40 protein-coding genes and 2 pseudogenes (2 of these 42 cut by a window edge) are annotated in these 57671 nt (G+C 48.0%); 37 read left to right on the top strand and 5 right to left on the bottom strand.

All coding sequences use genetic code 11. The features are described 5' to 3' along the window. From DWW91_RS09580 to DWW91_RS09550, 7 genes are all read left to right on the top strand, one after another. Positions 1-204: the 3' portion of a DUF4248 domain-containing protein gene (locus DWW91_RS09580; protein WP_046146697.1), read on the top strand. 24 nt of this gene lie to the left of the window's left edge; 204 of the gene's 228 nt are visible here — the last part of the coding sequence; its start codon lies off the left edge, out of view; it ends in the stop codon at positions 202-204. 162 nt (positions 205-366) lie between these two features. Next, positions 367-621 carry a prevent-host-death protein gene (locus tag DWW91_RS09575; protein WP_048315279.1) on the top strand — a complete coding sequence of 85 codons (255 nt, stop codon included), beginning with the start codon at positions 367-369 and terminating at the stop codon, positions 619-621. Further along, positions 618-893: a Txe/YoeB family addiction module toxin gene (locus tag DWW91_RS09570; RefSeq protein WP_122327563.1), complete on the top strand. Its 276-nt coding sequence runs from the start codon at positions 618-620 to the stop codon at positions 891-893. Before DWW91_RS09575 ends, DWW91_RS09570 begins: the two co-directional genes overlap by 4 nt. Before the next feature lie 137 nt (positions 894-1030). Further along, positions 1031-1480, top strand: a complete 450-nt coding sequence (locus tag DWW91_RS09565) for an N-acetylmuramoyl-L-alanine amidase (RefSeq protein WP_122327562.1) — start codon at positions 1031-1033, stop codon at positions 1478-1480. Next, positions 1467-1700 carry a hypothetical protein gene (locus DWW91_RS09560; RefSeq protein WP_122327561.1) on the top strand — a complete coding sequence of 78 codons (234 nt, stop codon included), beginning with the start codon at positions 1467-1469 and terminating at the stop codon, positions 1698-1700. The genes DWW91_RS09565 and DWW91_RS09560 overlap by 14 nt, the downstream gene beginning before the upstream one ends. Continuing rightward, on the top strand, positions 1684-2142 hold the full coding sequence (locus DWW91_RS09555) for a hypothetical protein (protein WP_048315274.1): 459 nt from the start codon (positions 1684-1686) through the stop codon (positions 2140-2142). Before DWW91_RS09560 ends, DWW91_RS09555 begins: the two co-directional genes overlap by 17 nt. 55 nt (positions 2143-2197) lie before the next feature. Next, positions 2198-2452 carry a DUF6364 family protein gene (locus DWW91_RS09550; protein ID WP_122327560.1) on the top strand — a complete coding sequence of 85 codons (255 nt, stop codon included), beginning with the start codon at positions 2198-2200 and terminating at the stop codon, positions 2450-2452. Between the two features lie 100 nt (positions 2453-2552). Here the strand turns inward: DWW91_RS09550 and fabD are convergent, their stop codons facing one another. Next, positions 2553-3434: an ACP S-malonyltransferase gene (gene fabD / locus DWW91_RS09545; RefSeq protein ID WP_007652765.1), complete on the bottom strand. Its 882-nt coding sequence runs from the start codon at positions 3432-3434 to the stop codon at positions 2553-2555. A gap of 140 nt (positions 3435-3574) precedes the next feature. Between fabD and DWW91_RS09540 the strand changes: the two genes are divergently transcribed. The 3 genes from DWW91_RS09540 to DWW91_RS09530 all read left to right on the top strand — a co-directional run bounded on the left by DWW91_RS09540 (position 3575) and on the right by DWW91_RS09530 (position 6952). Continuing rightward, positions 3575-3769, top strand: a complete 195-nt coding sequence (locus DWW91_RS09540) for a twin-arginine translocase TatA/TatE family subunit (RefSeq protein ID WP_007652767.1) — start codon at positions 3575-3577, stop codon at positions 3767-3769. 5 nt (positions 3770-3774) lie between these two features. After that, positions 3775-4632: a twin-arginine translocase subunit TatC gene (gene tatC, locus DWW91_RS09535; protein WP_046146701.1), complete on the top strand. Its 858-nt coding sequence runs from the start codon at positions 3775-3777 to the stop codon at positions 4630-4632. 103 nt (positions 4633-4735) lie between these two features. Beyond that, the gene (locus tag DWW91_RS09530; RefSeq protein ID WP_122327559.1) at positions 4736-6952 is read left to right on the top strand and encodes a GH92 family glycosyl hydrolase; all 2217 of its coding nucleotides are present in this window, start codon (positions 4736-4738) and stop codon (positions 6950-6952) included. A 104-nt stretch (positions 6953-7056) separates the two neighbouring features. Here DWW91_RS09530 and DWW91_RS09525 read toward each other — a convergent pair whose 3' ends face one another. Next, complete coding sequence (locus tag DWW91_RS09525; RefSeq protein ID WP_122327558.1) at positions 7057-7920, bottom strand: esterase family protein; 864 nt, start codon at positions 7918-7920, stop codon at positions 7057-7059. A gap of 137 nt (positions 7921-8057) precedes the next feature. Here DWW91_RS09525 and DWW91_RS09520 point away from each other — a divergent pair, with 137 nt between their 5' ends. The 10 genes from DWW91_RS09520 (at position 8058) to DWW91_RS09475 (ending at position 31091) form a co-directional block, all read left to right on the top strand. Next, positions 8058-10319, top strand: coding sequence for a cation:proton antiporter (locus tag DWW91_RS09520; protein WP_122327557.1), 2262 nt, complete (start codon positions 8058-8060; stop codon positions 10317-10319). 103 nt (positions 10320-10422) lie between these two features. Further along, on the top strand, positions 10423-11262 hold the full coding sequence (locus DWW91_RS09515; RefSeq protein WP_122327556.1) for a DUF5032 domain-containing protein: 840 nt from the start codon (positions 10423-10425) through the stop codon (positions 11260-11262). 149 nt (positions 11263-11411) lie between these two features. Continuing rightward, the gene (locus DWW91_RS09510; RefSeq protein WP_010799933.1) at positions 11412-12578 is read left to right on the top strand and encodes an alginate lyase family protein; all 1167 of its coding nucleotides are present in this window, start codon (positions 11412-11414) and stop codon (positions 12576-12578) included. 48 nt (positions 12579-12626) lie between these two features. Next, on the top strand, positions 12627-13871 hold the full coding sequence (locus DWW91_RS09505; RefSeq protein ID WP_122327555.1) for a glycoside hydrolase family 88 protein: 1245 nt from the start codon (positions 12627-12629) through the stop codon (positions 13869-13871). Positions 13872-13897: 26 nt separating this feature from the next. Then, the gene (locus DWW91_RS09500) at positions 13898-16366 is read left to right on the top strand and encodes a glycoside hydrolase family 2 TIM barrel-domain containing protein (RefSeq protein WP_122327554.1); all 2469 of its coding nucleotides are present in this window, start codon (positions 13898-13900) and stop codon (positions 16364-16366) included. Positions 16367-16449: 83 nt separating this feature from the next. Continuing rightward, on the top strand, positions 16450-20565 hold the full coding sequence (locus DWW91_RS09495) for a hybrid sensor histidine kinase/response regulator transcription factor (RefSeq protein ID WP_122327553.1): 4116 nt from the start codon (positions 16450-16452) through the stop codon (positions 20563-20565). Positions 20566-20724: 159 nt separating this feature from the next. Then, positions 20725-23862, top strand: a complete 3138-nt coding sequence (locus DWW91_RS09490; protein WP_122327552.1) for a TonB-dependent receptor — start codon at positions 20725-20727, stop codon at positions 23860-23862. A 24-nt stretch (positions 23863-23886) separates the two neighbouring features. Further along, entirely contained in the window at positions 23887-25362 is a 1476-nt protein-coding gene (locus DWW91_RS09485) for a RagB/SusD family nutrient uptake outer membrane protein (RefSeq protein ID WP_007652790.1), read from the top strand. Between the two features lie 175 nt (positions 25363-25537). Next, positions 25538-29527 carry an SUMF1/EgtB/PvdO family nonheme iron enzyme gene (locus DWW91_RS09480; RefSeq protein WP_122327551.1) on the top strand — a complete coding sequence of 1330 codons (3990 nt, stop codon included), beginning with the start codon at positions 25538-25540 and terminating at the stop codon, positions 29525-29527. Positions 29528-29534: 7 nt separating this feature from the next. Next, positions 29535-31091 (top strand): hypothetical protein, encoded by a 1557-nt coding sequence (locus DWW91_RS09475; protein WP_122327550.1) that lies wholly within the window; start codon positions 29535-29537, stop codon positions 31089-31091. 150 nt (positions 31092-31241) lie between these two features. Here DWW91_RS09475 and trmD read toward each other — a convergent pair whose 3' ends face one another. After that, complete coding sequence (gene trmD, locus DWW91_RS09470) at positions 31242-31922, bottom strand: tRNA (guanosine(37)-N1)-methyltransferase TrmD (protein ID WP_122327549.1); 681 nt, start codon at positions 31920-31922, stop codon at positions 31242-31244. A gap of 350 nt (positions 31923-32272) precedes the next feature. Between trmD and DWW91_RS09460 the strand changes: the two genes are divergently transcribed. Continuing rightward, complete coding sequence (locus DWW91_RS09460) at positions 32273-33508, top strand: site-specific integrase (protein ID WP_004291422.1); 1236 nt, start codon at positions 32273-32275, stop codon at positions 33506-33508. Positions 33509-33519: 11 nt separating this feature from the next. Continuing rightward, positions 33520-33882, top strand: a complete 363-nt coding sequence (locus tag DWW91_RS09455; protein ID WP_004291423.1) for a hypothetical protein — start codon at positions 33520-33522, stop codon at positions 33880-33882. Positions 33883-33959: 77 nt separating this feature from the next. Here DWW91_RS09455 and DWW91_RS09450 read toward each other — a convergent pair whose 3' ends face one another. Both DWW91_RS09450 and DWW91_RS09445 read right to left on the bottom strand, forming a co-directional pair. Next, positions 33960-34265, bottom strand: coding sequence for a helix-turn-helix domain-containing protein (locus tag DWW91_RS09450; RefSeq protein ID WP_004291424.1), 306 nt, complete (start codon positions 34263-34265; stop codon positions 33960-33962). A gap of 31 nt (positions 34266-34296) precedes the next feature. Beyond that, complete coding sequence (locus tag DWW91_RS09445) at positions 34297-34596, bottom strand: helix-turn-helix domain-containing protein (RefSeq protein ID WP_004291426.1); 300 nt, start codon at positions 34594-34596, stop codon at positions 34297-34299. A gap of 201 nt (positions 34597-34797) precedes the next feature. Here DWW91_RS09445 and DWW91_RS09435 point away from each other — a divergent pair, with 201 nt between their 5' ends. From DWW91_RS09435 to DWW91_RS09365, 15 genes and pseudogenes are all read left to right on the top strand, one after another. Beyond that, positions 34798-35160: a helix-turn-helix domain-containing protein gene (locus DWW91_RS09435; RefSeq protein ID WP_004304264.1), complete on the top strand. Its 363-nt coding sequence runs from the start codon at positions 34798-34800 to the stop codon at positions 35158-35160. A 3-nt stretch (positions 35161-35163) separates the two neighbouring features. Continuing rightward, complete coding sequence (locus DWW91_RS09430) at positions 35164-35514, top strand: helix-turn-helix domain-containing protein (RefSeq protein ID WP_004291454.1); 351 nt, start codon at positions 35164-35166, stop codon at positions 35512-35514. Positions 35515-35534: 20 nt separating this feature from the next. Next, entirely contained in the window at positions 35535-37106 is a 1572-nt protein-coding gene (locus DWW91_RS09425; RefSeq protein ID WP_004291455.1) for a DUF3945 domain-containing protein, read from the top strand. A gap of 60 nt (positions 37107-37166) precedes the next feature. Continuing rightward, on the top strand, positions 37167-39254 hold the full coding sequence (gene topB, locus DWW91_RS09420) for a type IA DNA topoisomerase (protein WP_004291456.1): 2088 nt from the start codon (positions 37167-37169) through the stop codon (positions 39252-39254). 27 nt (positions 39255-39281) lie between these two features. Further along, positions 39282-39869, top strand: a complete 588-nt coding sequence (locus tag DWW91_RS09415) for a DUF1896 domain-containing protein (RefSeq protein ID WP_004291461.1) — start codon at positions 39282-39284, stop codon at positions 39867-39869. Continuing rightward, positions 39859-45675: an N-6 DNA methylase gene (locus tag DWW91_RS09410; protein WP_004291462.1), complete on the top strand. Its 5817-nt coding sequence runs from the start codon at positions 39859-39861 to the stop codon at positions 45673-45675. The genes DWW91_RS09415 and DWW91_RS09410 overlap by 11 nt, the downstream gene beginning before the upstream one ends. Before the next feature lie 657 nt (positions 45676-46332). Continuing rightward, a pseudogene (locus DWW91_RS09405) lies at positions 46333-46653 on the top strand (GTP-binding protein); the annotation flags it as partial. Further along, positions 46643-46891 (top strand): annotated as a pseudogene (locus DWW91_RS09400) (GNAT family N-acetyltransferase); the annotation flags it as partial. The pseudogenes DWW91_RS09405 and DWW91_RS09400, both read left to right, overlap by 11 nt. Next, a complete protein-coding gene (locus tag DWW91_RS09395; RefSeq protein WP_032536655.1) occupies positions 46888-48012 on the top strand; it encodes an efflux RND transporter periplasmic adaptor subunit in 1125 nt (374 codons plus the stop codon). The pseudogene DWW91_RS09400 and the gene DWW91_RS09395, both read left to right, overlap by 4 nt. Beyond that, on the top strand, positions 48009-51122 hold the full coding sequence (locus tag DWW91_RS09390; RefSeq protein WP_118122380.1) for an efflux RND transporter permease subunit: 3114 nt from the start codon (positions 48009-48011) through the stop codon (positions 51120-51122). Before DWW91_RS09395 ends, DWW91_RS09390 begins: the two co-directional genes overlap by 4 nt. Continuing rightward, the gene (locus DWW91_RS09385) at positions 51123-52481 is read left to right on the top strand and encodes an efflux transporter outer membrane subunit (protein ID WP_032536653.1); all 1359 of its coding nucleotides are present in this window, start codon (positions 51123-51125) and stop codon (positions 52479-52481) included. 144 nt (positions 52482-52625) lie between these two features. Continuing rightward, a complete protein-coding gene (locus DWW91_RS09380) occupies positions 52626-54941 on the top strand; it encodes an ATP-binding protein (protein ID WP_122134050.1) in 2316 nt (771 codons plus the stop codon). Continuing rightward, complete coding sequence (locus DWW91_RS09375) at positions 54934-56256, top strand: sigma-54 dependent transcriptional regulator (RefSeq protein ID WP_004291471.1); 1323 nt, start codon at positions 54934-54936, stop codon at positions 56254-56256. The genes DWW91_RS09380 and DWW91_RS09375 overlap by 8 nt, the downstream gene beginning before the upstream one ends. 279 nt (positions 56257-56535) lie before the next feature. Then, entirely contained in the window at positions 56536-56958 is a 423-nt protein-coding gene (locus DWW91_RS09370) for a dihydrofolate reductase family protein (RefSeq protein WP_004291474.1), read from the top strand. Positions 56959-57196: 238 nt separating this feature from the next. Beyond that, positions 57197-57671, top strand: the 5' portion of a protein-coding gene (locus tag DWW91_RS09365; RefSeq protein WP_004304269.1) for an RteC domain-containing protein. The gene runs 131 nt beyond the window's last position; 475 of the gene's 606 nt are visible here — the first part of the coding sequence; the start codon lies at positions 57197-57199; its stop codon lies off the right edge, out of view.

Here is a 57671-nt window from a genome sequence, read left to right as displayed (position 1 = left end):
CATACGGAACTGGCCCGGTTGTATTTCCCGGGTATTTTACTGAAATCGGCTTCTGCACAGTTGTCGTTGTGGATCAGACGGGATGAAGAGTTGCTGGAGGATCTGAAGAAAGCAGGTTACCGCAAGGGGCAGCGTATGTTTACGCCGCGCCAGGTGGAGATCCTGGTGGATCATCTGGGCGATCCTGAGACCTGGAATATTTGATAATAAATAAACGAAGCGGGACGGTGAACGTGTTCGGGTTCAATCCTTGTCTCTTTGCCTGAATACTCCGGTTCCCGGTAAAATATTTTATTATAACGTGTACCAAATTTGTACGCAATAATAATTATCACTATCTTTGCTTCAAATAAAACCTATACAGCCATGTTAGTAGTAAGCAGTAGAGAATTCAGAGACAACCAGAAGAAGTATTTCGATTCGGTTGATAATGGAGAACAGGTAATTGTTCAAAGAGGAAAGGACCGTTCTTACAAGCTCGTTCCTGTGACGAGTAGCGATGTTTGTATGACAGAGGAAGAGTTCTACGAAAAGATAGACCGTTCCATCCAACAGGCTAAAGAAGGCAAGGTGCTGAGAGTATCATCTAACGAGGATCTTAAAAACTTGCTAGGTTTATGATTGAATATGAATTGGTGTTTACTCAAGAAGCACTAGATGATATTCAGAAGCATAAGAAGAGTGGTAATAAGCCATTATTAAAGAAGCTTGAGAAGCTCCTTGTGGAATTGAGACAACATCCTTCTACCGGTACCGGGCAGGTTGAAATATTGAAACATTACAAAGAAGAAACTTGGTCGCGAAGAATAAACGATGAGCACCGGCTTGTTTATCGTATTAAAGACGATATGGTAGTGGTGCTTATATTATCTGCATATGGACATTATAAATAGCGAACATTAAGGTAGCCCAATAAGCTGCCTTTTTCCGTTTATTCCCTCTTATTCCTTGCTATTCCCATTTAAACCGATTCCGTCCTTTTACCTTCCTGTACATTTGCCTTCATATTAACAATAAATGGAATTGGATCATGAGAAAAATTAATCTGATTGTTTTGCATTGTTCGGCTACCCGTGAGACGATGGAGTATACGCCGGAGCAGCTGGAACGTGACCACAAGGCGCGTGGTTTCTTTTCGGCCGGTTATAATTATTATATCCGCCGTTCGGGTGAGGTCGTACCGATGCGTCCGCCGGAGCAGATTCCGGCACATGCGAAAGGGTATAATGCGTTCAGCCTGGGGATTTGTTACGAAGGTGGGCTGGATGCCGACGGGCATCCGAAAGATACGCGTACGGAGAGGCAAAAATTGTCTATCAGGGGATTGTTGTTGCTACTGCTAGTGCAGTATCCGGGATGCCGGATCTGCGGGCACCGTGATTTGTCGCCCGACCGGAATGGCGATGGGAAGATCACGCGGGATGAATGGTTGAAAGAGTGTCCTTGTTTTGATGCGGAGGAGGAGTATGGGATATTGTAAAAGAAGGGGTTGGTCGCTTGGTTGCCAGTTATGGGTGGCGGTTTTGTTGTCGCTGGCAGGTGTCGTATTGTTGTTTATGGGGTTTTGGTGCAGTCCGGCAGGGGAGATACATAACTCGGTGTTGGTGGGATTCGGTGAGGTGTCGACGTTTTCAGGGGCGTTGTTCGGGGTGGATTATAGTTATAAATATAAGATCAGAAGGGATGAGAAAGAGGGATAAGGGGATGATGTTGTGTTTATGCATTATGTTGGCAGGCAGTGGCTGTAGGACGGGGAGGCGGGTGGCTGTCGACCGGACGTTCGGGGAAAAGGATTCGTTGGTTGCAGAGCGATATGATCGTTTGCGGGCGGAGCATTTATGGAAGTCTGATATGCAAACGACGCTCCGGTGGGAGGAGGTGTCGCTTTCTGCACCCGACAGCAATGGCAGGCAGTATGTAGGGCAAATAAGGCGTGCTGTAGCGGACTGCCGGCAGGTATCTGTCAGTCAGGATACCCTGCTCTCATTTTCGCGGCAGGAAAGCCGCCGGCTGCGGGAAACAGTGGCTACGGAGCAGAAAGAAAGTAGCTGGTCGCTGGGGAGTTTGCCGGTTTGGTGGGTGCTGGGTGGGGGAGGGGTATTGTTATTGGGAGTTTGGTGGTGTAATAGAAGAAAAAGATAGCATTTGAATAGATAGGAAACAGAATAATGATTATCTTTGACAAAAAAGATGATGTATGGAAACAACACAGATAAAATTAAATAAAAATGTTGTTGATAAAGCTGTAGCTTATGCACGGCAAAGAGGATTGGATTTGTCTTCTATCATAGAAAATTATTTGGATCGTCTTGTGCAGCAACCAAAAGCTAACGAAGAACCTATACCTGATATTGTATTGAGTTTATTAGGGGCTGGAAAGATTGATGACGATGATGATTTAAATGGCAGAAAAGCTTATCATAAATATTTGGAGGAAAAATATCAGTTTTAACTCCAGGTGAATATTTATCTCAGTTATAATTGGCATGTTTGTAAATAAAAAAGGAGGTAAACTATTACTGTTTACCTCCTTTTTTATAATATATTGCTCATTATTGCATACCTTCCGTAGTCATTTCTTTATTGATTTTCTTGACTAATCCTTGCAGTACGGCACCCGGGCCTAATTCGATGAAATGGTCGGCACCGTCGGCGATCATGTTCTGAACGCTCTGAGTCCAACGAACCGGAGCTGTCAGCTGGGCGATCAGGTTGGCCTTGATTGTTTCAGGGTCGGTTTCGCCTTTTGTGCTTACGTTCTGGTAAACAGGGCAAGAAGGTTTGTGGATCGGAGTTGCTTCGATAGCGGCAGCCAGTTCGGCACGGGCCGGCTCCATCAGCGGAGAGTGGAATGCACCGCCCACCTTCAACTTCAATGCACGTTTTGCACCGGCAGCCAGCATCTTTTCGCAGGCAGCGTCGATACCGGGGATTGAACCGGAGATAACCAGCTGACCCGGACAGTTGTAGTTTGCACAAACAACGACTTCGTCTGTAATACTTGCGCAGATTTCTTCAACTGTTGCATCCGGCAAAGCCAGTACGGCAGCCATCGTGGAAGGAGTGGCTTCGCAAGCTTTCTGCATAGCCATGGCACGTTTGGAAACCAATACCAGACCATCTTCAAAAGACAGTGCTCCGGCTGCAACAAGTGCAGAGAACTCACCCAGGGAGTGGCCGGCTGTCATATCCGGTTGGAACTGGTCGCCTAAAGTTTTAGCGAGGATAACCGAGTGTAAGAATATGGCAGGCTGTGTAACCTTGGTTTGTCTCAGATCTTCGTCTGTTCCTGCGAACATCAGATCTGTAATGCGGAAACCGAGAATTTCGTTTGCTTTCTCAAACATCTCTTTTGCAAGGGGATTGTTATCGTAAAGGTCTTTTCCCATTCCGACAAACTGTGCACCCTGACCGGGAAATACATAAGCTTTCATCTTTCTAATCTTTTTCTAATTTCAGTTTTTTAAGACGGTGCAAAGGTAATAAATTTAGAATAATGGAGTGACTATTCGTTACAAATAGTATCTTTGCCCCTATTAAAAGGAGAATATTAACGACTAATATTTATAATATCATGAACGAATTACTATTTTTAGGAAATTTAGGTACAGGCGAAATCGTTATCATCGCCATTGTTGTGTTGTTACTTTTCGGTGGAAAGAAAATCCCTGAACTGATGAAAGGTATCGGTAAAGGTGTGAAGAACTTTAAAGACGGTGTAAAAGGATTAGAAGACGACATTAAGCTGGACGACAACGATAAGAAGTAGACGAAATGGAAGAATTGGAACAAGATGAAATGTCCTTCTGGGACCACCTGGAAGAACTTCGTTGGACTTTATTCCGTTCTATTCTGGCGCTCTTTGTTTTTGCTATCGGTAGTTTTGCTTTTATGCGTGATCTTTTCGATCACGTTATTATGGCTCCCTGTTATGCTGATTTTATTCTTTATCGTTGGTTGTGTGAACTGAACAAGTGGCTTATTGATATTAGTCCGTGGTTTGATGTTTTACCTGATTTCTGCAATGATACTTTTCATGTGGATATAGTAAATATTAAGCTGGCATCTCAGTTCTTTACTCATATGACTACCTCATTCTGGCTGGCCCTTGTATTGACTTTCCCTTATTTAATGTATGAGTTATGGAGGTTCATCAGTCCGGCTTTGTATGAGAACGAAAAGAAAAATATCAGATGGGTATTCTTTTTTGGAACAATAATGTTTTTCCTGGGATGTGCCGTAGGTTATTTTATGGTATTCCCGATGACACTCCGTTTCCTGGCAACGTATCAGTTGAGTGCTAATATTACCGAACAGGTCTCTTTAGATTCGTATATGGATAACTTCCTGATGCTGATCTTTGTGATGGGGATTGTTTTCGAAATGCCGTTGGTATCGTGGTTGTTGTCGAAGCTGGGATTGCTGCACAGAGGATTTTTCCATAAGTACAGGCGCCATGCCATTGTGGGATTGCTTGTTGCCGCAGCATTTATAACACCAAGTAGCGATCCGTTTACACTGAGTGTCGTGTTCTTCCCGCTTTACGGTTTGTACGAATTAAGTGCATTCTTTGTAAGAAAACCGCCGGTAGAAGAACCGGATGAAGAGGACGAAGAAGAAAATGAAGGTTAATAAACCATAGACATTGGAATTTAGTTATAGAAAGAGACGTACATTGTTTAAATGTTACGTCTCTTTTTGTATATTTGTCAAGACTTAAACAATTTATAAACAAATGAGGCACATCACTTTATTGGCGGTCTCCTTGCTGGCTTTGATGGCCTGCACGCCGGAGAAACAACAGGAGGCGGATTATGCGCAGTATGTTAATCCTATGATCGGTACTGATTTTACCGGGAATACTTACCCGGGAGCACAGGCTCCTTTCGGTATGGTGCAGTTAAGTCCTGATAACGGGTTGCCCGGATGGGACCGTATCTCAGGTTATTTTTATCCGGATACGACGATTGCTGGTTTCAGCCATACGCATCTTTCCGGTACCGGGGCAGGGGATTTATATGATATCTCCTTTATGCCGGTGACCCGCCCGTATAAAGAGGCTGAAGCACCGCTGGGTATTTATTCCACTTTTTCACATAATGACGAGGCTGCTTCGGCCGGTTATTACCGGGTGTTGCTGAAAGACTATAATATTAATGTCGAGTTGACGGCTACCGAACGTTGCGGTATCCAGCGTTATACGTTCCCGAAGGCAGAAGCTTCCGTTTTCCTGAATCTGAAGAAGGCGATGAACTGGGATTTTACGCTTGATTCTTATATCGAGGTGGTCGATTCCGTTACTATCCGCGGTTACCGTTTTTCACAGGGATGGTCGCCCGACCAACATGTCTATTTCCAGACCCGTTTCTCCAAACCGTTTGTAGCTTACCATATGGATACGACAGCAATTGTGACGAAGGATAAAGGCCGTATCGGTACTGCCTATGTAGCTCGTTTCGATTTCAATACGGAAAAGGACGAAGAGATTCTGGTGAATACGGCTATTTCGGGTGTGAGCATGGAAGGTGCGGCAAAGAACCTTCAGGCAGAAGTGCCGGTCAACGATTTCGACCGTTATCATACGGAGGCTGTCGCCCGCTGGAACAAAGAATTGTCGAAGATTGAAGTGAACGGCAATAATACGGATGACCTGGTTAAGTTCTATACCGCCATGTATCATACGATGATCGCTCCGACTATTTTCAGTGACGTGGACGGCTCGTACTATGGTCCGGACAATCAGATACATAAGGCTGACGGTTGGAATAATTATTCGACCTTCTCTTTGTGGGATACTTACCGGGCAGCCCATCCGTTGTATACGTATACGGACCCGAAACGTGTGAACGATATGATTCAGGGGTTCCTGAAATTCTACGAACAGAATGGCGCCCTTCCTTTGTGGAATCTGTATGGGCATGAAACGAATATGATGATCGGTTATCACGCTGTTCCTGTGATTGTGGATGCTTACCTGAAAGGAATCAGTACTTTTAATCCGGAACTGGCTTTACAGGCATGTGTTGCTACGGCGAATCGGGATGATTACCGGGGTATCGGGGAGTATAAGAAGTTGGGATATGTACCGGCTAACAGTGATCCGGAAAAATGGGAGAACTGGTCGTTATCCAAAACAATGGAATATGCCTACGATGACTATTGCATTGCCCGTATGGCGGAAAAGATGGGAAAGAAAGCGATTGCGGATGAATTCTATAAACGTTCACAGAACTATCGCAATGTCTATAATCCTGAAACGACCTTTATGCAGCCGCGTGATGAAAAGGGGAATTTCGTAACTCCGTTCAATGCGAAAGATTATACGGAAGATATCTGCGAAAGTAATGCATGGCAGTATTTCTGGTATGTTCCGCAGGATCTGGACGGCCTGATCGGTTTGCTGGGCAGCAAGGAGCGTTTCACGGAAAAGCTGGATAGCATGTTTACGTATGCTCCGGATGCGAAAGAAGACCTGCCAATTTTCAGTACAGGTATGATCGGACAATATGCGCATGGCAACGAACCGAGCCATCATGTTATTTATCTGTATAATAAGGTGGGACAACCCTGGAAGACGCAGAAGTATGTGGCTCAGGTTTTGCATGATTTGTATCTGAATGCTCCGGATGGTATCTGTGGCAATGAGGATTGCGGACAGATGTCGGCCTGGTTCGTTTTCAGTGCGATGGGATTTTATCCTGTCGATCCGGTAGGCGGACAGTATGAGATAGGAACTCCTTTGTTCCCGGAAGTAAAAATGCATTTGGCGGATGGTAAAGTATTCAAGATTTTAGCTCCGGGAGTAAATGCGGAGAATATCTATATCCAGTCAGTCAAACTGAATGGCCAGCCTTACGACAAGAGCTATATCACCCACGACCAGATCATGAGCGGCGCAACGCTTGAGTTTGAAATGGGAAATCAGCCAGGGCAGGTTTGGTATAAGGATTAATGAGTTGACAGTTGACAAGTGACACTTGTCAACTGTTCAAATGGTGTAATTGTTGTGCATAGTGGGGCGCACCGGTATGTTTCGGAGGATCTTGGTACTGATTACTATTGATTTCTCCGGAATGCTCCGCTGACAAATTCCAGGACGTTGGGCAATGCCGTGCGCCAGTATAACCAGGTATGTCCGCCGCCTCTGACACGAAATTCATGTTTCATCCCTTTCTCCCGCATGATCTTATGGGCCTGGAAATTACCATCCAGCAGACCGTCCTGGTCTCCGCAGTCAATGTAATAACGGATGCGGGGCAGATTCTCTTTATCCAGTTCGGAAAGCATTTTTAAGACGCTGTTTTTGTGCCAGTAATCCAGTCCGGGACCGAACAGGCGGCCGAAGAGGTCTTTGTGTGATTCAGCCTGGCGACGTTCCATCACGCTGTCGTCGAAAATAGCGGCACTAAGCGGGGCACAGGCGGAAAACATATCCGGATGATGCAGGGTGTAAAGGAACGAACCGTAACCTCCCATCGACAGTCCGGCGATGGCACGGAACTCTTTGTTACTGCGGGCGCGGTAGGTCTTTTCGATATGGGGGATCAACTCTTCAAAAAACATGTCTTCGTAGGGTACCTTTCCGTCGTATTGGTTGATATACCAGGTATCCCAGGCATCCGGCATGACAACGATCATAGGCACGGCCTGGTCGCTACAGATGGTACGGTCGGTAATTTCCTGCATCTGCCCGGTTTGTATCCACATGGTTTCATTATCGGTATAACCGTGCAGCAGGTAAAGCACCGGATAATAACGTTCGGAGCTGTTGTATCCGTCCGGGAGATAGATCGAGTAGGAGACTTCTTTTCCTAACTTTTTACTTTGGAACTTGACCGATTCATGAACGGTACTTTGTGCGAATCCTGCTAAATTAAAACAGAAACACAGAACAAGAATGAGAATAATCTTGTTTTTCATATACTAACAGATTTAAGTAAATAGATAGATGTTTTTATTTATTTCTAGCAAAGTTATAAAAAAGCATCGGCTGTACTTGATAAAATACGGAAAAATGTTATTTTTGTTAGCTAACAGATTAATCAATAATATATTGTATGTCGCATTTACCAGATTTGATTTCCGATCTTGCATTGATTCTTATATCCGCAGGGATAATAACTTTATTATTTAAATGGCTGAAACAACCCCTGGTACTGGGGTATATCGTCGCCGGTTTACTGGCCGGGCCTTATGTACAGATTTTTCCTACGGTAGTAGACGTTGAAAATATTAATTTGTGGGCGGAAATGGGAGTCGTCTTCCTGCTGTTTGCCCTGGGACTTGAGTTTAGTTTCAAAAAGTTGATGAATGTCGGCTCTACCGCTTTTATTACGGCGATGACCGAGGTGATAACGATGCTGATCGTCGGTTATCTGGTCGGGCATCTGCTGGGATGGTCTACGATGAATTCCATATTTCTGGGCGGGATGCTGTCGATGTCGTCGACAACGATCATTATAAAGGCTTTTGATGATCTGGGGTTGCGGAGCCAGCGGTTTACGGGGATTGTGTTCGGAACGTTGGTCGTCGAGGACCTGGTTGCCATTATTATGATGGTCTTGCTTTCAACGATGGCGGTGAGCCAGGAGTTTGCCGGGGAGGAAATGATCGGCAGTATCCTGAAGGTCGCCTTTTTTCTGATTCTCTGGTTTCTGGTAGGTATATTTATTATTCCGGCTTTCCTGAAAAAGGTGAAGAAGCTGATGAATGATGAAACGTTGCTGGTTATTGCACTGGGCTTGTGTCTGGGAATGGTGGTGGTAGCGACGAAAACGGGTTTCTCGGCTGCTTTGGGGGCCTTTATCATGGGGTCTATCCTCGCCGAAACGATAGAGGCAGAGCGCATCGAACATATTATCAAGCCTGTCAAGGATTTGTTTGGCGCCATCTTTTTTGTGTCGGTAGGTATGCTGGTCGATCCGGCTGTCCTGGTGCAATATGCATGGCCTGTCATTCTGATCACTTTGGTGACGATCGTGGGGAAGGCTTTCTTTTCGTCTTTCGGAGTACTTCTGTCCGGACAACCGCTGAAAACATCTATTCAGTCGGGTTTCAGTCTGGCTCAGATCGGTGAATTTGCCTTTATCATTGCGGCTTTAGGGGTGTCGTTGAAGGTGCTCGACGAGTATGTTTATCCGATTATCGTTGCCGTGTCGGTGATAACGACTTTTACGACTCCTTATTTTATCCGTTTGTCGGGACCGTTTGCGGAGTGGCTGTACAAGGTGTTGCCGGATAAGACGCGCGATTTTCTGGACCGCTATTCTTCGGGTACAAAAACGATTAACCATGAAAGCGACTGGCGTAAGCTATTAAAGATTTATGTAGGAAAAGTATTGATTCATTCGGTGTTACTGACGGCTATTCTGTTGCTGTCTACCCAGGTTATTCATCCGTTGCTGGTAGAAAAGTTTCCGGCGATGGATATGTGGGGAAATATTATTATGAGTGTACTGACGCTTCTTCTGATGGTACCGTTTCTGGCCGGATTGGTGGCGAACAAGAATAATTCGCCGGAGTTGTTTATGAGCCTGTGGAAGGATAATAAATATAATCATGGGAAACTGGTGGCGTTAGTGTTGTTCAGGGTGTTTGTCGCCATTTTGTTTGTTTCGATCGTACTGATTAAATATTATCATGTGCAATATGGCGTGGGGGCGATTATAGCAGTAGGAGTCTTGATCCTTATCATTCTGTTCCGCCGTGACCTGAACCAGTATTCCAGGCTGGAAGCCCATTTTCTTACTAACCTGAACCGTAGGGAAGAGGTCGACCGGAAACGTAATCCGTTGAAGACCAGTTTTAATAATCAGTTAAGTGATAAAGATATACACCTGGCCGTAGTACCGGTTTCCCCTTGTTCTCCTTATGCAGGGAAAGCGCTGTCGGACATACCGCTCAGAAAAGATTTTGGAGTAAGTATCGTAGAGATCATCCGTGGCGATCATAAAATCTATATCCCCGGTGGTTCCGATCATATTTATCCGCAGGATAAGGTGGTCGTAGTAGGGACCGACGAACAGTTGAAAGCCTTCCAGACTAAGCTGGAAGATCAGGAGAACGGTTCCGATTGTTCGGCCGGTCAGCCGAAAGAGATTACGGTCAATTCGTTTGTAGTCGATGACAGTTTCCCGTTCCTCGGACAGAGTATTATGCAGTCGAACGTAGGACGGCGGTACAATTGCCTGATTGTTGCGATCGAACGTAACGGGGATTCGCTGATGACACCGGATAACGATACGGTGTTCGAACCGGATGATCTGGTTTGGGTAGTGGGCGATAAAAATAAGATACAGCTGCTGATAAAAGGGGAGTGAATCCATGTTATTAAAATGTAGAGATTACTTAAAATTGGTTACTTCCGCCTTTATTTTGCCAAATGTTTTACTTTTGTGATGTTGAATTATAAAAGTAGAACTTATGAAAAAGTGTGTATGCTTGATGTTGATTTTAGTGATTGGTTTGATCTCTTGCGGAGGTGATGATAAACCTTCTCTTCCGAAGTTGAATAAGTTAACAAAGATTACCTGTAAAAAGAATGGGGCCGATTTCCCTGAATATTCTTTGGATATAATTTACAATCAGGATGGTAATGTTAGTAAGATAACGACTTCCAAAGGTACTTTTAACTTGATTTATACTGGAAATAAGATCTCTGTGATCGATGCTTCAAATGTGCATACGGAAGATTTTCAGATGAGTGGAAATGTGGTCGTAAATAAGCAGGAATGGGCTATCAATGAATATGTCCCGAATGCGGAATATGTGAAGAATGAATATCGATATAAATATGATCGTAGCAATCTGACTGAAGCTGATTGGATTTTTCAACGTCCGTTGGAAGAAGGAGGATATAAGAAAAATGATCCGGTATCTTTAGATAAATATACGTGGACTAACGGGAATGTAACCGTTTATCAGTATCTTCCGCGTGATGAGGTGAGTTATACCTATGGTAGCCAGTTGTGCCCAGCCAATTTCCCGTTCCGTGTGCTAAATACATTGAGACCGATAACACCGGATTTAGTAAATCCTTTGAATTCGTTATACGGGACCTCTAACCGCAATTTACCGGAATCGGCCAGCCGTTATTCGTTGGGCGAGAGTAAAAATGGTGCTGAATATACTTTTCGTTATCAGACAGTCGGTGACTATATCACTGGCATGGTTATTACAGAAGATATAAAATCAGTAGAAGGTCTGGATGCCGGACAGAATACGTATGAATATTCTTTTGTTTATAATTATGAAACAAACTAAATAAGATCGGATAGTATTATCTGTCGGTATTGTATAATTATCTCATCAAATGTCATTTTTGTAACAAATCTGCAAGCTTTTGCGATAATATTAAAAACCGGAAAGAGATGCTTGGCGTAATTTTGGACAGAAAATAATCTGTCTATGCCATGAATCTAAAATTGTTATTATTAATTTCTGCAACAATACTTGTATGCTGTCGTTGTTCTGACGGAACGCGATTGCAAAAGCGGGTATCAGATTTGTTGCATACGGAAATTATAACCCGGGGAGACCTGGCTTTAACGCAAGAACCTGTCACCATTACTTCTTTTGTCGCTGAAAGAAGCGCCGGAGGGGTACACGATTTTTATTCGGAAGGTGATTACTGGTGGCCTGATCCGGTTAATCCTGACAGTGCCTATATCCGGCGTGACGGGGAAACGAATCCGGATAATTTTGTTGCTCATCGCCATGCAATGATCCGTTTCAGTTCGATTGTAGGAGACTTGACTTCTGCCTGGATCGTGACGAAAGATGAGAAATATATTGTACAGGCATTAAAACATATCCGTGCCTGGTTCATTGATCCGGAGACACGGATGAATCCCGATCTTCAATACGCCCAGGCAATAAAAGGAATTGTTACGGGCCGTGGAATAGGAATAATCGATACTATTCATCTGTTGGAAGTCGTGCAGTCACTGATCGTAATGGAACAGGCCGGTTTGCTTTCCTGTGAAGATGCCGTTGCTACCAAAGACTGGTTTTCCAACTATTTATACTGGCTGACGAACCATCCTTACGGAAAGGATGAGATGAATGCCAAAAACAACCATGGTACCTGCTGGGTGATGCAGGCGGCCCAGTTTGCAAAGTATACCGGGAATAGAGAGGTGCTGGACTTCTGCCGCGAACGTTATCAAACAGTTCTGTTACCGGGACAGATGGATACGGATGGCAGTTTTCCGTTGGAATTGGCGAGAACCAAACCGTACGGATATTCTCTCTTCAATCTGGATGCTATGGCAACAGTGTGCCATATCCTTTCCGATGATACAAATAATCTCTGGCAATATACAACGAAAGACGGACGGAATATGCAGAAAGGGGTGGCCTGGCTGTGCCCCTATATAAAGGATAAGTCTGCGTGGCCGTTTGAAAAAGATGTGATGTATTGGGATGAATGGCCGGTGGCGCATACCGCTTTGCTGTTCAGCGTCTGCGATACGCCTGATGAAGATTATTTCTCCCTTTGGTCGGAGCTGGAACATTTTCCGGAGAATGATGAGGTGATACGGAATTTTCCCCTTCGCCATCCGCTGTTGTGGTTGTGATTATTCTGTTTTAGTTATTATTGATTTATCTTATTTAGTTGAAGAAATATGAAATTCAAAACTCCTATTTTTCTGTTACTGGCTGCTATGGCTTCCTGTGGAATCGAGAAACCCGATCTGGTTCAGGAGAACTTTGCTTTTGCCGGAACACAATTCAAGCAGGCTTTTGTCGAGATGGATGCTGCCCGTTGTGCGGAACCGAGACAAAAGCAGGAATTACGTGATAAACAAAACCTGGGCCCGTTGGCCAGTCCGCGTAATGTCGAACCGGACGGTACGTTGCATATGGTTATTTCCCGCGATTGGACGAGTGGATTTTTCCCAGGTGAACTTTGGTACATGTATGAATATACCAGGGATGATTTCTGGAAAGAAAAGGCGCAGCAGCAAACTGCCTTGATCGAACGTGAGAAGATGAACGGCGGAACGCACGATATGGGCTTTAAGGTCTATTGCAGTTTCGGAAACGGTTACCGGCTGACGGGTGATGCGGCTTATAAGGATGTTCTGTTGCAGGCTGCTTATACCTTGACTACCCGTTATAAAGAGGGTGCAGGGATAATCCGCTCATGGGACCATAGCCGGGATAAATGGGATTGTCCGGTTATTATCGATAATATGATGAACCTGGAACTTCTTTTCTGGGCGTTCAGGACAAGCGGTGATTCTCTGTTTTATAATGTAGCCGTAAATCATGCCCGTACGACAATGAAGAATCATTTCCGCGATGATTACAGTTCTTACCATGTGGTTGACTATGATACGATTACCGGAGCAGTGCTGCATAAACATACGCATCAGGGATATGCGCATGAATCAGCCTGGTCGCGCGGACAGGCCTGGGGACTTTACGGATATACCGTGTGTTACCGTGAAACGGGTTTGCCTGAGTTTCTGGAACAGGCGAAGCATATAGAAAATTATATCTTTTCCAGTCCGACATTGCCCGAAGACCTTGTTCCTTATTGGGATTTCAATGCTCCGGGAATACCCAATGAGCCTCGCGATGCTTCTGCTGCAACTGTTACAGCTTCTGCTTTATATGAATTAAGCATGTATGATCCGGCTAAACGTCAGGATTATATAACAAAAGCAAATACAATCTTAGAGAACCTGTCAGCAAATTACCGTGCGGCAGCCGGCAAAGACAGAGGCTTCCTGCTGTTGCATAGCACAGGTTCTAAAATGCACAATGTGGAGGTGGATGTCCCGATTGTATATGCTGATTATTATTATCTGGAAGCCCTCCTCCGGAAACAGAAACTGGAAAAAGAAGGAACGGCAATATTGTAAATTAACTAATATAAAACGAATAAATAATGAGAAACATTCTTTTTTCCTGTCTTTTCCTGTTTTGTTGCTTTTCGATGGCAGGGAAAGTACCATCTAAACAAAAAATACGATTAACGGATAACTGGGAATACCTGAAAGGTGATCTGGGCGGAATCTGGGAAGTTGTGCGTCCTGCTTCACCGGGAAGTCCGGAGACAGTTCCTATCTGGCAAAAGGTCACTCTTCCCCACTGTTTTAATGCCGAAGATGCCGTAGATCCCGATGTGAATTATTATCAGGGACCGGGTTGGTATAAAACACTGCTGACAATTGATAATCCGTATGCGGATGGCCGTGTCGTATTGGATTTTGAAGGAGCCGGACAGAAGACAAAAGTATATGTTTACACCACATTAGTCGGAGAACATACAGGTGGTTACGACGGTTGGAGTGTCGATATTACGGAAGCCGTGAAGTCATTTATGGCGGATGATAAGCTGGTGAAGCGTTTCAAAGGAAAAATACCTCTGTCTATCCGTTGCGATAACTCGCGCGATCTGGAAATGATCCCGTCCGATTTGTCTGATTTTAATCTCTACGGAGGTCTGTATCGTTACCTGAACCTGGTTTATCTACCGAAAGCCTCTTTTGAACAGATTCGCCTGGAACCGGAACTTTCGGCAAACCGGAAAGAAGGTTCTGTAAAAGTCAAAGCCTTTTTCTATAATCCGATGGATATACGGAAGGCGGATGTGACTGTCTCTGTATATGATGCAAATCGCAAACAGATATTTACTCAAACGATAGAAAATGTTCTGCCTCTTGGCAATCAATTCCTGACGGAAGTAAAAGTGAAGAACCCCGTCTTGTGGGACGTGGATTCTCCCAACCTTTATACTTGCGAATTGACTATAAATGCTGACGGACAGACATTGACAGCGGAAGAAAGCTTCGGTTTCCGCCAATTCGAATTTCAGGAAAAAGGCCCGTTCTTCCTGAATGGCCGGCGTATTTTGCTTCAGGGAACGCACCGCCATGAAGATCATGCCGGAGTAGCTCAGGCAATGACTGAAGATATGATGCGTACGGAAATGCAGCTGATGAAGGATATGGGTGTGAACTTTATCCGTCTCGGACATTACCAGCAATCGGATATAATCCTCCAACTTTGTGATTCTCTGGGTATCCTTGTCTGGGAAGAAATCCCCTGGTGCCGCGGAGGCCTGGGAGGTCCGGTATATAAGGAACAGGCCCGCCGTATGCTGACTAATATGATCGATCAGCATCATAATCACCCGGCCGTTATTATCTGGGGACTGGGCAACGAAAACGATTGGCCCAACGATTTCAGTGAGTTCGATAAAGGGGCTATCCGTACTTTTATGAAGGAATTGCATGACTTGGCTCATAGTTTGGATGATACACGCATGACGGCTATCCGTCGTTGTGAGTTTTGTTGTGATATAGTGGATGTTTATTCTCCTTCTATCTGGGCCGGATGGTATCGTGGGGTATTTACCGATTATAAATCCGTTTCGGAACAGGAGATGCAGAAGGTAAAACGTTTCCTGCATGTGGAGTGGGGAGGAGACAGCCATGCCCGCCGTCATTCAGAGAATGTATTTGCCAATCTGAAAGGTATTGAGTCTGGTAATGGTGCCGACGAACGTGCCGGGGATGCTTCTTTATACGGTGGTGCCGCCCGTGCATCGAAGGATGGCGACTGGTCGGAAAGTTATATTGTCCGCCTGATCGACTGGCATCTGAAAGAGCAGGAAACAATGCCGTGGCTGACTGGGGCTGCTTACTGGCCGTTCAAGGATTTCTCAACTCCTGTACGTCCCGAAAATCCGGTCCCGTATGTGAATCAGAAAGGGGTAATAGAGCGTGATTTCACTCCGAAAGAAAGTTATTATGTCTTTCAGTCATACTGGACGACTGAGCCTATGGTACATATTTACGGGCATAGCTGGCCGGTGCGCTGGGGTAACCAGGGAGACCGCAAAGAAATATTGGTCTATTCAAACTGCGACGAGGTGGAGTTGTTCATGAACGGTGTCAGCCAGGGTGTGAAGAAACGCAACAGTCAGGATTATCCCGCGGCCGGACTGCGTTGGAATTGTGTATATGAAGAAGGAAAGAACGAGATCCGTGCTGTGGCCGTAAAAGGAAAGACAAAGATTACGGATGAGATCAGCCAGGAATATCAGACGGCAAAATGGGGAGAAGAAGCCTCTGTTACAGTACATATCGTATCACGTGAAGGCGATATGGCGTTGTTGGAAGCTCAGCTTTACGATAAGGAAGGCGTTCGCTGCCTCGATTCAAAAAAGTATATTGAATTTGAACTGGTAGGTGATGGAACATTGATTCAGAATCAGGGAACATCTACCGGCAGCCGTAAGGTTCAGGCCTATAACGGCAGGGCCCGCATCAAAGTAAATCTGAATAAAGGAAAGAGCATAGTAGCCGTTAAGTCAGAGGGGATACCGACTGTATTTATGGAAATACAGTAAATCTGATTTGAATGTTACTTTTCTCTTGATCATTAACCAAAACTTTTACTATTTTTGTTCTACATAAATCAGATACAACAAGTATGATCAGGAAATCTTTATCTATACTATTTCTAATCCTTTCCGTACTAACACTGTATGCAGAAAAGACAAACTATCTGTATTCTTTTAATTCAGATCTGAATGAAGGGATTTCCCAACTCTCTGTGATGACTATTTATCAGGATTCGAGAGGATATTTGTGGTTTGCCACCAAGAACGGACTGAACCGTTTTAATGGAAAAGAATATAAAATCTATCATCGGGAAGACGGAAATGAGCAGAGCCTGTCGAATAACTCCGTCACCTCCATTACCGAAGATCAGGAAGGTTTTCTCTGGGTGGGAACCAGCAATGGACTGAACCGGATAGATCTGAACACAAATGAGATTAAACGCTATAACCTGGAGACTAACGGATTGGTTGCCAATAGTATTTCTACGGTATACACCGACCGTTCGGGTTGTCTGTGGGTTGGAACCTGGGAGGGGTTGAATCGCTATAACAGGGAGGGAGACCATTTTGAATATATCCCTATAGAAGATGATACTGAAAGAGCAATGATAGTGACTTTGCTGGAAGATAGCTCAGGCAGATTTTGGATCGGTACAAGAAACAAAGGATTGCTCCTATGTGACCATCAGATGAATCTGATCAGTCAGTTTACGAGTGAATCTAAAAATATGCCATTGAATAACAATAATATTACTTCCATTTATGAAGATGATAAGAAGCAGATATGGGTTGGTTGTAAGAATAGCGGATTGAATAAAATCAATCTGCGTGATAACGAGGTGACCTCATATACTAATTTAAACAGCGGATTGAGCAATAACTCGGTGCGTTGTATAATCGAATGGCAGGGGAAGTTGCTGATCGGTACGTTTGATGGCATTTTTGATTTGGATAAAGCGACCGAACGGATTGTAAAGGTGGCCGGTTACGATGATATAAACAAGTCGTTGAGCCATTATTCGGTTTATTGTTTTTGTGTAGACCGGGATAAAACGCTGTGGGTCGGGACATTTGCCGGAGGGGTTAATTATCTGAATAAATTCACAAACCGCTTTGTCCTTCATAAACCGCAGGAAGAATTGAATATCAGGACTGGTATTTACGGAGCGATTACGTATGAATCTCCTGAAGATTTATGGATAGCAACGGAAGGGTATGGATTATTGAATTATAATAAGCGGACGAATGAGTCACATTATTACCTGATCGATCCTTCCGTCCGGTTCGCATTTAATACGAATATCATTAAATCCGTTTTTTACGAAGACGGCTATGTCTGGTGCGGAACGACTAAAGGGGAAATCTACAAGTTTAATATCAAAACCAAAAAGTTTTCCTTGTATCATCAGTATCCGATTGAATATTCCATCTATTCTATCATTCGCGATCATAATGGTGTTTTGTGGGTGGGTGGCGCATCGACCGAATTTGGACTGACCTGTTTTGTGAATGATTCCCTGGTTACTACCTTTTATAATAATGTAGATGAACCGATCTATTTTTCAAATGTACGTTGTATTCTGGAAGAAGAAGACGGTGTCTTTTTGCTGGGAAGTACGGCCGAAGGATTGCTCCGCTTCGATACGCATAAAAAACAGCTGACAAAATATTCCAATGAGGCTTCTGTTGAGAAATACAGGATTCCCAATAACTATATATCGGCGATTGTCCGGACTCAATCCGGTGAGATATGGGGATCAACCTACGGAGGTGGTATTTTTCAACTGGATGAATCGAAAGCGATCCGGCGGATAATGACTGTCAGGGAAGGTTTGCTGGACAATAATATCTGTACGTTGGTGGAAAGTAGCGATCAGCGGTTATGGATGAGTACGGTAAACGGCCTGATCATGTTTGATCCGGCGAAAGATGAAGTCAGGAATTATCATCGTCATAACGGAATAGATATTCGTGAATTTACATTGCATAGTGGCATCGCCTTGCCGGATGGAAGTCTTTGTTTTGCCGGAAGCAACGGTTTTGTGACATTCCATGTGGAGGCGATGGATAAAAATAATAATATTCCGCCTGTGGTGCTGGAGCAATTATCTGTTAACAACCATCCGGTGAAAGTCGGCGATGAATCTGCTATCCTGGATAAGGTATTGGACGGCATGGAAACGATCCGCCTGGCTTATAATGAAAATAACTTTTCAATCACTTACCAGGCCTTGAATTATATTTATGCGACGCAAAATCAGTATGCTTATAAACTGGAAGGATATGATACGGATTGGAACTATGTAGGAGAACGTAATTCCGCATTTTATACCAACCTAAGTCCCGGCAAATATGTTTTTCGCGTAAAAGCCTCTAATAATGATGGCATCTGGAATGAGGAAGGACGTTCATTGGCTATTGTTGTGCAGCCGCCTCTGTGGAGGACCTGGTATGCTTATCTGTTTTATGTTATTGCTTTAGCGGCTATTATTTACGGGATTCTTTATTATGTAAATATCAAACGTAACCTGGAAGCCGGGTTGAAGATGAAACAACTGGAGAAACAAAAACAGGAAGAATTTCATCAGGCAAAGATACGCCTGTTCACAAACTTCTCTCATGAGTTGCGTACCCCCTTAATGCTGATTATCACTCCGTTTGAAGAACTGGTCAAACGGGTGGATATTCCGGCAGAGTTGCATGACAAGCTATCCATTATTTATAAGAACGCTCAAAAACTTTTGCTTCTTGTCAATCAGCTGATGGACCTGCATAAGAACCAGGCGGGTAGCATGGACCTGAAGGTAAGTGAAGGAGATATCTGCGAATATATCAAAGAAATCTATTATGCGTTCAATCAGATTGCTTTGACCAATGAAGTCAAATTCACCCTGAATTGTACTCCTAAAACGATCAATGGCTGGTTTGATAAATCCCTCTTGGAAAAAGTTGTCTTTAACCTCTTGTCGAATGCCTTCAAATATACGGCTTCCGGTGAATCTGTTCTTATGGAGGTATCGGAAGTAACCCTGAAAGAACTGGACCCGAAACGGACTGACGGATTGTATAAAGATGAAAACATTCATTACGTAATCCTGAAAGTCAAAGATTCCGGTAAAGGGATTGAAGAAGGAGAGGCGGATAAGATATTCACTCCTTTCTATCAGATTCCTGAAACGTCCGGTATAAATTTGTCGGGAACAGGTATCGGCCTGAGTCTTGTTTATACGATTGTACAACTCCATCGTGGGGTAATTTATGTGGATCATACGGAAACAAAAGGTGCTTGCTTTGTCGTTATCCTTCCGGTATCCCGTTCGGCATTCTCCGAAGAACAGATAGAGAGCAGGGAAATAGATAAAATTGCGGAAATAACGAATACGGAGGATATATCGGTCTCGTTGCCGGTGACGGAGAATAAAGATCAACCTAAATATAAGATTTTGTTGGTCGAGGATGATAAGGATGTGCGTGATTATCTGAAGAAAAGCCTGGAAGCCGAATATATTGTTATTGAGGCAGCCGATGGGGTGAGGGCTTACGAAAAAGTAGTGCAGGATTTCCCAGACCTGGTACTTAGCGATATCATGATGCCGAAGCGCGACGGACTGGAACTGTGTACGATGATCAAGAATGACATCCGCATCGGACATATCCCGGTTATTCTGATGACTGCCCGTTCGATGGTAGTCCATATCAAGGAAGGATTCCAGGCGGGAGCGGACGATTATATTGTGAAACCGTTCAATATGGACGTGTTGCAGACACGTATCCGCAGCCTGCTGGCCTCGAGGGAGCAATTGAAAAAACTCTATGGAAAACGTTTCTCCCCGGATGTGATGGGGATCGAGGTGAAGTCGGCCGACGAACGTTTCTCCCAGAAACTGTTTGATGTGATCGAGAAAAACATATCCAATGAAAAGCTGGATGTCGAATTGTTATGCACGGAAATCGGTATCAGCCGTGCGAACCTCTACCGTAAACTCAAATCCATCACCGAACTTTCACCGATGGAACTGATCCGTAACAAACGCCTCGAGATGGCGGCTAAATTGTTGAAAGAATCCGAAATGAATGTCTCTGAAATTGCGTCACATCTTGGATTTAACAGTCACTCTTACTTCTCCAATTCCTTTAAGGCTTTTTATGGATGCACTCCCACTGAATTTGTGCAGATGAAAAACAATCAGGAACAGGGCGGCTGATAAAATCGTATCACTTTTCTGTCACTTTTGTATCAATCTATTCATATAGAATAATTTAATACTAAATTGGAAGCATGTTTTCTTTTGTAAAAAAGAGAATATGTTTCTTTGTGTTATTGAATTTGTTGAAATTTTAAGTCTAATTAAATCCATGATTAAATGAAAAAAGAAATCAAAAGGGCCACTCAATCGTTTTGGCGATTATTATTATTAATGGTGGCGTTTAACTCAAGTCTAAGTTTGTTCGCGCAAACACAGACTATCTCCGGAATCGTTCTGGATGAATTCGGAGACCCGATGATCGGGGTATCTGTACTAGTGAAAGGAACAACCACAGGTATTATTACAGATGTAGAAGGGAACTTCACTGTCCCGGCTAAAACCGGCGATGTTTTATTGGTAAAGTATCTTGGTTATAAAGACCAGGAAATAAAAGTAACAAGTAATGCCCGCCTGAAAATTACTCTCCATGAAGATACCCAGAATTTGGATGAAGTAGTCGTAGTAGGTTACGGTACGCAGAAGAAGGTGAACCTGACCGGTGCCGTTTCTGCTGTGACGGGAGAAGAAATTGCCAAACGTCCGGTAGCCAATACATCTACTATGTTGCAAGGCCAGATGCCGGGTTTGCGTATCACTTCCGACAAGGGACAACCGGGTAATGAATCAGTTCAGATCCGTGTACGTGGTCAGGGTACTTATTCCGGTACCGGTTCTGATCCGTTAATCCTGATTAACGGTGTCGAGGGAGACCTCGCCTCCCTCGACCCGAACATTATTGAAAGTGTTTCTGTGTTGAAGGATGCAGCTTCGGCTTCTATTTATGGTTCACGTGCTGCAAACGGTGTGATTTTGATTACAACCAAGAATGGTTCGGAAACAAAAGACCGTATTTCTGTTCGTTATAATGGAAACTTTGCAGTCCACAATCCGACAAATCTGTTGGATGTGATTTGGGATTCTCCTACCTATATGAAATATTTCAATATGGCAAAGGATAACTCCGGTGCTCCGGCAACTGACCGTTATTCGGATGAGATGATTGCGAATTATACCAATCCGTCCGACCCGACTAAATATCCTAGCTTCAACTGGCTGGATTATATGTTTGATCCTGCTTTTGTTCAGCAGCACAACCTGAGTGTAGCCGGTACTACCGGTAAAACTTCTTACAACGCTTCTTTAAGCATGATCAATCAGCCTGGTACCATGAAAGGGCAGGAATTCAAGCGTTACAATGCAACGTTGGATCTGACTTCACAGGTAAATGATTGGATACGTTTCGGAATGTATTTTACCGGCAGCCGCAGCAATCGTCAGGAAACACGCCAGGGTGATACGGATGCTTATTTGTCAACTATTTCGCAGGCTCCGACTTATATGCCCTGGTTGCCGGATGATGGTACAGGTATTAAGCGTTACACGATGAAGGCATTTACCTTTGAAAGTAATAATAAAAACATGGTCGCTATTACTGAAACGGAAAACTTCAAGAATTATGTAAATACTGATGTAAACGCACAGGCTTGGCTGGAAGTGAGTCCGATCAAGGGTTTGAGTTGGTATACCAAAGGTGCTATGCGTTACAAACAACAACATATAAAGAATTGGGGAGCATTGCCAACACCGGTTTATTATTACCATGACGGCACACAGAACGGTACATTGAATACAAACGGAACCGGTTTGACCAGTACAATGGAAAACAGCTCTTATTATAACTTATATACTTATTTGAAATATGACTGGGCTACTCCGAATAAAGAACATGACTTCTCTTTTATGGCAGGTTACAATCTGGAATATTATAAAATGGATAATCTGGAAGGTTACCGTCAGAATTATGACTTCCCCTTGCATGAACTGAATACAGGTATTTCTTCTGTACAGACTAACAAAGGTAAATCAGAAGAATGGGGCATTATGTCTGCTTTCTTCCGTGCCAACTATGCTTTCAAACAACGCTATTTGTTGGAAGTGAATGCCCGTTACGACGGTTCTTCACGTATTTCATCCGAATCTCGCTGGGGTATATTCCCTTCCTTCTCTTTGGGATGGCGTATGACTGAAGAAGAATGGATGAAGGATCTTAACTGGGAATGGCTGAATAGTTTGAAGTTGCGTGGTTCATGGGGTATCCTGGGTAACCAGAATGTCGATCTTTATTCTTATTATGCATTGGTTACAACAGGTAAGGATTATAGTTTCGACAACACAAATTTAGGTGCCGGTGTTGCACAGACAGCTCTTACCAACCGTGATTTGAAATGGGAATCTACGGCTATTGGCGACTTCGGTATCGATATCACAGCTTTCAACGGTTTCAATATTACTTTTGACTGGTATAAGAAAAGAACATACGATATTCTTCGTGAGGCACAGAGCAATTCATTACTGGGGTTGAAAGCTCCGTTTGTCAATGCTGGTGAAATGGTAAATAAAGGTATTGAAATATCACTGGCTTATAATGGGTATATCCGGGAAGGCATATTCAAAGGATTGAGTTATAATGCTGGTGTATTCTTTGATCGCACTAGAAATGAATTGACGAAATACGGCGCCGATTATGTGGATTCTTCTAAGGGATTGATTTATAAAGAAGGTCTGCCTTACGGATCGTTCTATGGTTATGAAGCAATCGGCATTTTCAGGGATGAAGCAGATGTGACCAATTCTCCCAAACAATTTAATGATAAGACATTGCCGGGTGATATTAAATATGCCGATATCAGTGGTCCGAATGGAGTACCTGACGGTATTGTCGATGAAAACGACCGTAAAGTACTTGATGGCCGCTTCCCTGATTTTGAGTATTCCGTGAACCTGGGTGCTAGCTGGAAAGGTTTCGACCTCTCTTTGATGGGACAAGGTGTACAGGGAGCAAAACATTATGCCAGTGGCTGGGGATTGCGTCCGTTTTATCAGGGAACACCGATCTCACAAGACTATATTGACAATATGTGGACGGAAGATCATAGAGATGCCAAATATCCGCGTTTGTATTTCGCAGATTTAGGTGGTGCAAAGAACCAGCGTGAAAGTACCTACTGGTTGTACAATGCTTCTTATTTCCGTTTGAAAAATCTGACATTCGGTTACACATTGCCGAAAGCACTGACAAGCAAAGCGAAGATCGAACGTCTGCGTTTTTACTTCTCTGGTGATAATTTGTTGACAATAACTAAATTCCCGCAGGGTGGTGACCCGGAGCGTAATTATAATTCCACAAAGGGTACACGTTTGGTTTATTATCCACAGAACCGTATCATTTCATTCGGTGTAAATCTTGAATTCTAATTTAATTGTAAAATAGTTATGAAAATGAATAAACTATCATATATTTCACTATTGGTTGCCGGCATGATGACTGTATCATCCTGTTCTGATATTTTAGATACGCCACCGACAACTTCTCCGTCAGAAAGTATTTTCTGGCAATCAAAATCAGATTTTGATTCCGCATTGACCGGTTGTTATCAGGGTATGCAGGCTAAAACGTTATCGTATGGGATGGTTGTTTATGACTGTCTGACAGATAATGGGTACGGTAGTTCCGGTTCCAGCTATGTGTATAAAACAGACCTGATCCAGGCGGATAATATAGATCCGTCTATGACGGGTTTCGTTCCGGAACTTTATAAGGAAGCCTACGAAGCTATCACCCGTCTGAATATCTTCTTATATCAGTTGAAGAATTATCAGGGCGGAGATATGAATAGTGTCCGTAACCAGTATGAAGGGGAGGCGCTTTTCTTACGTTCTTACTGCTATTATCTGCTTTATCTGTGTTATGGTGAGGTTCCGTATCCGACAGAACCGCTGGATCTTACAATTCAGAATATGCCGAAAGAATCTTTGGAAACAGTTTACAATAATCTGATCACTGATTTGCAGGCTGCTATCGATAAAATGGACGACAAGACATTCAAGGGTGCCGGCGGACATGCAACCAAAGGGGCTGCCCAGGGGTTAAAGGCACGTCTTCTGATGTTCCATGCCTTTGGCGAAGACGGTAAGGTCGCTAATCGTAACGAAGTGCAGGAAGCATACAATTTGTTGAATGAAATCAAAGGATACTCATTAGCCGATCGTTATGCCGACAATTTTACTTATGATGCACAGGAAGCCAGTCCGGAGATTGTTTTCTCTATCAAGTTTCTGGCTCCGAACAATTATAATAATTTCGATCATATATACGGCAATTACTCCGGAGTACGTCCGGTTGCAAACCTGACCAATGATTATGAGGAAGGTGATAACCGGTTGGGACAGATCGTTGCTTTCGATGATAAATATCAGTGGCCGGGAGGCGAAATTGTATCTTTAAACAGAAGCGATTTGAAGAAGGCTATGGTAAAATGGTTGACTCCGTTGATGAAAGATGGTGATATGTGGCAGGCTAGTACACGTAGTGAACAGGACTGGGTCTTCCTTCGTTGGGGTGAATTATTACTCTTGAAAGCTGAAGCTGCCAATGAACTGGGTATAGCCGGTGCAACGGAAATGGTGAACCAGATACGCAACCGTGCCGGACTGGAAGATCTGGCCGCCAATCTGACACAGGATCAGTTGCGTGAAAAGATCCGCCATGAACGCCGCGTAGAAACTCCGTTTGAGTTGATCCGTTACTATGATATGAAACGTTGGAAAATCATGGATAAACTGAATGGCCTTGAACTCGATCCACTGTTGGCGGGACACGTAACAGCTTGGTCTAAGGCGCATGAATACTTCCCGTTGCCACAGGATCAGATCGACTTCTCTAACGGCGTATTGATCCAGAATCCGAACTATTAATCGTTCGATAATAATTTAAGTATGGGTGAGAAGCTCCGCTGTTAAAGGCGGGGCTTTCTTTCCGATTTTAGTGGCACATCTCTGCTAACGTTAGTGGGATACCCCCACTAACAAAAGGGACCGGATTTCATAAACCGGTAGTGCAGATCATCGTAAAATATAAGAGACAGATATCATGAAAAAGAGTTTAATTGTTTTATCAGCCTGCCTGGCCTTTTCGCTTTCCGCTTTTCCTCAAAAGCAGAAAAAGCAGGGCAACACGCCTGCTTCCTGGTCTGAGAAAATTGCCGTTGCCAAACAGAATGCTTACGAACAGATGAAAAAGAACAGCCTTCCGGTTTCTTCAAAGGTTATCAAGGCGAAACAAGCTGCCGAGAAGTTTACCGCCGATGTGACCGGACTGGATGAAATGGTACTTTATACCTGGGGTACGGTCGACGGAACTGCCGACGACCAGGCTGTATGGGCAAATGCCCGATTGATCGCGGCCGACGGTTCTTCCGTCTGGCTGAACGATCTGAAAGATACTTTTAAGGATACCGGTACAGGCCGCCCGGTCTTTAACGCCAATGCCAAAGGCGTTCCGGTCATTATGAAAGGGAAAACATACGAACGGACGATTATGGCGAATGCCAACTCACAGATCGTCGTTCCGCTGGATAAAAAATATGTCCGTTTTGAAGCGGAAATCGGATTGGAAAACCGTTCCTCCGCAGGGACCGCTATTTTTCGCTTGCAGGGGATAACGGGCAAAGAGTTATCCGAAGATATTATTGCCGGCTATCCGGCTGAATCGGCACAATTCCTTCCGTTTGCCGGAAGCGACATGAAAGCCCTGGTTACAACCTATGATGCTACCATAGAAAAACATATCGCCGAATCGGTCGTAGACCTGCTGGCGGATAAAAAATATTTTACAGCCCGTATCGCTGCTGCCGGTCAGGAGAAGGAGTTGGATAAACAAGTGATGACATACCTGAATATTGCGCAGGATGCCATGAAGGTATATGAATTGCAGGAGTCGCTGAGCTGGCTTAATATGCGGGCCATCGAAGAGGCTTTCAATGATATGAAACGCAGTAAGTCGTTTGACCAGGCCGCTAACCAATCCAGACTGTCAGCCTTAAAAGAACTGGTAGGTAAAGGTTTTGCCGGTATCTATTCAAACGATGAAAATACAATAAAAGATGCCCGGCAGGCTTTGCAGTTAAAACGGGAAATACTGCTGGCCAATCCGGAACTGGATATGGATAAACTGATCGTGGGCCGTTACCATATCGGTACCTCTGCCCGCCAGGTCAATCCCCGTTCGCTGGGAACACAGAATAATAACTGGTCGAACCAGACTTCCGCCCCGCGTGGCGGATTCGATGCGGAGATCGTCGAACTATCGAATCTTCGCGGCGACATTCAGTCACGTACCATCTTCAAGCCGGATAACGGTTCGTCCGTTCCCGACCTGAAACTGCATTGGGATGCCGACCGTGTGATGTTTTCCATGATCGACACCGATAAGCGCTGGCAGGTTTTCGAAGTGGGACTGGATGGGAAAGGTTTGAAAAAACTGATTGAATCACCCGAAAAAGACCTCGAGTTCTTTGATGCGACCTGGTTGCCTTCGGGAAAGATCATTGCCGTATCCAATATCGGTTACAACGGTGTTCCTTGCGTAAACGGGAATGATGAGGTCGGTAATATGGTGCTTTATAATCCGGAAGACCGTTCCCTGCGTCGTCTGACGTTCGACCAGGATGCCAACTGGTCGCCGGTCATCATGCACAATGGCAAGGTGATGTATACCCGTTGGGAGTACACCGACCTGACACATTATTTCTCCCGCTTCGTGATGCATATGAATCCCGACGGAACCGAGCAGAAAGCACTTTACGGCAGCGGCTCTTATTTTCCGAACAGCACATTCGACGCGAAACCGATACCCGGCCAGGCATCCGGTTTTGTCGGAATCATCTCCGGACACCATGGCGTTGCCCGTTCCGGTCGTCTGATCCTGTTTGATCCTTCCAAAGGCCGCAAGTCGGAACTGGGAATGGTGCAGGAACTGCCATTTCGCGACCGCAAGATCGAACCGATCGTGAAAGACCGGCTGGTGGATGGTGTCTGGCCTCAGTTTATCAAGCCTTATCCGTTGAACGATAAATATTATCTGGTTGCCGCCAAATTGAATCCGAATGCTTTATGGGGCATTTATCTGGTAGACGTGTATGATAACCTGACGCTGATTGCCGAGTATGAAGGTGAAGGATTGATCCACCCGATACCGGTAAAGAAAACTCCGGTTCCCCCCATTATTCCCGACCGTACGAAACCGGGCACGAAGGAGGCGACTGTCTTTATCCAGGATATTTACGAAGGTGAAGGTTTGAAGGGCGTACCCCGTGGTACGGTGAAAGCATTTCGTGTGTTGTCTTACGAATATGCTTATAATAAAACTCCGTCCGACCATTGGGCACAGGGTGTTCAGAGCGGATGGGATATCAAACGCCTGTTGGGCACGGTGCCGGTCGAAGAGGATGGTTCCGCATTGTTCACTATTCCTGCCAATACGCCGATCTCGCTTCAGCCGCTGGATTCGTGCGGACGTGCCGTGCAGTGGATGCGTAGCTGGCTGACCGGAATGCCGGGAGAAACCGTCTCCTGTATCGGTTGCCACGAAGACCAGAATCAGATACCTATCCCGAAACGTGTGGTCGCTTCGACTATCAAACCGCATGCGATCGCATTGCCGGAAGGCGGACAGCGTCCGTTCACGTTCGAACTGGAAGTACAGCCGGTACTGGACCGTGCCTGTATCGCCTGCCATGACGGTTCTAATAAACTGGCCGATTTTACCGGTGGCCGTATCGATGATTTTACCGGATTTGGCAAAAGTTATCTGAATCTTCATCCGTATATCCACCGTCAGGGACCGGAAGCGGAGATCGAAGTCTTGAATCCGTACGAATATCATGCCTCGACCAGCCAGCTGATCAAGATGTTGAAAACCGGACATCATGGCGTTGAACTGACCGATAAGGAATGGAAAACGCTTTATAACTGGATTGACTTTAATGCTCCTTATCATAATAAATTTAAAGCAAATATCTTTAAGGGAGTAGAGCAGATCAGTCGTCGTACGGAGTTGACGGAGAAATATGCCGGTTCCGGTGTAGACTGGCAGTCGGAAATCCGTGCCTATGCCGATTATCTGGGCAAACAACCGAAGCCGTCTCCCGTAAAACCGGAACGCAGGGAATATAAAGATAAAGAAGTGAATGTGAAAGGCTGGCCGTTTGATGCAACAATCGCTAAGAGCATGCTGGCAAAGGAACAGGAGACAAAGAAGAGCATCGAGCTGGCTCCGGGCATCGTGATGAACTTTGTACGCATCCCGGCCGGAAAGTTTGTGATGGGAAGTAACAAGGGACATTCCGATTACTCTCCGGCCAGCAAACAGGAGGTGAAAAAGGCATTCTGGATGGCGGAGATAGAGGTGAGTAACGAACAATTCCGTACGATTTTCCCCGATCATAACAGCCGTTTCGTGAACCAACTTTGGAAGGATCATGTGCACCAGGGGTATCCGGCCAACAATCCGGAACAACCCGCCATCCGTGTCAGTTGGGAAGAGGCGATGGCCTTCTGTGAGAAGCTGAGTGAGAAAACCGGTTTGAAAGTGACTTTGCCGACCGAAATGCAGTGGGAGTGGGCCTGTCGTGCTGGTAGTGAATCCGATTTCTGGTACGGGGCGCTGAATACCGATTTTGCCGCCTATGAAAATATGGGTGACAAACAACTGAACAAGCTGGCGGTAAGAGGTGTGAACCCGCAACCGATGAACCCTGGTGATCCCTGGTACAAATACTACACATACCAGCCGAAAGACAATAATGTCGACGACGGCAATATGCTGATGGTGAAAGGTGGTGGTTATCAGGCTAACCCCTGGGGATTGTATGATATGCAGGGTAATATCGCCGAATGGACACGTTCCGACTATCTGCCTTATCCTTATAACGAGAAGGCACAAGGTAACGGAACCGAAAAAGTGGTACGCGGCGGTTCCTGGACCGATCATCCGAAAACTTCGACAGCCTATTACCGTAAATCTTATCTGCCCTGGCAGAAAGTGCATAATGTAGGTTTCCGTGTAATCATTGAAGATTAAGTATCGAATGAGCGCATTTAAACAAATCATAATCGGACTAGTGGCCGGAGCAGCTTTCGTTTGTAGCCATGCACAGACGAAGCTACCGCCGGCCTGGCAGTCCTCGCTGGTCAGGATCAGTGAGGAAGGTATTCTGACTTATATTCCCGATAAAGACGGCAATACCATACCTGATTTCAGCCGGGTAGGCTATCATCATGGCGATAAAAGTATTCCTCGATATCCGGTTGTTAAAGTCGTTTCTCCGGTAAAAGAAGGGGATAGCGGAGCCTTGATACAAGAGGCTGTCGATGAAATATCCCGCAGGCAGCCGGATGAAAACGGCCATCGGGGGACGATCCTTTTAAAACGGGGTGTTTACAGGATTGCCGGTTCTGTCGTGATAAACACCGGTGGTATCGTGTTGATGGGAGAAGGCGATAATATCAATGAAACCCGTCTGATCGCTACCGGTAAAGAGCGTCGTACTTTGATCCGGGTGGAAGGAGCCGGTTCGATGAAGGAAATACCGGATACACGGGTGAAGATAACAGACGATTTCGTGCCGGTCGGTACCCATTCATTCCGGGTTTCGTCGACAAAAGGTTTTAAGGTGGGCGACCGGGTGATCGTTTACCGTCCCGGTACCCAGGAATGGATCCATGCCATTAAGATGGATCAGATCGTGGAACGGAAAGGTACACGCCAATGGACGCCGCAGGAATATAACCTGGCTTTCGAGCGTCAGATCACGAAGATCGAAGGGAACCGTCTTTTTATCGACAACCCTGTCGTGATGCAGATGGATAAGAAGTTTGGAGGCGGCGAAGTCTATAAATATACGTTCGACGGACGTATCAGTGAGGTCGGTATATCGGATATCTGCTTTGAATCCGAGTTTGAAGATTATGAAGACCTGGAACACGGTTGGATTGCCGTTGGACTGGATAAGGCGGAAAACTGTTGGGTGCGGAACATCACGGCCCGTTATTTCGGCTACTCGGCTGTCAGTTGCGAACGTTTTGCTAAAAATGTCTCTGTTGTGGATTGTCGTTGCCTGGAAGCAAAATCACTTATTACCGGAGGCTATCGTTATTCCTTCAATAACTGGGGGCAGCAGAATCTCTTTATGAACTGCCAGGCGACGGAAGGCCGTCATGATTATGTAACCGGTGCACAGGTATGCGGTCCGAATGTCTTTTATAATTGCACGGCTTCGCAGACGTTTGCCGATATAGGTCCGCACCACCGTTGGTCTGTCGGCACGTTGTATGATAATATCGTTACTGATGGCGAAATAAACGTACAGGACCGCGGCCAGATGGGAAGCGGACATGGTTGGGCAGGCGTGACGCAGGTATTGTGGAATTGCCGGGTGAACCGTGCTGCCGTACAGAACCCGTGGACTTCGGGGCATAATTATTGTATAGGATTGAAAGGAGAGAAATATCCCGGCCATTTTACCGATCGCCCGGATGGCATCTGGGAAGGACAGAATGAGATCAATCTATTTCCCCGTTCCTTATATATAGCGCAATTGATGGCGCGACAAAAGAATAATGATTTGAGTATTTTGCTAAAATAGGCAACTATCAAAATGTAACTACTCTACCGGCTAAATCGGATTAATATACCGGGTAAATGAAAATACCCTACCGGGTAATATTTTTTAACATATCAATATGTTTATAAAATACCTGGTAGGGTGTTATTTTGTCAAAAAAGTTGTTTCGATTTATTCCCCTTTCAGCAAATCCGGTCGTAGCCGTGCCGTCCGTTCCTGTGCCTGCTGCAACCGCCATTCGTCGATCTTGCGCTGGTGGCCGGAGAGAAGCACATCCGGAACTTTCCAACCTTTGTATTCGGCAGGACGTGAATAAACGGGCGGGGCGAGCAGGTTATCCTGGAAAGAGTCGGAGAGGGCGCTTTGTTCGTCACCGATGGCTCCAGGGATCAATCGCACGACCGCATCGGTGATAATGGCGGCTGCCAGTTCGCCACCCGTCAGCACGTAATCGCCTACAGATATCTCTTTGGTGATCAGATGCTCCCGGATGCGGTAGTCTATACCTTTGTAATGACCGCATAAAATAATCATATTATCCAGCAACGACATGCTGTTCGCCATCGGCTGGTTGAATGTTTCCCCGTCCGGCGACGTATAGATTACTTCGTCATACTCCCGTTCGCTTTTCAAAGCGGAGATAGCCCGGTCGATCGGTTCGATCTGCATCACCATCCCGGCCTCACCACCGAAAGGGTAATCGTCTACACGGCGCCATTTGTTAGTCGTGTAGTCACGCAGGTTATGTAGATGGATTTCAGCCAGTCCCTTGTCCTGTGCTCTTTTGACGATGGAGCAATTAATCATTCCATCGATCATTTCCGGAAGTACGGTCAGTATGTCGATACGCATAGAGGTTCATTTATTTATGCTGCAAAGTTACTACAAAAAAGTGAAATGCGGAAAGATATAGTGATAGAATTGAGTTACAAGGGTTTTGGTTGAAGTGGCGATAATCCGTGAAGCCATTACAATCCCTGCCGAAGCCAAATCCTGACGCCGCTACGTTACTTGTTCGTAACCATGCCCGAAAATGCGACAAACGGGTACGAATAGCGAAACAAGGCTCTAAGGAATAGTGAGTTATCCATAACTCATGCGAAAAATCAGGTTACGGAAAAAGATTGCGCCGTTCCTCCCCGTTTTGCGTACCAACACCGGACTCTTCACCAACTAATTTTGAAACCCAAAAATTAAGGACAATGAAGAGTACATTTTCAGTAATCTACTACCTCAAGCGTCAGGTAGTGAAAAAGGACGGGACAGTTCCCGTCATGGGACGCATCACGGTGGACGGCAGCCAGACACAGTTCAGCTGCAAACTGACTGTCGATCCGAAACTGTGGGACACCAAAGGTGGACGTGTCACGGGCAGAAGCACGGCGGCACTCGAAACGAACCGTATGCTTGACAAGATGCGGGTACGCATCAACAGGCATTATCAGGAAATCATGGAGCGTGACAACTTCGTCACGGCGGAGAAGGTGAAGAACGCCTTTCTCGGACTGGAACACCGCTACCACACGCTGATGCAGGTGTTCCGCCAGCACAACGAGGACTACGAGAAGCAGGTGGAGGCAGGCATGAAAGCCAAAGGCACGCTGCTGAAGTACCGCACCGTTTACAAGCACATGCAAGAGTTCCTCGACATCCGCTACCATGTGAAGGACATCGCCCTAAAAGAGCTTACCCCGGCTTTCATCTCCGACTTCGAGATGTTCCTGCGCACGGACAAGCACTGCTGCACCAATACCGTGTGGCTGTACGTCTGCCCGTTACGGACGATGGTATTCATCGCCATCAACAACGAGTGGCTGACGCGCGACCCGTTCCGCGAGTATGAAATCAAGAAGGAGGAAACAACACGCAGTTTCCTGACCAAAGATGAGATCCGCCTGCTGATGGAGGGGAAACTGAAAAACGCCAAACAGGAATTGTACCGCGACCTCTACCTGTTCTGCGCCTTCACGGGGCTGTCGTTCGCGGATATGCGCAACCTTACGGAAGAGAATATCCGCACCTACTTCGACGAACACGAGTGGATAAACATCAACCGCCAGAAAACGGGCGTGGTGTCCAACATCCGCCTGCTCGACATCGCCAACCGCATAATCGGCAAATACCGGGGACTGTGCGGGGACGGCAGGATATTTCCCGTTCCGCATTATAACACGTGCCTTGCCGGTATCCGTGCCGTCGCCAAGCGTTGCGGCATCACCAAGCATATCACGTGGCATCAGAGCCGCCACACGGCAGCCACGACGATATTCCTCTCCAACGGTGTTCCCATCGAAACGGTCAGCTCCATGCTCGGACACAAGAGCATAAAGACGACGCAGATTTACGCAAAGATAACCAAAGAGAAGCTCAATCAGGACATGGAGAACCTTGCCGCAAGATTGAACGGCGTCGAGGAATTTGCAGGTTGCACCATCTAAAAAGAAAAGCCATGAAACGTGACACAATCATCATCGAGGACAAGGCAGTCAGCGTAACCGGTAACGACGTGTGGATGACCGCCACCGAAATAGCCGGATTGTTCCATACGACCGTCCCGGCAGTGAACGCCGCCATCAGAGCCGTCCGCAAGTCGGACGTGCTGAACGACTACGAGGTGTGCCGCTACATGCAGCTTGAAAACGGGCTGCACGCGGACGTGTACGCCCTTGAAATCATCATCCCGGTCGCTTTCAGGGTGAATACCTACAACACCCACCTGTTCCGCACATGGCTGGTGGGAAAGGCACTCTCACAAGAGAAACGGCAGACATACGTGATGTTCATACAGAACGGAAAAGCCGGGTATTGCTGATTGCACATACCCCATAAGACAAGTAAACGGGTAGCACCACAAAAGGTGTCACCCGTTTACTTTTTCATGAAACCGCCTCACTCCAGCGGCTTGCGGTAGTTCGCTTCCAGTACCCCGCGCAGCCCCGTTTCCGGGTAAAGCACCTTCCCTCCCAAAAGTATGAAGGGCAACACGCGGTTGTTGCGGTATTCCTGCAAGGTGCGCCGGCTCACACGGAGCAGTTCCGACACCTCGCCGTCCGTCAGGTAACGTTCCCCGTCCAGCGGAGGACGGTAGCTTTCCAGAAATGCGGACAGCCATTTCGAGCCTTTGCGCATATCCTGCACCACAGAGGCTATCGGCTCGTCTTCCATCGTAAAAACATCGTTGTTCTCGTTCATCATAACTTCGGATTCAGTGGGTGAATAAATCAAATCATCTGCCGTGCGGATAGAGCGTGCCGACAAGCGGTATCAGCCGCTTCACCTCCTCTGGCTTGTAATAGAACCTGCGGTTTATCTGCGAGTAGCCGATAAGCCGCCTGTCACGCAGCGTCTGCAACGTGCGCGGGCTTATTCTCAACTGCCCGCAGACCTCCTCGCCCGTGAGCCATCTTTCCATGCGCCCCGTGTCGCTTTTGCGCCTCAGGGCGGCGACCTTCTCCGAGAGTGCGCCGAATGCCGCCACCATCATCTCGAAAGTCTTTTTCTCGATAGATACTATTTCCATATTCATGTCATTTAGAGTTTGCCGCAAAGGTAACGAAACGGCATACAAGACGTATCGTTTTCCGCTGAAAGGCTGCCTGTTGCGCCGTTTGACCGGGTTACGGAGCCATCTTCCGCAAAAATCTTACGTGAGTCACGTAGTGAGTTGTTAAAGCCCCTTTTGTTTATTGCCGAATTTTGTCGCAGAAACAAAAAGAAAGGACTGAACATGAAAGTGATAACAATGGAAAGTTCCGCCTACAAGGAGATGATGGCGCAGATTGCGAACATCGCAGGGTACATCCGCGAGGCAAGGGACGAGAAGAAACGGAAGCGGGAAACCGAAGACAAGCTGCTTGACACGGCACAGGCGGCGAAGATGCTCAACGTGAGCAAGCGCACCATGCAGCGTATGCGCACCGACCACCGTATCGAGTATGTGGTGGTACGCGGAAGCTGCCGCTACCGCCTTTCCGAGATACTGCGGCTATTGGAGGACAACACAGTAAGGAACGAGGAAGGGACAATAGACACCCTGTTCCACAACCACACGCTGCGCACGGGCGGCAAACCAAAAGGAAGGAGGACATAGGTCATGGAACTGCTCACACGAAACAACTTCGAGGGCTGGATGCAGAAGCTGATGGAACGGCTCGACCGTCAGGACGAACTGCTGCTGGCGATGAAGGCTGAGGGGAAACAGCCCACTATCACGGAAAGCATCCGCCTTTTCGACAATCAGGATTTGTGCATGTTGCTCCAGATAAGCAAACGCACCCTCCAACGCTACCGCAGCGTAGGCGCATTGCCCTACAAGACGCTGGGCAAGAAGACCTATTACAGCGAGGAGGACGTGCTGACATTCCTTTCCAACCATATCAAGGACTTCAAAAAGGAAGATATAGCCTTCTACAAGGCTCGTATCCATAATTTCTTTCATAAATAACCCATTAAAACATTTTTCAGATGGCAAAGAAAAAAGACGAAAAGGACGTGCTGGTAGTCCGTGACGAGAAGACAGGCGAGATCAGCGTGGTAGCCGGGCTGAACGCGGACGGCACACCCAAGCGCACCCCCGCAAAAGCGGAGAACGCGCAGAGTTTCCTGCAATTCGACCGACATGGCGACGTGCTGGACAACTTCTTCAAGAACTTCTTCCGGCAGTGCAAGGAACCCAGCCGCTTCGGTTTCTACCGCATTGCGGCAGACCAAGCTGAAAATCTCTTAGAGGTGATGAAGCAACTGCTGAAAGACCCCGAAGCGAACAAGGAGCTGCTCGCCCCTCACAAGGTGGACACCTCCGACTATGAGAAGAAGGTGCAGGAAGAGATGGCAGCACAACAGACAGAGAAACAAGAACCTCAAAAACAGGAGAACATGGAACAACGGAAAGAACAGCAACAGGACAAATCCGAACAGATGCAGGGCAAACGTGGCTACCAGCCCATCGACGAGAGTAAAATCAACTGGCAGGAGCTGGAGGACAGATGGGGCGTAAAGCGGGACAACCTTGAAAAGTCCGGCGACCTTACGAAGATGCTCAACTATGGCAAGTCCGACTTGGTAAAGGTCAAACCGACCTTCGGCGGCGAATCATTCGAGCTGGACGCCCGCCTCTCCTTCAAGAAGGACGGTGAGGGAAACATCAGCCTCGTGCCGCACTTCATCCGCAAGGAGCAGAAGCTGGATGAGTACAAGGAACACAAATTCTCCGACAATGACCGGAAGAACCTCCGCGAAACGGGCAATCTCGGTAGGGTCGTGGACATTGTGGACAGGGAAACGGGCGAGATCATCCCCTCCTACATCAGCATCGACCGCAAGACGAATGAAATCACGGACATTCCGGCAAGCAGGGTGCGCATCCCGGAGCGCATCGGCAAGACGGAAATCACCACGCAGGAGCGGGACATGCTCCGCGCCGGACTGCCCGTACGCGACAAGCTCATCGAGCGCAACGACGGCAGAAAGTTCGTCACCACCCTGCAAGTGAACGTGGAGCAGCGCGGCGTGGAGTTCGTGCCGGGAACCGGCAAGTCGCCCCGTACCGCACAGACACAGGAAACCAAAGGCGACACATCGAAAAGTCAGGCGCAGGGCGGGGAAAATGCCGCACAGACCAAGAAGGAGCAACGCCGCAACACGTGGACGAACGAGGACGGCAGCATCCGCCCCATCAGCAAATGGAGCGGCGTGAGCTTCACCGACCAGCAGAAAGCCGACTATGTGGCGGGTAAAGCCGTGAAGCTGGAGAACGTGACCGACAAGCAGGGCTTCCATGCCACGATGTATATCAAGTTCAACCCGGAGAAGGGACGCCCGTACCGCTACGACACGAACCCTGACAATGCACAGCAGGTTGCTCCGTCCAACGAGAGCCGCACGCAGGTGGCGGTGAACAACGATGGCAAGACCAACGAGGCTACAAAGAATCTGAGAGAGCCGTTGCAGAAAGGTCAGACCAACCCGAAGGACGCCCGCCAGCAACAGCAGCAGGAGAAGCCGCAGAAGAAAACGGGCAAGGGCATGAAAATGTAATCCCGTGTCCGCCACTGAATCCAAAATAAAATCCAAAGTATCAACAAAAAAGAAGAAGACATGAAGACAATCATTGCAGAAAAGCCCTCCGTGGCACGTGAAATCGCCCGCATCGTGGGCGCGACAAAGAGAGAGGAAGGATATTTCGAGGGAGGCGGTTATGCCGTGACATGGGCATTCGGACACCTCGTTCAGCTTGCCATGCCCGACGGCTACGGCGTGCGCGGATTTGTCCGTGACAACCTCCCGATTATTCCCGACACATTCACGCTCGTCCCCCGTCAGGTCAGGACGGAGAAAGGTTACAAGCCCGACAGCGGCGTGGTGTCGCAGATAAAAGTCATCAAAAGACTGTTCGACACAAGCGAACATATCATCGTGGCGACCGATGCCGGACGCGAGGGAGAGCTTATCTTCCGCTACCTCTACCACTATACGGGTTGCACCACTCCTTTCGTGCGCCTGTGGATCAGCTCTCTCACCGACAAAGCTATCCGCGAGGGACTGCGGAAACTCGAAGACGGCAGCAAATACGACAACCTCTACCTCGCCGCCAAAGCGCGGAGCGAATCCGACTGGCTCGTGGGCATCAACGGCACACAGGCGTTATCCATCGCCGCCGGACACGGCACGTATTCCGTGGGGCGGGTGCAGACACCAACGTTGGCTATGGTATGTGAACGCTACTGGGAGAACCGCCGCTTTACGTCCGAAGCATTCTGGCAGCTCCATATCGCAACGGACGGTTGCGACGGCGAAGTCGTGAAATTCTCATCCTCCGAGAAATGGAAAGAGAAAGAACCGGCGATGGAACTATATAATAAGGTAAAGGCGGCAGGTTGCGCCACTGTCACGAAAGCCGAGCGCAAGGAGAAGACGGAGGAAACTCCCTTGCTCTACGACCTGACCACGCTCCAGAAAGAAGCCAACGCCAAGCACGGCTTCACGGCGGAACAGACGCTTGAAATCGCGCAGAAACTCTACGAAAAGAAGTTGATAACCTATCCGAGAACGGGAAGCCGCTACATCCCCGAAGACGTGTTTGCCGAAATTCCCAAACTGCTCGCTTTCATCGGCACACAGCCCGAATGGAAAGACAAGGTGCGGGCAAAAGCCGCCCCGACACGCCGCAGCGTGGACGACGGCAAGGTGACAGACCACCATGCCCTGCTCGTCACGGGTGAGAAACCGCTCTTCCTCTCCAAAGAGGACAATACCATCTATCAGATGATTGCCGGGCGCATGGTCGAGGCATTCTCTGAGAAATGCGTCAAGGATGTGACCACTGTCACGGCGGAATGTGCCGGAGTGGAGTTTACCGTAAAAGGCAGCGTCGTGAAGCAAACCGGATGGCGTGCCGTCTATGGCGAGGAAAAAGAGGAAATTACCATCCCCGGCTGGCAGGAAGGCGACACGCTGACACCGAAAGGCTCGTCCATTACCGAAGGAAAGACCAAACCCAAGCCGCTGCATACCGAAGCCACCCTGCTCTCGGCAATGGAAACGGCGGGCAAGGAAATTGAGGACGACGCACTGCGGCAGGCGATGAAGGACTGTGGCATCGGTACTCCCGCCACACGCGCCTCCATCATCGAAACGCTTTTCAAGCGCGGTTACATGGAACGCTGCAAGAAGTCGCTTGTTCCCACCGAAAAAGGACTTGCCCTCAATTCCGTCGTCAAGACGATGCGCATCGCCGATGTTGCCATGACGGGCGAATGGGAAAAGGAGCTGGCGCGTATCGAGCGCGGGGAACTGTCCGACGACACCTTCCGCAAGGAGATAGAGGCGTACACACGTGAGATAACCTCCGAACTGATCTCGTGCGACAAGCTCTTCGGCAGCCGTGACTCCGGCTGCGCGTGTCCCAAGTGTGGCACGGGCAGGATGCGGTTCTACGGCAAGGTGGTACGCTGCGACAACACGGAGTGCGGACTGCCCGTGTTCCGGCTGAAAGCGGGACGCACCCTGTCCGACGATGAAATCAAAGACCTGCTCACCGAAGGGCATACCAAGCTGCTCAAAGGGTTCAAGAGCAAACAGGGCAAGAGTTTCGATGCTGTTGTCGCCTTTGACGGGGAATATAACACGACTTTTGTGTTCCCGGAGGCTAAAAAGGACAAGAAATTTTCAGGACGGAAGAAATAGTATTAACTTTGCCACTTGTTCAGAGTAATGAATTGTTCTTCGATACCGGATTACACTCATACTTTGGATTTAGTGGTGGCACTCGGAGGGATACCGAGTGCCTTTTTCTTCCTTTTTCCAACCGATTATCCCGTTAATTATCAATCCGCTAAATCCAAAGTAATGAACAACAAGAAGAAAAACGAGGGTCAGACCGACTTTTCCTATTACGGTCTGTACCTGCTGGACTATCTCCGCACGAACAAGTTTGAACAGGCTGACGACACCGCTTTCATACGGGAACGGGCCGACCGTGCCGCCGAAACGTATGAGAGGGCACGGCTTGAAGGCTATCCCGCCGATGGTGCGCAGGAACTGGCGATGGACACGCTGCTGCGCGGGCTGCATTATTCCCGTTACGCCATCCTCCGCGAAGTCGTGGAAAACGAGTTTGCCGATGAAGTGCCGGAAGAGAAGCGTGAAGCCTTTGTCCTGAAACTGCTGCCGCTTGTCGGCAACGTGTTCTCCGTCTATGACCTCTCGGATGACAATTTCGCCCTGTCTTCCGATTACGACCTGCTCTACACGGAGCTGACGGGAGCAACCGTCCTTTACTTAGACGAATATGGCGTTTAACCGCAAACAGAAACTGCGGGACAACATCGAGGCGATACGGACGGCATTCATCCTTGACAGGGAAAATAGGACAGCGACAACCGAAGAGCGTGCCATACTTCAAAGGTACTGCGGTTTCGGCGGTCTGAAATGTATCCTCAACCCTGCAAAGGAACTGACGGATGCCGTCCGGTGGGCGAAATCCGACCTCGAACTGTTCGCCCCGACGGTGGAGCTGCACAGGCTTATCCGTGAGAACAGCAAGGACGAAACAGAGTACAAGCGGTTTGTGGATTCGCTGAAAGCGTCCGTGCTGACCGCTTTCTACACCCCCAAAGAGATAACCGACACCATCGCGGACGTGCTGGCAGATTACAGCGTCCGCCCCGCCCGTATGCTCGAACCGTCGGCAGGTGTCGGCGTGTTCGTGGATTCCATGCTGCGGCACAGCCCCAATGCGGATGTGATGGCTTTCGAGAAGGATCTGCTCACGGGTACAATCTTGAGGCATCTCTATCCCGACCAGAAAATGCGCACCTGCGGTTTTGAGAAAATCGAAAGACCGTTCAACAATTATTTCGACTTGGCGGTGTCCAACATTCCGTTCGGTGACATTGCCGTGTTCGACGCGGAGTTTCAGCGGAGCGACTCTTTCGGCAGACGCTCCGCCCAGAAAACCATCCACAACTATTTCTTTCTCAAAGGACTGGATGCCGTGCGTGACGGCGGTATCGTGGCGTTCATCACCTCGCAAGGGGTATTGAATAGCACCAAGACCTCCGTGCGTAACGAGCTGTTCAGTCAGGCCAATCTGGTATCCGCGATACGCCTGCCCAACAACCTGTTCACGGACAACGCGGGCACGGAGGTGGGCAGTGACCTGATTGTCCTGCAAAAGAACCTCAGCAAGAAGGAAATGTCGCAGGACGAGCGGCTGATGACCGTGATACAGACGGACACGAAAACCGCCCTGACCGACAACGCCTATTTCATCCACCACCCGGAACGCATCGTGCATACGATGGCGAAACTTGACACAGACCCCTACGGGAAGCCCGCTATGGTTTATCTGCACGAGGGCAAGGCAGCAGGCATCGCCGGGGATTTGCGCCGTATGCTCGACGAGGATTTCCATTACAGGCTTGCCATGCGCTTGTATTCGGGTTCAATCCGGCAGGCAGGAACGGAAGAAAAAGTTGCCGTTCAAAATAAAGTAGAGCGTCCTGCCATAAAATTGGAAACAGTATCCTCGGCGCAGACGGTGGAAACTCCGACAGAAAAGCCGCAACCCGCAGATGAAAAGCCGGAGATAGAACCGCGCCCGCAATATTCCGCAGGCGTGCAGCTCACCCTGCTTGACCTCTGGGGGATGACGGAAGAGGTCAGCCAACCGAAAACCTCCAAAAAGAAAAAGACGGTGAAAAAGGCAGTTACGGCAAAGTCCACTCCGCCCAAACCGAAAGTCACGGTTACACCGACAGCTCCAACTGCAAAACCCGCAATGGAGAATAAGGAGGTGAAAGCGGAGAACACCGCCAAGCCTGCCGACCCGGACGACATCTATGCCACACTGGACTGGGATACCAATCCTCCCATCAACGGTTTCTATGAAATGATGATGGGTTTGACGCCGGAGCGTAGGAAAGAACTTCGGGAACTGGCAAGGCAGCATAACGAGAAACAAGTGGCGGAAAAGACGGAAGTGAAAGCCGTGCCGGAAACTTCCCGTGAGCAGCCACGACAGGAGGAAACACAGCCGGAGGCAGTCGCCGCACCTGCCGTTACAGATACCCCATCGGAAGCGGTGGGGACTTTCCTTTTCCCCGACATCGAAGCGGAAAAGCCGAAGGAGGAAGTCGTGGACCTTTCTCCGCGTGCCTACCACCGCACGCCGGAGATGCACCTGCGCGAAGGGTCGCTGGTGGCTGACCGGGGGCGTCATAACATCGGCTACCTGAAAGACATCACGCCATACGGGGCGACATTCCAGCCGCTCGACCTGAAAGGATACCAGAAGGAAAAGGCGTTGTTGTATGTGTCGCTGCGTGACGCCTACGAGCGTCTGTACCGTTATGAATCGCTCCGGCGCGAGGCAAATGTTCCGTGGCGAGAGCATCTGAATACCTGTTACGATGAGTTTGTCATGCGCTACGGCAACCTCAACGCCAAGCAGAACGTGAAGTTAGTGATGATGGATGCGGGCGGGCGCGACATCCTTTCGCTGGAACGGATGGAAAACGGAAAGTTCGTCAAGGCGGACATCTTCGAGCATCCTGTTTCCTTCGCGGTGGAGAGCCATGCCAACGTAGGCTCTCCCGAAGAAGCCCTGTCTGCGTCGCTCAACAAATATGGTACGGTCAATCTCGACTATATGCGGGAGATAACCGACAGCACGGCGGAGGATTTGCTCACTGCCCTGCAAGGGCGCATCTACTACAATCCGCTCGTGACCGGTTACGAAATCAAAGACCGTTTCATCGCCGGAAATGTCATAGAGAAAGCGGAACGCATAGAGGCATGGATGGGTGACAATCCCGAAAATGAGCGTATGCCGGAGGTGAAGCAGGCGTTGGAGGCTCTGAAAGATGCCGAGCCGCAGCGCATCGCCTTCGAGGATCTGGACTTCAATTTCGGGGAACGCTGGATTCCGACGGGTGTCTATGCCGCCTACATGAGCCGGCTGTTCGACACGGAGGTGAAAATCGCCTATTCCGCAAGCATGGACGAGTTTTCGGTGGTGTGCGGCTACCGCACCATGAAAATCACGGACGAGTTTCTGGTGAAGGGGTATTACCGGAACTATGACGGTATGCACCTCCTAAAACACGCCCTGCACAACACCTGCCCTGACATGATGAAGTCCATCGGCAAGGACGAGCATGGCAACGACATCAAGATGCGCGACAGCGAGGGAATACAACTCGCCAACGCCAAGATTGACGAGATACGAAACGGCTTCTCCGAATGGCTCGAAGAGCAGTCGCCGCAGTTCAAGGAGCGGCTTGTGACGATGTATAACCGCAAGTTCAACTGTTTCGTGCGCCCGCGCTACGACGGCTCCCATCAGACCTTTCCCGACCTCAACCTGAAAGGGCTGGCAAGCCGGGGTATCAAGAGCGTCTATCCCTCACAGATGGATTGCGTCTGGATGTTGAAACAGAACGGCGGCGGAATTTGCGACCACGAGGTGGGAACCGGTAAGACGCTGATAATGTGCATCGCCGCGCATGAGATGAAGCGTCTGAATTTGGCACACAAGCCGATGATTATCGGGCTGAAAGCCAACGTTGCGGAGATTGCAGCCACCTATCAGGCGGCATATCCCAACGCACGTATTCTGTACGCTTCGGAGAAGGACTTTTCGACCGCCAACCGTGTGCGCTTCTTCAATAATATAAAGAACAACGACTACGATTGCGTCATCATGTCGCACGACCAGTTCGGCAAGATACCGCAGTCGCCGGAATTGCAGCAGCGCATCCTGCAAGCAGAGCTTGACACGGTGGAGGAAAACCTCGAAGTGCTACGGCAGCAGGGAAAGAACGTGTCGCGGGCGATGCTGAAAGGATTGGAGAAGCGCAAGCACAACCTTGAAGCGAAGCTGGAGAAGGTGGAACACGCCATAAAGTCACGCACGGACGACGTGGTGGATTTCAAGCAGATGGGCATCGACCACATCTTCATAGATGAGAGCCACCAGTTCAAGAATCTGACTTTCAACACGCGCCACGACCGTGTGGCGGGATTGGGAAACAGCGAGGGAAGCCAGAAGGCACTTAACATGCTCTTTGCCATACGCACCATACAGGAGCGCACAGGAAAAGACTTGGGTGCGACCTTCCTCTCCGGCACGACTATCAGCAACTCACTGACTGAATTGTACCTGCTGTTCAAGTACCTGCGCCCGAAGGAGCTGGAACGGCAGGACATAAGGTGTTTCGACGCTTGGGCGGCGATATTTGCCAAGAAGACGACGGATTTTGAATTTAACGTGACGAACAATGTGGTCCAGAAGGAGCGTTTCCGCTACTTCATCAAAGTGCCGGAGCTTGCCGCCTTCTATAATGAAATCACGGACTACCGCACGGCGGAGGATGTGGGCGTTGACCGTCCTGCCAAGAACGAGATACTGCACCATATACCGCCCACGCCGGAACAGGAGGACTTCATACAGAAACTGATGCAGTTCGCCAAGACGGGCGATGCCACCTTGTTGGGCAGGCTGCCGCTTTCGGAAACGGAAGAAAAGGCGAAGATGCTCATCGCCACGGACTATGCCCGGAAAATGGCACTCGACATGCGCATGATAGACCCGAATTACGAAGATCATCCCGACAACAAAGCGAGTCACTGTGCCAAGATGATCGCGGAGTATTATCAAAAATACGACGCCCAGAAAGGCACGCAGTTCGTTTTCTCTGATTTGGGGACATACCAGCCGGGCGACGGGTGGAACGTCTATTCGGAAATCAAGCGCAAACTGACGGAGGACTACGGTATACCGCCAAGCGAGGTGCGCTTCATTCAGGAGTGCAAGACCGACAAGGCGCGGAAGGCGGTGATAGACGCCATGAACGCCGGGACGGTGCGTGTGCTGTTCGGCTCTACCTCTATGCTCGGAACGGGTGTGAACGCCCAGAAACGGTGTGTGGCTATCCATCATCTCGATACGCCGTGGCGACCGTCCGACTTGCAACAGCGTGACGGACGCGGAGTTAGGGCAGGTAATGAGATTGCCAAACATTTCGCCGGGAACAACGTGGATGTAATCATCTACGCGGTGGAGAAGTCACTGGACAGCTACAAGTTCAACCTCCTGCACTGCAAGCAGACTTTCATAAGCCAGCTCAAAAGCGGTGCGATGGGTGCGCGTACCATCGACGAGGGGGCAATGGACGAAAAATCGGGCATGAATTTCTCGGAATACATGGCGTTGCTCTCCGGCAATACCGACCTGTTGGACAAGGCGAAACTGGAAAAGCGGATCGCATCGCTCGAAGGGGAACGCAAGTCGTTCAACAAGGGCAAGCGTGATTCGGAGTTCAAGCTGGAGTCAAAGACCGGCGAGTTGCGCAACAACACGGCTTTCATAGATGCCATGACGGAGGACTGGAACCGCTTCCTGTCGGTGGTGCAGACCGACAAGGAGGGCAACCGCCTTAATATAATAAAGGTGGACGGAGTGGATTCCGCCGATGAGAAGGTCATCGGAAAGCGTTTGCAGGAGATAGCCAAGAATGCCACGACCGGAGGGTTGTACACGCAGGTCGGTGAACTTTACGGTTTTCCGATAAAGGTGGTGAGCGAAAGGATACTCAAAGAGGGATTGGAGTTCACCGACAACCGCTTCGTGGTCGAGGGGAACTACAAGTACACCTACAACAACGGGCATCTGGCGATGGCTGACCCGTTGGCCGCCGCCCGCAACTTCCTCAACGCGATGGAGAGGATACCCTCCATCATCGACCAGTACAAGGCGAAGAACGAGGTGCTGGAGATGGAGATACCGCAGTTACAGGAGATAGCGGGTAAGGTGTGGAAGAAGGAGGACGAGCTGAAGCAGTTGAAGTCCGAACTTGCCGCCCTTGACCGAAAAATTCAGCTGGAGCTTGCGCCACCCACGCCCGAAGTCGCAGAAAAGGAGAATGAAGGGCAACAGCTCAAGCCGGAAGCGGAAGATGTGAGGAACAGGCAGGCGCAATATCCCGAAAATGCACCGCCGCAGATACGCAGTCCGGCGGATAGTATCGTTGCCAACCATGTCATAATCGGGCGTCCGGGACTGTATGCCAAGGAGGAAACCCGGTCCAAAGGATTGAAAATATAACCTAAGGAATTTTATCTGAAGTATTAATAAGGGCTATCCCAAAAGGTCTAAAAGTAAATTTTATCCTTTCTGCAAGTATCTATAGGATGGCAACTGCATTTTTTTCTTTTTGGGCAGCCCTTATTAAAATTTATTCTTATTTTAGGTTATATACATTCATGTCCATTTATGTAAAAAATTCCTGCTGACCTTGTTTATGTCTTGTCAGTCACCATTTGCAAAACCATATTTGACCCTCAAAGAGGCTGAATTTGATAAGTAACTTGCTACATACTCATAATAAGGAGCTAAATAGAACACGAATGGGAAATACACAAATGCTAAACTAAAGAAGATATTGGCCAAAATAAACGCTATACCGAGAGAGAAACTTGATTTTTCAACTTCCTAAAACGGTGTTGTTCAAACATTTCTACTTATTTGTACTTGCCAGTTGAACCTACGCTTCCCTAATAAAATGTCTATGGTAAAAAGTTAAAAAATCCTCCCACTTTTGTTAGATATATTTTTTTGTGTAATTTTGTAATCGTTATGCGGCAGTAATAATATACATATTAATACGAGTTAGTAATCCTGTAGTTCTCATATGCTACGAGGAGGTATTAAAAGGTGCGTTTCGACAATGCATCTACTGTAGTATATTATTGCTTAATCCAAATGAATATTATAAATTTAGGAATTCTTGCTCACATTGATGCAGGAAAAACTTCCGTAACCGAGAATCTGCTGTTTGCCAGTGGAGCAACGGAAAAGTGCGGCCGTGTGGATAATGGTGACACCATAACGGACTCTATGGATATAGAGAAACGTAGAGGAATTACTGTCCGGGCTTCTACGACATCTATTATCTGGAATGGAGTGAAATGCAATATCATTGACACTCCGGGACACATGGATTTTATTGCGGAAGTGGAGCGGACATTCAAAATGCTTGATGGAGCAGTCCTCATCTTATCCGCAAAGGAAGGCATACGAAGCGGCAACAGGACTGCTGGATTATCTTTTCCATGACAGCGGCGCACGGCGTATCTATGGATTTGTAGAAGACGATAATCTGCGGTCAAAAAGATTGTGTGAACGTCTCGGAATGAGACATGAAGGATGTATGAAGGAATTTATCTCGTTTGTATGCCATCCCGACGGCGCACCACGCTATGAGGACACCTGCATCTATGCGATATTAAATAAAGAATGGAAAAGTAACAGACAAAGATGATGAATAGACGAACATGGATTGCCGGCATCACGGCAACAACCCTGCTGGCTGCTTCATTGGCAGCCTGCAAACAGGAACAGCAAGGAGAGGAAACGGGACAGGCATTGCCCGTCATGGTGGTTTCTTCCCAACCCATTGAATTGGAAGAAACCTATTCCGCTTCGATTCGCGGACGACAGGATGTGGACATCATACCTCAAGTATCGGGTCGCATCATCCGCCTGTGCGTGAAAGAGGGAGAGCAAGTAGCGACAGGGCAAGTGCTGGCTGTCATTGACCAAACGCCCTATCAGGCTGCACTGCGCATCGCAATCGCCAATGTCAGCGCGGCACGGGCAAAAGTGGAAACAGCGCGTATCGAGTTGAACGGCAAACAGTCGCTGTTCGATGAAAAAGTCATATCCGATTACGAACTGTCTGTTGCCCGAAACCAATTAGTAGTGGCACAGGCAGAGCTGGAACAAGCAAAAGCTCAGGAAGCAAATGCCCGGAACGAGCTGTCATACACCGAAATCAAGAGTCCGAGTAACGGGGTTATAGGCACGCTCCCTTACCGCGTCGGCGCACTCGTCGGTCCCACCATCGAACAACCGTTTACAGTGGTGTCGGACAATTCGGAAATGTATGCCTATTTCTCCATTTCGGAAAACAAACTTAGGCAGTTCGAGGCCAGATATGGTTCGATTGACAGAATCATATGTGAAATGCCTCCGATTAGCCTCCAACTTAACAATGGTTCCGTCTATGGGAAACAAGGGAAAATAGAGACCATCAGCGGAATAGTCAATCCCACGACCGGTGCCGTACAGATAAAGGCCCTGTTTCCCAACATCAACAGGCATCTGCTGAGCGGAACCATCGGCAACGTCATCCTGCAAGTGCTGAATACGGATGCCATCCTGATTCCCATGACCGCCACCGTGGAACTACAGGACAAGATTATCGCCTACCGCCTTAAAAACGGAAAGGCCGAAGCTGCCTACCTGACCGTAGACCGCCTGAACGACGGCAACCACTTCGTTGTAGAGCAGGGCTTGTCCGTCGGCGACACCCTCATCACCGAAGGTGTGGGGCAGCTAAAGGAAGGAATGATTGTCACACCTAAAACCACAAAACCATGAACCTGCGTTTCTTCATAGACCGACCGGTATTTTCGGGTGTCATCTCCGTGGTGATTGTCCTGATGGGCGTTATCGCCATACAAGCCCTCCCCGTGGAGCAATATCCCGACATCGCCCCGCCCACCATCAACGTATGGGCTACCTATCCCGGCGCGAATGCCGAGACGGTGCAGAAAGCCGTGATTGTTCCTCTGGAAGAGGCCATCAACGGCGTGGAGGACATGACCTACATGACCTCCACGGCATCCAATACAGGCGATGCTTCCATCAACATCTATTTCAAGCAGGGTGCCAACGCCGACATGGCGGCGGTCAATGTGCAGAACCGGGTGAACGGCGTGTTGAGCCAGCTTCCGGCAGAAGCGACCAAGACCGGCGTCACCACCGAGAAGCAGCAGAACGCCGAGTTGCTGACATTCGCCCTCTATAGCCCCGACAACCGTTTCGACCAGACCTTTCTCAACAATTACGTGAAGATTAACGTGGAGCCGCGATTGAAACGTATCGGCGGTGTGGGAAAGGCACAACTGTTCGGTTCCAACTACAGTATGCGCCTCTGGTTGCGCCCCGACAAGATGGCACAGTACGGACTGATTCCCGATGACATCTCCTCCGTGCTGGCGAAGCAGAACATCGAGGCGGCAACCGGTTCGTTCGGAGCCAATCACCCCACGGCAAACGAATACACGATGAAGTATCGCGGCCGCCTCTCCACAGCGGAAGAGTTCGGCGAGCTGGTCATCAAGTCCCTGCCCGGGGGTGATGTGTTGCGGCTGAAAGATGTCGCCGACGTGGAGTTGGGCGATGAATACTACAGCTATTCCACCGAAGTGAACGGACATCCGGCTGCCTTCATGCTCATCAACCAGAAAGCGGGCTCCAACGCTTCAAGCACCATCAATGAGATTCACGAGGTGCTCGATGAAATTGAACGCGACCTGCCGGAAGGTGCGGAGTTTGTGGTGCTGACCGATACCAACAAGTTCCTGTATGCCTCCATCAATTCTGTCATACGGACGCTTATCGAGGCGATACTTCTGGTTATCGTGGTGGTGTATGTGTTCTTGCAGGACATCAAGTCCACGCTCATTCCCACGGTTTCCATCTTCGTCTCCATCATCGGCACGTTTGCCGTGATGTCGCTGATAGGCTTTTCCATCAACCTGCTCACGCTTTTCGCCCTTGTGCTTGCCATCGGCACGGTGGTGGACGATGCCATCGTGGTGGTGGAGGCGGTGCAGGCGAAGTTCGACGAAGGCTACCAGTCGCCGGTACTTGCCGCCGATGATGCCATGAAGGGCGTTTCGTCCGCCATTCTCACCTCTACCATTATCTTTATGGCGGTGTTTATCCCTGTGGCAATGATGGGCGGCACTTCCGGGGCGTTCTATGCCCAGTTCGGTATCACGATGGCGGTTGCCGTGGGCATATCGGCTATCAATGCGTTCACCCTTTCTCCGGCGTTGTGTGCTTTGTTCCTGAAACCTTATATCGACGAGCACGGAAACACGAAGAACAATTTTGCGGCACGCTTCCGTAAGGCATTTAATGCCGTATTCGAGCGTCTGAGCCGCCGTTATGTGCGTGGTGTACTGTATATCATCCATTGCCGATGGTTGCTGTGGGGAACGATTGCCGCCTCGTTCGGGTTGCTGGTCTTGCTGGTCAATATCACGAAGACAGGACTTATTCCGCAGGAAGACACCGGCACGGTGATGGTAAGCATGAACACAAAGCCCGGCTCCTCCATGGCGCAGACCAACAAGGTGATGGCGCGTATCAACAACCGTCTTGACAGCATCTCTGAGATTGAGTACAGCGGAGCGGTCGGAGGATTCTCATTCAGCGGTTCCGGTCCTTCACAGGCAATGTATTTCATGACACTTAAAGATTGGAACCAACGCAAGGATGAAGGGCAATCGGTGGATGACGTGATAGGCAAGATTTATGCCGCTACCGCTGATGTTCCCGATGCCACGGTGTTTGCCATGTCACCGCCGATGATTGCCGGCTACGGCATGGGCAACGGTTTTGAACTCTACTTGCAGGACAAAACGGGCGGAGACGTTGCCGCATTCAAGAAGGAGGCTGATAAATTTGTAGAGGCACTGTCCCGCCGTCCCGAAATCGGAGAGGTCTATTCGTCTTTTGCCGCAGACTATCCTCAGTATTGGGTGGATATTGACGCGGCGAAATGCGAGCAGTCGGGCGTATCTCCTGCCGATGTGTTGTCCACGCTTTCCGGGTATTATACCGGGTCGTATGTATCGGACTTCAACCGTTTCTCCAAACTCTATCACGTCACTATGCAGGCACCGGCGGAGTACCGCATCAATACGGAGTCGCTCAACCTGATGTACGTGCGTACTTCCGATGGCAGCATGGCACCGCTGAGCCAGTTCGTGCGCCTGACCAAGACCAACGGACCTTCCGACCTTACGCGCTTCAACCTTTTCAATGCCATCGCCATCAACGGCTCTCCGGCATCGGGCTACAGTTCCGGTCAGGCCATCAAGGCGATTGGCGAGACGGCACGTGAGGTGCTTCCTGCCACTTGCAGCTACGAGTTCGGGGGATTATCGCGTGAGGAGAGCAAGACCACCAACAATGCCGCAATGATATTCATGCTCTGTATGGTCTTGATATACCTGATACTGTGCGCCCTCTACGAAAGCGTGTTCATCCCGTTTGCCGTGTTGCTGTCCGTGCCTTGCGGACTGATGGGCAGCTTCCTGTTCGCATGGATGTTCGGATTGGAGAACAACATTTATATGCAGACCGGACTGATCATGATTATCGGACTGCTTGCCAAGACCGCCATTCTGCTGACCGAATATGCTGGTAAGCGACGGTCGGAAGGCATGACATTGGCACAGGCGGCATACAGCGCGGCAAAGGTTCGCCTGCGCCCTATCCTGATGACCGTCTTGTCGATGGTGTTCGGTCTTATTCCGCTGATGATGGCCCATGGCGTGGGTGCCAATGGCAGCCGCTCGCTTGCCACAGGTGTAATAGGCGGCATGATAGTGGGTACATTGGCATTGCTGTTCCTCGTGCCGTCGCTGTTCATCACATTTCAATACATTCAAGAACGAGTTAAACGTAATTAAATGAAGAAGACAACCATATTTATATTATCAACTTTGATGCTTACCGGCTGCGGCACATACAGCCGGTATCATCGGGCTGGCATCCGGACAGAAAATCTGTATTGGAACTTATCTGTTGATATTGATACAACAAACATCGCCTCCATGTCATGGCGGGAGATGTTCACCGACCGGGAACTTCAGTCTTTGATTGAGGCAGGACTTGAGCAAAATACAGACCTCAATGTGGCACGCCTGCGGGTTGAAGCGGCTGAGGCAGCTTTGATGACGGCAAAACTGTCCTATCTCCCTTCATTGGGAATCAATGCCGAAGGTGGTGGTAGCCGCTACGATGGGGCGACCGCAAAGACATACAATGTCGGGGCGACCGCAAGTTGGGAACTGGATATATTCGGTAAATTCACGGCTGCGAAGCGTGGCGCGGTTGTCGCATGGCAGGGAAGTCGTGACTATCAGCAAGCCGTACAGACACAACTCATCGCCACGATAGCAGACAGTTATTATACACTTGCCTTGCTTGACGAACAAATGTCTATAAACAATCGGACTTTGGAAAACTGGCGGGCTACCGTGCGCACACTCGAAGCGTTGAAAAAGGTGGGCAAGGCGAATGAAGCCGGGGTATTGCAGGCAAAGGCAAACGTGATGCAACTTGAATCATCGCAACTGGCTATATGCAAAAGTGTCTCTGAAACAGAGAATGCTTTGTCTGCGATACTTGCCATGCCTTCGCAACCGATTGAACGGAGTAGCCTGGACGAAGCATCCTTCCCTGATACTATCTCTATCGGAGTTCCTTTGCAGTTGCTTTCCAATCGTCCCGATGTGCGTCAGGCTGAAATGGAACTGGCACAAGCGTTTTACGCCACCCATGTAGCCCGCTCTGCCTTCTACCCCAATATCACTCTTTCGGGCACATTGGGTTGGACTAACAATGGAGGTGGAGCAATCACCAATCCCGGACAATGGTTGTTCAACGCCATCGGTTCCCTGACACAACCGCTATTCAACCGTGGCACGAATATCGCCAACTTGAAGATTGCACAAACTAAACAGGAAGAAGCCAAATTATTATTCCAACAGTCATTGCTGAACGCAGGAAAGGAGGTGAACGATGCATTAACCACCTGGCAGACGGCTAAGTCGCAATATGAGATAAACACCCGGCAGGTTGAAACCTTGCGTGAAGCTGTGCGAAAGACAGAACTGCTGATGAGCCATTCTTCCACCAGCTATCTGGAAGTGCTTACAACACAACAATCCCTGCTGAGCGCAGAACAAGCACAGGCGCAGGACAGGTTTGGCGAGATACAGGGAATCATCAACCTCTACCATGCTTTGGGTGGAGGATGCAGGTAAAAAACGAAGCGGCGCTTCGCAATTATCAAAGTCAGACATTGACAAATCAAGGGTGAAAGAAAAGGAAATAAGAGGCACTGCCCATGAGTCAAAGAAATTTGCGGGCTGTTTGATAAAAAGAATATATGAATGAAACTGAATTTCATGAGTACGAGATTTCTCCGCATACTGGTTGCCGCTGGTTACCTGTTGATGTGCCTGTTGGCAGGTGGGATCATGTATCTGTGGCATTATGAATGGAAAGAGATTGAGGCATTGGAAACGGAGAACCAACGGATAAACAACTTCCGCCAAGAAATACATCATGTTTACGGTGAAATGACCGGGCTTTCTCTTTTGGGCGAAAGTGTGTTGGAGTGGGAAGACGAGGATTTGGAGCATTACCATATTCGGCGTATGGCAGTGGACAGTATGCTATGCCGTTTCAAAACGGTTTATCCAGCAAGACAAATAGACAGTGTGCGCCACTTGTTGGAAAGCAAGGAAAGGTTACTTCAGGGCATTGTGGAAGTATTAGATGAACAGGAAAGTTTGAACCAGAGGATTGCCGAGCGTGTACCCGTCATTGCGGCAAGAAGCGCACAGGAACAACCACAGAAGTCGAAACGTAAAGGTTTCTTAGGCATATTCGGCAAAAAAAAGGAAGTAACTCCAGCAGTATCAACCACTATCCTTCATTCGGTCAATAGAAACGTAATCAGCGAACAGAAAGTGCAGGATCGCCAATTGTCGGAACAAGCCGACAGCCTTGCAGCTCGTAATGCAGAACTTAACAGACAACTGCAAGAATTGATTTGCCAAATAGAAGAAAAGGTACAAACCGAACTGCAAAGCCGGGAAAACGAAATAGTTGCCATGCGTGAAAAGTCATTTATGCAAGTAGGCGGTTTAATGGGATTCGTTCTTCTATTGTTGTTAATTTCCTACATCATCATACATCGTGATGCAAAAAGCATTAAACAATACAAGCACAAGACAACTGATTTGATAAGGCAACTGGAACAATCCGTACAACGGAACGAGGCACTGATAACGTCAAGGAAGAAGGCGGTACATACTATCACCCATGAACTGCGCACACCGCTGACAGCAATAACAGGCTATGCCGGACTGATACGGAAAGAACAGTGTGAGGATAAGTCCGGGCAGTATATCCAAAACATACTGCAATCCTCCGACCGTATGCGGGATATGCTTAACACTTTGCTTGACTTCTTCCGCCTGGACAACGGCAAGGAACAGCCCCGTCTGTCACCCTGCCGGATTTCAGCAATCACGCACACACTTGAAACGGAGTTCATGCCTGTTGCCGTGAACAAAGGGCTGTCCTTGTCCGTGAAGACTGGACACGATGCCATTGTATTGACCGACAAAGAGCGAATAATACAAATCGGGAATAACCTGCTGTCAAACGCTGTCAAGTTCACAGAAGAAGGCGGTGTTTCTTTGATTACTGAATATGATAATGGAGTTCTGACACTGGTCGTTGAAGATACAGGTACAGGCATGACAGAAGAGGAACAGAAACAAGCGTTCGGTGCGTTTGAACGTCTATCAAATGCCGCCGCAAAGGAGGGTTTCGGGCTTGGGCTTGCCATAATGCGTAATATTGTGTCGATGCTTGGCGGAACAATCCGTTTAGACAGCAAGAAAGGGAAAGGCAGTCGTTTCACAGTTGAAATTTCTATGCAGGAAGCTGAAGAACAGCTTGGATATACAAGCAATACACCTGTTTATCATAACAATAAATTCCATGATGTTGTCGCCATTGACAATGATGAGGTATTACTTCTGATGCTGAAAGAGATGTATTCCCAAGAAGGAATACACTGCGACACTTGCACCGATGCTGCGGCACTGATGGAAATGATACGCCAGAAAGAATACAGCCTGTTGCTGACAGACTTGAATATGCCCGATATAAACGGTTTCGAATTGCTGGAACTGTTGCGTTCGTCCAACGTGGGCAATTCACCAACAATCCCGGTGGTTGTGGCAACCGCTTCGGGCAGTTGTAACAAAGGGGAACTATTGGCAAAAGGCTTTGCCGGATGCCTGTTCAAACCGTTCTCCATATCGGAACTGATGGAGGTTTCCGACAGGTGTGCCATAAAAGCGACACCGGACGGGAAACCGGACTTTTCCGCCTTATTGTCCTATGGCAATGAAGCCGTCATGCTGGAAAAGTTGATAACTGAAACAGAAAAGGAAATGCAGGCGGTACGGGATGCAGCAAAAGAAAAAGACCTGCAAAAGCTGGATTCCCTGATCCACCACCTGCGCAGTTCGTGGGAGGTGCTCCGTGCCGACCAACCGCTGAATGTACTTTACGGATTGCTTCGTGGCGATGCTCTCCCGGATGGTGAAGCGTTAAGCCATGCCGTGACTGCCGTGCTGGATAAGGGAGTGGAAATAATACGGTTGGCAGAAGAGGAAAGGAGAAAATACGAAGATGAATAAGACAAAAATAATTGTGGTGGAAGACAACATCGTGTATTGCGAATATGTCTGCAATATGCTGTCACGGGAGGGCTACCGCAATATGAAGGCTTACCACCTCTCAACCGCGAAGAAACATCTGCAACAGGCAACAGATAATGATATCGTGGTTGCCGACCTGCGTCTGCCTGACGGCAGTGGCATAGACCTTTTGTGCTGGATGCGAAAGGAGGGAAAGATGCAGCCCTTCATCATTATGACCGACTACGCCGAAGTTAATACCGCCGTGGAAAGCATGAAACTCGGCTCGATAGACTATATTCCCAAACAGCTTGTGGAGGATAAACTTGTCCCCCTGATCCGTTCCATACTGAAAGAACGTCAGGCAGGACAACGCCGTATGCCTATATTCGCCCGTGAAGGTTCCGCCTTTCAGAAAATCATGCACCGCATAAGGCTGGTAGCCGCCACCGATATGAGCGTGATGATATTTGGTGAGAACGGCACGGGCAAGGAGCATATTGCCCACCTGTTGCATGACAAGAGCAAACGTGCAGGCAAGCCATTTGTGGCGGTGGACTGCGGTTCACTCTCCAAAGAGCTTGCACCGTCGGCTTTCTTCGGACACGTCAAAGGTGCATTTACAGGTGCGGACAATGCCAAGAAAGGATATTTCCATGAGGCGGAAGGCGGCACGTTGTTTCTGGACGAGGTAGGAAACCTCGCGTTGGAAACCCAACAGATGTTGCTCCGTGCCATACAGGAGAGGCGGTATCGCCCGGTCGGAGACAAGGCAGACCGGAATTTCAATGTCCGCATCATCGCTGCTACCAATGAAGATTTGGAGGTATCGGTGAATGAAAAGCGTTTTCGGCAGGATCTTCTGTACCGCCTGCACGACTTCGGGATAACCGTTCCTCCGTTGCGTGACTGTCAAGAAGACATTATGCCGCTGGCAGAGTTCTTCCGTGATATGGCAAACAGAGAGCTGGAGTGTAGCGTGAGCGGGTTCAGTTCCGAAGCACGTAAAGCGTTGCTGACACACGCATGGCCGGGCAACGTGCGGGAACTTCGGCAGAAAGTTATGGGTGCTGTATTGCAGGCGCAGGAAGGTGTTGTCATGAAAGAGCATCTGGAACTTGCCGTGACGAAACCGACCTCTACTGTCAGCTTCGCCTTGCGCAATGACGCGGAGGATAAGGAGCGGATATTGCGTGCGTTGAAACAGGCAAACGGCAACCGGAGTGTCGCCGCAGAACTGCTCGGCATAGGCAGGACAACACTATACAGCAAACTTGAAGAGTATGGACTTAAATATAAATTCAAGCAATCATAGCCCGTAATTCACTGAATTTGGCTATCTTTGCATAACATTTGAGAAAAACGGCGATTGGCAGGAGCTTTTCGCCGCCAACATATAGGATAAGACCGCAAGGCGTTTCAAGCGAAAATCTGGTAAATTGGAACTACGGAGACGATTGCGTGATGCTTATGCTATGCTTACGCATAGCGTGCATTCACGTACTCTCCGTAAAGGCTTTACCAGAGCCATCGCTTGAAGGTAGTGTGAATTGCACGCTACTTTTTTACCCTTGCCTAACGAAAGGAAACGATTATGGGTAAAGTTCAGATTCTCGCCGTACTGACGATGGACGGATGTCTTTCTTCAGAGTTATATGATAAAGCACATCAGGATTTGTGCCTTGACCGTTGCGGTCTTGATGAAATCAGGAAGAAAGCCTTTTACCGTGTGACACCGGACTATTCCATTTCAATGCTGCACGAATGGAGAAAAGACTGCACAAACATCCGTTACCTCGCGGAAGCCACACCGGACACGGCAGACTATATAAACGGACTGCTGCGGATGCACGCTGTGGATGAAATCATACTATACACCGTTCCTTTCATATCCGGAAGCGGACGACATTTTTTTAAGTCGGCTCTGCCAGAGCAACACTGGACGCTTTCCTCTTTGAAAAGCTATCCCAACGGTGTATGTCGCATTATCTATATCCTTGATAAAAAAGCAAGATAGCCAAAATGTGCGGCAAGCATACATTTCTATTTTCAGGAATAGAATAAATGTTCCGATTACAAACAATTTAAGTCGGAGATAATTTGTCCTTGTGAAAAAATACTGAATTTTATACCTCTGAAATCCAGCACTTTGTAAAATTGAGTGTTGGATTTTTTATTTTCTGCCGCGTTTTTTGCCAATTATATTCATGTGCGCACGCAGAAAACAAAGTGTAATTTTCAAAATTGACAGAACCATGAATTATTTCTTGCTGGCGGAAACCGACTTTTTCCGCCTGATAAACGAAGCCGGCGACTGCAATATGGAAACGGCATACACGGCTTTCGCCACCCAAGTGATCGAACTGTGCAACGGCGGCATGGACATGAACCTTACCGTCATCGCGCTTGCCTACATCGAAATCGAGTTGCAGCACCATCCCGTACGTAATCTGTCAGAAGAAAAAAGAGAGATTGCCGCCTACGTCAGCAAGGCTCTGTCTTTCGTAAGAAAGATGCAGAAATTCCTTGCCACGCCCCAAGTGCCACCACTAATATCCGCCAACAACGCAACAGAAACCACCGCCAGCCTTCTTCAATGGACGGGCAATGCCATCGACCTCGTGGAACTTATCTACGGCATAGACGTGATGGGCTGCATCAACAACGGCAATATGCCGCTCAAACAGCTCGCCCCACTTCTCTATAAGATATTCGGGGTTGATTCTAAAG

The sequence above is a fragment of the Parabacteroides sp. AF17-3 genome (genome assembly GCF_003635445.1).
Lineage (GTDB): Bacteria > Bacteroidota > Bacteroidia > Bacteroidales > Tannerellaceae > Parabacteroides > Parabacteroides goldsteinii.
The sequence above is the reverse complement of the archived record's forward strand: the minus strand, read 5'-3'. Positions and strand labels throughout refer to the sequence as shown.

Coding starts and splice junctions, on each gene's coding strand:
- DWW91_RS09575 (WP_048315279.1), top strand. CDS start 367: ATGTTAGTAGTAAGCAGTAGAGAATTCAGAGACAACCAGAAGAAGTAT.
- DWW91_RS09570 (WP_122327563.1), top strand. CDS start 618: ATGATTGAATATGAATTGGTGTTTACTCAAGAAGCACTAGATGATATT.
- DWW91_RS09565 (WP_122327562.1), top strand. CDS start 1,031: ATGAGAAAAATTAATCTGATTGTTTTGCATTGTTCGGCTACCCGTGAG.
- DWW91_RS09560 (WP_122327561.1), top strand. CDS start 1,467: ATGGGATATTGTAAAAGAAGGGGTTGGTCGCTTGGTTGCCAGTTATGG.
- DWW91_RS09555 (WP_048315274.1), top strand. CDS start 1,684: ATGAGAAAGAGGGATAAGGGGATGATGTTGTGTTTATGCATTATGTTG.
- DWW91_RS09550 (WP_122327560.1), top strand. CDS start 2,198: ATGGAAACAACACAGATAAAATTAAATAAAAATGTTGTTGATAAAGCT.
- fabD (WP_007652765.1), bottom strand. CDS start 3,434: ATGAAAGCTTATGTATTTCCCGGTCAGGGTGCACAGTTTGTCGGAATG.
- DWW91_RS09540 (WP_007652767.1), top strand. CDS start 3,575: ATGAACGAATTACTATTTTTAGGAAATTTAGGTACAGGCGAAATCGTT.
- tatC (WP_046146701.1), top strand. CDS start 3,775: ATGGAAGAATTGGAACAAGATGAAATGTCCTTCTGGGACCACCTGGAA.
- DWW91_RS09530 (WP_122327559.1), top strand. CDS start 4,736: ATGAGGCACATCACTTTATTGGCGGTCTCCTTGCTGGCTTTGATGGCC.
- DWW91_RS09525 (WP_122327558.1), bottom strand. CDS start 7,920: ATGAAAAACAAGATTATTCTCATTCTTGTTCTGTGTTTCTGTTTTAAT.
- DWW91_RS09520 (WP_122327557.1), top strand. CDS start 8,058: ATGTCGCATTTACCAGATTTGATTTCCGATCTTGCATTGATTCTTATA.
- DWW91_RS09515 (WP_122327556.1), top strand. CDS start 10,423: ATGAAAAAGTGTGTATGCTTGATGTTGATTTTAGTGATTGGTTTGATC.
- DWW91_RS09510 (WP_010799933.1), top strand. CDS start 11,412: ATGAATCTAAAATTGTTATTATTAATTTCTGCAACAATACTTGTATGC.
- DWW91_RS09505 (WP_122327555.1), top strand. CDS start 12,627: ATGAAATTCAAAACTCCTATTTTTCTGTTACTGGCTGCTATGGCTTCC.
- DWW91_RS09500 (WP_122327554.1), top strand. CDS start 13,898: ATGAGAAACATTCTTTTTTCCTGTCTTTTCCTGTTTTGTTGCTTTTCG.
- DWW91_RS09495 (WP_122327553.1), top strand. CDS start 16,450: ATGATCAGGAAATCTTTATCTATACTATTTCTAATCCTTTCCGTACTA.
- DWW91_RS09490 (WP_122327552.1), top strand. CDS start 20,725: ATGAAAAAAGAAATCAAAAGGGCCACTCAATCGTTTTGGCGATTATTA.
- DWW91_RS09485 (WP_007652790.1), top strand. CDS start 23,887: ATGAATAAACTATCATATATTTCACTATTGGTTGCCGGCATGATGACT.
- DWW91_RS09480 (WP_122327551.1), top strand. CDS start 25,538: ATGAAAAAGAGTTTAATTGTTTTATCAGCCTGCCTGGCCTTTTCGCTT.
- DWW91_RS09475 (WP_122327550.1), top strand. CDS start 29,535: ATGAGCGCATTTAAACAAATCATAATCGGACTAGTGGCCGGAGCAGCT.
- trmD (WP_122327549.1), bottom strand. CDS start 31,922: ATGCGTATCGACATACTGACCGTACTTCCGGAAATGATCGATGGAATG.
- DWW91_RS09460 (WP_004291422.1), top strand. CDS start 32,273: ATGAAGAGTACATTTTCAGTAATCTACTACCTCAAGCGTCAGGTAGTG.
- DWW91_RS09455 (WP_004291423.1), top strand. CDS start 33,520: ATGAAACGTGACACAATCATCATCGAGGACAAGGCAGTCAGCGTAACC.
- DWW91_RS09450 (WP_004291424.1), bottom strand. CDS start 34,265: ATGATGAACGAGAACAACGATGTTTTTACGATGGAAGACGAGCCGATA.
- DWW91_RS09445 (WP_004291426.1), bottom strand. CDS start 34,596: ATGAATATGGAAATAGTATCTATCGAGAAAAAGACTTTCGAGATGATG.
- DWW91_RS09435 (WP_004304264.1), top strand. CDS start 34,798: ATGAAAGTGATAACAATGGAAAGTTCCGCCTACAAGGAGATGATGGCG.
- DWW91_RS09430 (WP_004291454.1), top strand. CDS start 35,164: ATGGAACTGCTCACACGAAACAACTTCGAGGGCTGGATGCAGAAGCTG.
- DWW91_RS09425 (WP_004291455.1), top strand. CDS start 35,535: ATGGCAAAGAAAAAAGACGAAAAGGACGTGCTGGTAGTCCGTGACGAG.
- topB (WP_004291456.1), top strand. CDS start 37,167: ATGAAGACAATCATTGCAGAAAAGCCCTCCGTGGCACGTGAAATCGCC.
- DWW91_RS09415 (WP_004291461.1), top strand. CDS start 39,282: ATGAATTGTTCTTCGATACCGGATTACACTCATACTTTGGATTTAGTG.
- DWW91_RS09410 (WP_004291462.1), top strand. CDS start 39,859: ATGGCGTTTAACCGCAAACAGAAACTGCGGGACAACATCGAGGCGATA.
- DWW91_RS09395 (WP_032536655.1), top strand. CDS start 46,888: ATGATGAATAGACGAACATGGATTGCCGGCATCACGGCAACAACCCTG.
- DWW91_RS09390 (WP_118122380.1), top strand. CDS start 48,009: ATGAACCTGCGTTTCTTCATAGACCGACCGGTATTTTCGGGTGTCATC.
- DWW91_RS09385 (WP_032536653.1), top strand. CDS start 51,123: ATGAAGAAGACAACCATATTTATATTATCAACTTTGATGCTTACCGGC.
- DWW91_RS09380 (WP_122134050.1), top strand. CDS start 52,626: ATGAGTACGAGATTTCTCCGCATACTGGTTGCCGCTGGTTACCTGTTG.
- DWW91_RS09375 (WP_004291471.1), top strand. CDS start 54,934: ATGAATAAGACAAAAATAATTGTGGTGGAAGACAACATCGTGTATTGC.
- DWW91_RS09370 (WP_004291474.1), top strand. CDS start 56,536: ATGGGTAAAGTTCAGATTCTCGCCGTACTGACGATGGACGGATGTCTT.